The sequence below is a fragment of the Rhizobium phaseoli genome (genome assembly GCF_001664385.1).
Classification (GTDB): Bacteria; Pseudomonadota; Alphaproteobacteria; order Rhizobiales; family Rhizobiaceae; genus Rhizobium; species Rhizobium phaseoli.
In genome coordinates this window covers 225798-283468 of sequence record NZ_CP013533.1, presented here as the reverse complement: position 1 = coordinate 283468, position 57671 = coordinate 225798, and the positions used below count along the sequence as shown (strand labels likewise).

Here is a 57671-nt window from a genome sequence, read left to right as displayed (position 1 = left end):
CGGTGTTGACGAGGCTGTCGAAATTGACGACCGCAATGCCCTTGTCGCAGGCGTCCGATATGACGCGGTCGAGCGCGTTGGAAGAACCGGCGATGACGACGATGGCGTCGACATTGGCGTCGATCATCGACTGGATATGCTGGATCTGCGTCTGGGCGTTGCCCTGCGCGTCGGTGATCATCAGGTCCTTGACGAGGCCCGCCTTCTTCAGTTCCTCCACTTCGGCGGTGATGGTGCCTTCGGTCTGCTTCATCCAGGTCGGCACTGAATAGATGTTCGCCCAGCCGATCGTGTAGGGCGCTTTCCTGTCGCCCTTGATGCAATTGGCCGCGGCCGAGGCCGTGCCGGCCGAAAAGGCAAGCAGGGTGGCTGCGGCTGCAGCGCCCGCGAGAAAGCGGCGGCGCAGTGAAACGGAAATGCTTTCTTCAAAATTCTTCATGTCGATCCCCTTTTTGCGGCAGCGCTTGCGGCTTGCCATTTGTTATTGTCCGCTATATTGTACATGTGATCTTTATACCGGACGCGCCGATCTTATGCCGATTTTTTTACCCCGCAAGAGGGGTGGGAAAATTTCATTTGCGAAGCATGGCGGGATCGATTGACAGATGCGGCAGACGGCTTGACAAGCTTGGCCGGACAAGAACAGAGCCCGACAAGAACCGGGCCCAACAAGAACGGGATTGACAGCGATGGATGCAGTTCAGGACGAAGCAGCCGGCAAGCGCGCCCGAGGGCTCGACCGCGCCTTCGAGATCCTCGACTTCCTGCGCCAGAAACGGCAGGCCTTGAAGCCGAATGAAATCGCCGCGCAGATCGGCGCGCCGCGCTCATCGGTCTACGAGCTCGTCAACCTGCTGCTGAGCAATGGCATTCTCGAATTCACCGGCGGCGAGGGGCGCGTCTATCTCGGCCGCAAGCTTTATTTCCTCGGCGCCGCCTATGAGAACCATTTCGATTTCACCCGCGAATGCGAGGCGGCGCTGGAACAGCTTGCCGACGAGACGCGGGAGACGGCGCAGTTCTGCATGCTGGATGGAAACAAATATACGGTCGTGCGCATGCGCGAGGGCGCCCGGCCGTTCCGCATTTCAACGGATGTCGGCCAGTCGGTGCCGATCCCGTGGACGGCGTCGGGCCGCCTGCTCGTCGCGCATCTGTCGGATCAGGACATCCTGAATTTCATTCCGCCGCAGGATTTCCGCCTGCCGGGCGGCGAATGGCTCGAGCCCCAGACCTTCATCGCCGAGGTGCGCCAGGCCGAGCGTGAAGGTCTCTTCACCTTCAACAGCATCGTCGACAGCTTCACCCATTGTTTCGCCGTGCCGGTGCGCGGCGAGGAGGGCCATGCTGCTGCAACGCTCTGCCTCGTCACCCCCCGCGACGACGGCATCGCCAACCGGGACCGCTACCTCGACTGCCTGAAGAAGGCCGCCGCCGGCCTGGAGCATGCCCCGGCCCGGCCAAGACGGGGCTGACGTCTCGTGATATCAAGGCATATCTGCCGGCGCGGGCATTCGTCGGCAAGCGGGTGCGTCCGCAGGCCTTCAGCGATACCGGCTCCGCCCGCCTGACACGGCCACTCTGCGACCGAGCGCAAGACGCCATCTTGCAGCGGCGCCGATCTGCGATTTCCACATTTCCCCCGATTCCGCAAAACTATTCACTCTTCTTCCGTAATTAGGAAATGAAGTTTCTCTATAAAATCTATGGAGAACGTAACCTAACGTCCTGACAGCCAAATTGGCCTCGGCCCCGAAACGACGGGGCCATTAGCGGCAAACCGAGAGGACGCGACATGACACGGAAAATCAGGCTTGGGGCATTTCTTCCTGGTGGCGGACAGCATGTCGCATCCTGGCGCCACCCCGACCAGCCGGCCGATGGCGCCACCAGTTTTGAATTTCACAGGAAGCTCGCTTTGACGGCCGAGCGCGGCCTCTTCGACGCCTATTTCCTGGCCGACAACCTGGCTGTCGGTTTCGGTGGCGCGCGAGAAGGCGGCAACGCCCGCGTGGCCGGCTTCGAGCCCGTCACATTGTTCTCCGCGCTCGCGCCTCTGACCACCCATCTCGGCTTCATCGCGACGTCTTCGACCACCTATGAGGAGCCTTATACCACCGCCCGGAAATTCGCTTCGCTCGACCTGATCTCGGACGGCCGCGCCGGCTGGAACGTCGTCACCACCACAGGCGACCCCACGGCGCAGAATTTCAACCGCGATACCCAGCTGCCGCATGCCGAGCGCTATCGCCGCGCCGCCGAGCATGTCGAGGTCGTCCGCAAACTCTGGGAAAGCTTCGAGGACGACGCCTTCATCCGCGACAAGGAGACCGGCGTGTTCTTCGACCCGGCGAAGCTGCACGACACCGACCATCGCGGCGAGCACTTCAGCGTGCGCGGCCCGCTCAACGTCTCGCGCTCGCCGCAGGGCCATCCCGTTATCGTGCAGGCCGGCCAGTCCGAAGACGGGCGCGGGCTCGCCGCCGCGACGGCCGAAGTCATCTTCACCGCCCATCAGCACATCGAAACCGCCCAGGAATTCTATCGCGATATCAAGGCGCGCGCCTGCGGCCTCGGCCGCAATCCCGATCATATCCTGGTCATGCCCGGCGTCTCCGCTTTCGTCGGCAGGACCGAAGCGGAAGCGCGGGAGAAATACGACCGCCTGACCTCGCTCATCGTCGAAGAGGACGGCATCGGCCTGCTCAACGGCCTGACCGGCGGGACGCTTGATCTGCACGGCTACGACCTCGACGGACCGCTGCCGCCGGCACCACCAACCGAAGGCATGAAGAGCCGCCAGGCCCTCATCCGCCAGATCGCCGACGAGAACAACTTCACCATCCGCCAGCTCTACCAGTGGATCGCATCCGCCCGCGGCCACTACACCATCGTCGGCACCGCCGAGCAGATCGCCGACACGCTGCAGCAATGGTTCGAGAACGAAGCCGCCGACGGCTTCAACATTCTGCCACCCTGGCTGCCGACAGCGCTCGACGACTTCGTCGATCTGGTCATTCCGGAACTGCAGCGCCGCGGCCTGTTCCGCACGGCCTATGAAGGCAAGACGCTGCGGGAAAACCTCGGCCTGCCTTTCCCGACCAATCGATGGGCTGCGAGGCACGCAGCTCTCCAGGCAGCAGAGTGAGGAGCGATCCATGGCTTATGAAATCAATCAGGTCCTCCCAAGAAGCTTCGGCCGCCTGAAGAGCGGCGAAAGCAATACGCCCACTTTCGCGTCGCATGTGCGCGGTGTGCTCGCATCGCTTCTGCCGCGCTACGGCCTGCTGATCGCTTTCCTCGCACTCTGGCAGGTTTCGAGCACCAGGGGCTGGATCAATCCGGCCATCTTCCCGCCCCTGAACGTGATCCTGTCGGCACTCTGGACCAACCTTGCCAATGGCGCGCTGCTCGATGACATCGCCATCAGCCTGCAGCGATCCGGCACCGCCTTCGCCTTCTCCGTCGTCGTCGGCATTCCGCTCGGCCTGTTCATGGGCCAGTTTCGTACCGTCGAGCAGGCGCTCGACCCGATCCTGCAACTCTTCCGCCAGACCTCGGCGCTGGCGCTCTATCCAGTCTTCATCCTGCTGCTCGGCCTCGGCGAAACGTCGAAGATCTTCGTGATCTTCTGGGCGACGCTGTTTCCGGTGCTGCTCGCCACGATCGGCGGCGTCAAGGAGGTGGACCAGAAGCTCATCGAGATGGCGCGCACCTATGGCGCCGGATCGCTGACCGTTTTCCGCCGCGTTATCCTGCCGGCCTCCGTCCCCGCAATCTTCGTCGGCCTGCGCCTCTCGGCAACAACGGTACTTCTGCTGCTGATCGCCGCCGAGATGATCGGCGCCAACAAGGGCATCGGCTTCCAGGTGATGAACGCCCAGTACAATTTCCAGATCCCGCTGATGTTTGCGGCGATCCTGCTGCTCGCCTTCCTCGGGCTTGCCGCCAATGCCTTGCTCGTTCTGCTGCAGCGCCGCCTCTGCCGCTGGTCTCAGCCGAGCGCCTGACTGCTTCCACCGAAATTTCTCTTCCGAAAGGACTTCCCATGACCTTCCATCCCCGCAACCTTCTCCTGCCGGCCGTGATCGCTCTCGGTCTTGCCACGCCGGCCGCCGCCACCGACACGGTGAAACTGCGCTACCTCGCAAGCCAGGGCGGCCTTGCCGCCCATGAACTCGCCGACGCGCTCGGCTATTTCAAAGACACCGGCATCACGTTTGAGAATGTCGGCTATGCCCAGGGTGGCCCGGCCTCTCTCATCGCTCTTGCATCCGGGGATGTGGAGATCGGCAGCGCCGCCACCTCCGCCGTCCTGAATTCGATTATCGGCGGCAATGATTTCGTCGCCGCCTATCCATCGAACGGCATCAATGACGAGGTGCAGTCGACCTTCTACGTGCTGGACGACAGCCCGATCAAAAGCATCAAGGACATTGCCGGCAAGAGCATCGCGGTCAACACGCTCGGCGCCCATCTCGATTACACCATTCGCGAAGCCCTGCATTCCGTCGGCCCGCCGAGCGACTCCGCCAACCAGGTCGTCGTTCCCGGGCCGCAGCTCGAGCAGGTGTTGCGCTCCAAGCAGGTCGATATCGCCGCCTTCGGCTACTGGCAGACGACCTTCGAAGGTGCGGCGCTGAAGAACGGCGGCCTGCGTGCGGTCTTCGACGATACCGACGTGCTCGGCGACATCGCCGGTGGCTTCGTGGTCCTGCGCCGCGATTTCATTCAGCAGCATCCCGAGGCTGCGAAGATCTTCGTCGAGCAGTCGGCGCGCGCCCTCGACTATGCCCGCGAACATCCCGAGGAAACCAAGAAGATCCTGGCAAAGGCACTCGGTGAGCGTGGCGAAAACCCTGACATCGCGCAGTATTTCCGCGGCTACGGCGTGCGTGCCGGCGGCCTGCCGGTTGAACGCGACATACAGTTCTGGATCGACGTGCTGGTTCGCGAGGGCAAACTGAAGCAGGGCCAGCTGGCGGCCAAGGACATCATCTACACGGCCGACACCAAGCCGGCGAGCAATTGAGGAGCCATGATGAGCCTCGCCCAGGACATTCGCCGCGGAGAGGTGACAATCCGTCACCTCTCCAAATCCTACAAGCTGAACGGCAGCCATCTGCAGGTTCTGAAAGATATCAATCTCCACATCCGCTCCGGCGAAAGTCTTGCGATCGTCGGCGCCAGCGGCTCGGGCAAGACGACCTTGCTCCGGGTTCTCGCCGGCCTCGAAGAATCCGACACCGGTGAGGTGCTCGTCGACGGCAAGGCGATCCGCGGCGTCGGTGCGGAACGCGCCGTCATCTTCCAGGAGCCGCGCCTTCTTCCCTGGCTCGACGTCCTCGGCAATGTCGCCTTCGGGCTGGAAACGAGAGGTCTGACCCGCGAGCTGGCGCGGGCGCGGGCGCGTCACTACGTCAAGCTCGTCGGCCTGCAGCAATTCGAGGCGGCCTATCCCCGGCAGCTGTCCGGCGGCATGGCGCAGCGCGTCGGCATCGCCCGAGCGCTTGCCGTCCAGCCGGAAATCCTGCTGCTCGACGAACCGCTCGGCGCGCTCGACGCGATGACCAAGATCGGCATGCAGCAGGAACTCGCCCGGATCTGGCGCGACGAGGATGTGACGACCATTCTCGTCACGCATGATCTCGAGGAGGCACTATCTCGCCGACCGGATTCTGATCCTGCCGCGGGAGAAGGGAGCCGAGCCGCGCCTGATCGATATCGATCTGCCGCGCCCGCGCGACCGCAGCGCACCGGAATTCGTCCGCCATCGCGAGGAGCTGCTCAACCTGTTCGGGCTGCATTGAAGGCTGCTGCCCCGGGCCACCCGGATTACTCGGTTTAGGGATCGAGAGGATCGACCCAGGGATCAACGAGTTCGATCCCGAATCCCTCGAAATCTCTGGTGTTACGTATAGCCAGAGTGAGATCGTGAGCAACCGCGGTTGCTGCGATCAGGCCGTCCATTGAGGAAAGGCCGCGACCGCTCCGCTTCGCCTGGCCCATCAGGTCGCCCCAGGCCAAGGCAACCGGCTCCTCCACCGGGATGATGCGACGCTCGAAGCGTTGCGGCAGGTCCCGGGCAAGCCATTCGGCCAGCGCGTCGCGTTTTCGTCCGCTGTCCATCAAGGCGACACCGCGCCGGATCTCCGCGATCGACACGATGCTGATGAAGGTGCGATCCTCGTCGAGCTTGTCCAGCCACGCCAAGACGCGCATGTCAGGGTTCGGCTTCGTCACCTCGGACAGGACGTTGGTGTCCAGCAGAAGCCTCACAGTTCAGGATCACGCGGTTCGTCGCGTTGACGCTCGAGATCCAGATCAGCGCCGCGCAGCGGCGAACTCATCAGAAACTCGACAAGCGTACCCTTGCGCGCCGTCTTGCGCTGCCATTCCTCGGCGGAGACGACGACGACGCTCGGCTTGCCGTTCCGGGTAATCGTCTGCGGCGCGGATTGCGCGCGTTCGATAACCTCGGAAAGCTTTGCCTTTGCGCTGGCAACGGTCCAGCTTTCATCGCCTTGCCGTGATGGCTGCATTGCGCAACTCCATGACCAGAATGACCATAGTGACTATATAAGCCACGGCTGGAGAATTGGCAAGCGGCGTGGCTATCACGGTTTGCTTCGCGTTCCTGCGGTCAGATAGGGCCGCCGGTCCAATTCCGCCGACCGCAGGGAACTGCGCAGCCGCAGCAGATCTTTTCGGGCGATCAGGCCGCACAGCCTGCCCGATGCCGGATCGACGATCGGGATACGGCCATTGTCCGTCGACAGCATCAGGTCGGCGATGAAGGCGACGGTATCGTCAGGATGCCCGACGGGAACGGAATCATCCGTGATGGTTTCGCCAAGCGTCTGGGCGGCGAGGTCGGGCTTGCCCTGCCAAAGCAGGGCATCGGCCCGCGAGACGATGCCGGCCAGTTTGCCCGCAGCATCGACCACCGGGTAGATCCGGTGCGTCTTCTGCTCGGAGACGAAGAAATCGCAAGCCTCGCCGATGGTCATGGTGACGGGAAGCGTGTCGACATCGCCGATCATGATATCCCTTGCCCGGGAGAGTTCGAACGGATCGACGCCATATTCGCGGGTGATGTGCTGCCCGCGGCGCGCAATCTTCTCGGTGAGGATCGAGCGGCGCAACAGCAGCACCGTGACGGCATAGGCCACCACCGTTGCGGCGAGCAGGGGAACGAGCGCGCTGATGTCGCCGGTAATCTCCATCGCAAAGAAGGTGCCGGTGAGCGGCGCCCGCATGGTTCCGCCCATCATCGCCGCCATTCCGAGCAGCGCCCAGAAGCCCGGATCATTGCCCGGCATGATCAGCCCGACCAGCCATCCGAGAGCGCCGCCGAAGATGAGAAGCGGCGCGAGCACGCCGCCCGATGTGCCCGACGACAGGGCAAACAGCCAGATGATTGCTTTCACCAGCAGGATCGACAGTACCGCCGGCGCCAGCAGCCGGTTGTTGAGCAGGCCGTCGATAATGTCATAGCCGACGCCCATCGCCCGCGGCTCGATCAGGCCGCCGAGGCCGATGACGAGACCGCCGAGCATCGGCCACCACATCCAGTGGATCGGCAGCGCCTCGAACAGATCCTCGATCCGGTAGAGCAGCGTCGTCAGCAATCCCGATTGCAGTCCCGATATGATCCCTATCGCCGCACAAGCAAAAATCCCCCACCAGGGCAGGGTCACCTGGAAATGCGTCGGGAACAGCGGACCGACACCGAAGAGCAGCGGGCGCCAGCAGATCGACACGCAGGCGGCGACCGCGACGGGAATGAAGCTGCGCGGTTTCCATTCGAACAGTAAGAGTTCGACGGCCAGCATGACCGCGGCGATCGGCGAACCGAAAATCGCCGTCATACCTGCGGCCGCACCCGCGACGAGCAGCGTTTTCCGCTCGGCCGCACTCATGTGAAAGAACTGCGCGAAGAGCGATCCGATCGCTCCGCCGGTCATGATGATCGGCCCCTCGGCGCCGAACGGGCCGCCCGTTCCGATCGAGATTGCCGAGGACAGCGGCTTCAGCACGGCGACCTTCGGCGACATCCGGCTGCCGCCGATCAGGATGGCTTCGATCGCCTCGGGAATGCCGTGGCCGCGGATTTTTTCCGACCCGAAACGGGCCATCAGACCGATGACGAGCCCGCCGAGCGGCGGCACCAGCACCACCCACAGCGAGCGCGGAACGGCCGCCAGAGAGGCCGGCTCGATGCCGATCTCTCCGAACCAGACGACATTGGTCACAAGCGCGATCAGGCTGACGAGACACCAGGCTGCAAAGGCGCCTGACGTGCCGACGATGACGGCCATTCCGACCAGCAGGAGGACCCGCCTGTCGGTGGTGAAATCGCCGGCCTCGCGCCGGGAAAGACCGCCGGTGAAATCGTGCGGCCGGTTGCTTGGTTGATGCTGCGCCATGAAAGCCCCTGCTACGCAAAAACGGTCGGTTTGGGTGAGGTTATTATATCGTAATACGATATAAATCAATGGACGAACGTTGGAAGGCGAAAATCTCTCGGCAGGATGCCTGACTTGACCGGCTTGCGGCTGCCCCTCTATTCGAGATCGGCCATAATGCGCGCAAGGATCGCGTCCTGCGAACCAAGCGGCAGAGGAGAACGAGTGTGAAGAAAACCCCGCCGCCGCTGAGACAGGAGGATTATGAGGCGCTCGCCGACCTCAGGTTCGCGCTCCGCCAGTTCATGGACTTCAGCGCCTCAGCCGCCCAGTCGGAAGGCCTGCCCGTCCAGCAGCATCAGGCGCTGCTGGCGATCAAGGGACAGCGCGGTGAAGCGATGACCATCGGCATGCTGGCCGAGCGGCTGATCATCGCCCCGCATACGGCGACCGAGCTCGTCGGACGACTGTCGGATGCCGGACTGGTCGAACGCCATGCCGACCCGGCCGACAGGCGCCGCCAGACGCTCCTCCTGACCGAGAAGGCTGACGAGCTTCTGACCAGGCTGAGCGCCGTCCACCTGTCGGAAATCAGGGTGATGGCGCCGAAGCTGATCGAGCTGCTGCTCGAGCTTCAGAAGACAGCGCCGAAAGCGGAGTAATTGGTTTCGTCGCCCGCAGGCGAGGCCACAGAAAGAGCCCAAGCGCTGCGGGAGCGCCGGCAGCTCCCTCTCGGACGATCAAGCTTCGACCTCAGCTTCGAAGCGTCTTACCCAGACGATGGATGTGGGCAGCACCGATGCCACAGCAGCCGCCGATGATCGTCGCGCCGGCTTCGGCCCAGGAGCAGGCAAAACGCGAATAGGCGTCGTCATTCAGATCGTCGCGGGTCTCGTGCAGGCCTTCATTTGCGGCCGACTCGCCCTGTTCGCCTTCGAAGGCATTGGCATAGACGCCGATTTCGATGCCGGCATCCATCTTGCGGAATGCTGCGGCTGCCGTCGCGACGGCCGCCTCCATCACTTCCGGTTTGCTGCAATTGAACAGGAAGGCTTCGGCGCCCGATGACGCCGCCCAGGACGCCGCATCCTCGACGCTTTCGCCGGAACGAAGCTTCGGCTCGCCGCTTTCGATATCCGCTTTGTCATCGGCCAGCGTGAAGGAAATCCAGAACGGTTTACCCGATTCCGCCACCGCCTGACGGACGGCCTCGCCCTCGGCAATCAGGCTCAGCGTCTCGCCGAGCCATATGTCGACGAAAGGGGCGAGGTTTTCGACCAGCACCTTGAGGTAATCCTGCACCCGCTCAGGCTGAAAATTCTGCGGCTCGTAGGAGCCGAAGATCGGCGGCAGCGAACCGGCGACCAGCACCTTGCGACCAGGGACGGAATCGGCCGCCTCGCGCGCCAGGCGGCCGGCAAGACGGATCAGCGCTGCACCCTCCGTCTGAAACCGGTCCTCGCCGATGTGGAAAGGCACCAGCGCATAGCTGTTGGTCGTAATGATCTCAGAGCCGGCGGCGATGAATTCCTTATGCACCTCGCGCACGATTTCCGGCGAATTGATCAGCGCCAGGGCCGACCATTCCGGCTGTTTCAATTCGGCACCGAGCCGCAGCAGCTCGCGGCTCATGCCGCCATCGAGGATTCGTGTCGTGCTCATGATGGGTCTCCGTTCAGGCCGCCGCGCCGTTGCCGGCGGCGGGCTTTTCATAACAGGCGGGGCGAGGTGCGCGTCGATACGCGCAGAGGTTTATGGCTGGTCCCATCTCTCGGCTAACGCCGCACCGGCACCTGCGCTTCGAGACCTCGAAAGACGCGGGCGATGACGGCGGTCAGGGCGAGATAGAAGAGGGTGACGACAAGCAGTGGTTCGTAGACGAGCAGCGTGTCCTGGCGAACCTTGTTGGCCACGGCATAGAGATCCATCACCGTCACCGTGAAGGCGAGCGGCGTCGCCTTCAGCTGCATGACGATCTCCCCGGCAATGGTCGGCAGGGCGATACGGATGGCGCGCGGCAGCCAGATGCGGCGGGTCAGCTTCCAGGGCGACAGGCCGAAGGCACGCCCGGCTTCGAGCTCGCCCTTGGGAACGGCGAGCAGGGCGCCGCGCAGGACCTCTGCCTCGTAAGCCGCATAATTCAGCGTGAAGCTGACTGCGGCGAAGAAGAAGCCCTCGCGCAGGATCGGCCAGAACAGGCTTTGCCGGATGCCGGGGACCATCGGCAGCAGCGAGCCGACACCGTAATAGAGAAGCCACAGCTGGATCAGCAGCGGCGTGCCACGAAAGAAGGTGCAATAGCCGCGGGCCAGCAGCCGCGTCAGCCTGCCGCCGCTGACCTGCGCGAAGGCGAGGCCTATAGCAATGATGAAACCGAACACCACTGAGATGACCAGCAGCGCGACCGTCTGCCAGGCGCCGGCCAGAAGCAGCGGCCAATAGGAAGAGATCCAAGTGAAACTCATGGGGCGCGGCTCCTCAGGCGAGACGCGGCTGTCCCCGCCGCACCCGTCCCTCGATCAGCTTGAAAGCGACGTTGGAAATGAGTGTGATGGCGAGGTAGAGAAAGGCGGAAGCAAGGAAAAACACGAAGTAGTGTTTGGTGCTTGCCCCAGCGAGGCGGGTGGCGAGCGCCAGTTCTTGATAGCCGACGACCGCGACCAGCGCACTGTCCTTGGTGACCGACATCCACAGATTGGCAAGCCCCGGCAGCGCGTTCGGCAAAAGCGCCGGCAGCAGGACGCGGCGGAACCGCAGTACGGATCCCATGCCGAAGGCCTTGGCCGCTTCGATCTGGCCGGCGGGAATGGCGAGGATCGCGCCGCGTAGCACCTCGGTCATATAGGCGCCCTGCACGAAGCCGAGCACCGCGACCGCCGCAACAAAACCGTTCACATCGATCGGCGGCAGGTCCAATGCCGCCAGCAGCCGGTTGAGGCCGTCGGTGCCGGCATAATAGAGCCCGACGATCAGGATCAGCTCGGGAACGGCACGAATGACCGTGGTGTAGAGATCGAGCATGAGGCGGAGCGCGCGATTGCCCGAGAGCTTTCCAAGCGCGCCGCCCGTGCCGAGCAACAGGCCGACCGCGAAGGCGCAGGCCGAGATGGCGACCGTGGAGACCGCACCTGCCAAAAGAACGCCGCCCCATCCCGGAGGATAGGGGGACAGCAGGTCCAGAATGCCTTGTTGTGCGGTCGCCATCGCCGAGACTGCTTACTTCGCGCCGTAGATGTCGAAGTCGAAATATTTCTTGGTGATGGCGTCATACTGGCCGTTGGCCCGAACCGCAGCGATCGCCGCATTCAGCTTGGCTTTCAGCTCCGTGTCTTCCTTGCGCAACCCGCCCGAAACACCGGCTCCAAGGATTTCCTTGTCGTCGGCGACATCACCCATCTTGGCGCAGCAATCCTTGCCGCCGTCGCTCTTCAGGAAAGCGTCGAGCGCCAGCGAATCGCCGAAGACGTAGTCGATACGGCCGGAGGCCAGATCCTGGAAAGCCTCGTCGAGCGTCTGGTAGGTCTTCTCCTCGGCGGCGCCGGCGAAATACTTCTTGTAATATTCAGACTGGATCGTCGACACCTGGATGCCGATGGTCTTGCCCTTGACGTCCTCGGCGGTCGCACCCGGCTTCTGGTCCTTGGGACCGATCAGGGTGCTCGGCGTGTTGTAGTACTTGTCGGTGAAGTCGATCACCTTCGAGCGTTCCGCGGTGTTCGACATCGACGACCAGATCACGTCGAACTTCTTGCTCTGCAGCGCCGGAATGAGACCATCCCAGGAAATGTCCACGATCGAGCATTTCTCCTTCATCTCTGCACAGACGGCGTTCATCAGGTCGATTTCCCACCCGTGCCACTCACCCGAGGCGTCCTTGGCGAAGAAGGGCGGATAGGATTCATTCATGACGCCGAAGCGGACTTCGGCCTGTGCGGCGACCGCAGAAAGCGCAAGTGCCGCGCCGGCAAGGAGCGTGGGGAGCAGTTTCATTCGCAGGATTCTCCTGGTTCGTGTGTTGTCGATGATGGCTATGTGGATCAATGGGCGCTGAGACGGGTGAACTCCCGGCAGCGGGTGCTGACCGGCGCCCCGAAAACTTGCTCCGGCGGCCCCTCCTCCTCGATCCGTCCCTGATGCAGGAAGAGGACGCGGCTCGACACATCCCGGGCGAAGCGCATTTCATGCGTGACGATCAGCATGGTCCGGCCTTCCTCGGCGAGATCGCGGATGACCTTCAGGACCTCGCCGACCAGCTCCGGATCGAGCGCCGATGTCGGCTCGTCGAACAGCATGACGGCGGGGTCGACGCAGAGCGCCCTCGCAATCGCCGCGCGCTGCTGCTGACCGCCGGAGAGAAAGGCGGGATAGGTGTCACGCTTGTCGAACAGCCCGACCTTGTGGAGCAGGGCTTCCGCCTTTTCGATCGCCTCGCGCTTTGAAATGCCCATGACATGCACCGGCGCCTCGATCACGTTTTCCAGCACCGTGCGATGGGCCCAGAGATTGAAACTCTGAAAGACCATGCCGAGCCCCGTCCGCAGCCGTTCGATCTGCCGCCAGCTCTGCGGCTGCAGCCGCCCGCCGCGACCGGCTTTCAGCGCGACTTCCTCGCCGTTTACGGCGATACGGCCGTGATCCGGGGTTTCCAGGAAATTGATGCATCGGAGAAAAGTGCTCTTGCCGGAGCCCGACGAGCCGATGATCGAGATCACATCCGACTTGTGGGCCTCCGTCGAGATACCCTTGAGAACCTGTTGCGAGCCGAAGCTTTTATGGAGATCTTCGACGCGAAGAGCAGGAAAGGGCTGATCCGACATGCATGGGTCCGGCTGAATTCAATCTGCGAAGGATAATGATAAAATGACGCGGTTTTTTCGCGCAATTTCCATCTCTTTTGCATATTATGAGCAAAATAATCTTTTCAACGCCGCGAGTGCGGCGCAATGTTTGCTGCGGGAAGGATCGGACTGGACCATGGAGCAACTGGATCGTTTTGACCGGGACATTCTCGATATCGTGCAGCGCGATTGCCAGTTGAAAGCTGAAACGATCGCCGAACGAATCGGATTGTCGGTCTCCGCCGTGCAGCGGCGGTTGAAGCGGCTGCGCGAGGAAGGGATCATCAAGGCGGAGGTGGCCATACTCGATCGCAAGGCGACGGCGACATCGATGGTGTTCATCGTCGGAATGGAGATCGAGCGGGACAATTACGATGCGCTGGCGAAATTTCGCGTCTGGGCGGAAAAGCAGGATCACATCCAGCAGGTCTATTACGTTACCGGCGCGGTCGACCTGATCGCGATCGTCACCGCCCGTGACGTCGAGCATTATGACGACATTGCAGCCCTGATCATGGCCGACAATCCGCAGATCCGCCGCATGCATACCAATGTCGTGCTGCGCGACGTCAAGCTCGGCCTGTTCGTGCCACTGGAATAGCGATCGCGCCGGGGCAAGCGGCTGGACTCATATCGGACAAAGGGCATAATTCCGGGCGCAGATCCTTGGGAGGAATGACCGTTGACGCTACGACACCAGATCATCGCATTGGCGATCGTCCCGCTGGTCATTTCGATCCTTGCGATCACCACCTTCATCACCTGGCAATCGGCAAACCTCGCCAAGAACAGCATCGATACTTTCGAGCAGAACATGCTGAAGACCAAGGAAGCCGAGATCCTCAATCTGACCAATCTTGCCCTCTCGGCCATCCAGACGATCTATGATAAGGCCGGGGCCGACGACGAGGCCGCCAAGCAGCAGGTGGCTGATATTCTGACCTCGCTCGACTACGGCAAGGACGGGTATTTCTTCGTCTATGATTACGACGGCAACAATATCGTCCATCCGCGCCAGAGTTTCCGGCATGGGCACAATTGGCTCGATCTCACCGACCCGGATGGCGACAAGGTCATCGCCGAACTGATCGCCACGGCCAAGGCCGGCGGCGGCCTGCACCAGTATAAATGGCAGAAACCGTCAACCGGGCAGATCGCCGACAAGCTCTCCTTCGTCGTCAGCCTCGACAAATGGCACTGGGTCGTCGGCACCGGCGTCTATCTGGATGACGTCTTTGCCCAGAGTGCCGCCGCCAATGCGGTAACGCGCGCCAACATCAGACGGACCTTCGTCATCGTCGCGCTGATCGCCGTGCCTTCGGTGCTGGTCGTGTTCACCACCTGCATGCTGCTCACCTTCCATGAGCGCCGCATGGCCGACAGCCGCCTGAAGGAGTTGACGCAGCGGGTCATCGACACCCAGGAAGAAGAGCGCACCCGGCTGGCGCGCGAGCTGCACGACGGCATCTCCCAGACCCTTCTCGGCGTGCGTTATGCGATGGATCTTGCCGGCCGCAAGGTCAGGACCAATGTCGACGAGGCGGCGCTGACCATCGAGCGCGGCGTCGAGGCACTGAATGGGGCCATCAAGGAAATCCGCCTGCTCTCGCATGATCTGCGCCCGCGCGTGCTGGACGATCTTGGCCTGACGGCTGCGCTGGAGGCACTGTGTCATCACTTTGCCGAGCGGACGGGGATGGAGACGGAGATCGACGCCTCGGGCTTCGCCGGCACGCTGAAGGCGGAAGCCAGCACCGCCCTTTATCGCGTCGCCCAGGAGGCCTTCAACAATGTCGAGCGGCATTCGGGCGCCTCGAAGCTCTCGGTCAAGCTCTGGAGCGACGGCGGCCGTGCCCGCATGACCATCTCCGACAACGGCAGCGGCTTCGATGGCGCCAGGGATGGCGCCTTCGGCGCCTCGGGCCTCGGTCTGCGCAACATGCAGGAGCGGATGGCGCACTTCCGGGGCCTGTTGCTGATCAATAGCAGCGAGGTCGGCACGACGCTGACGGCGATGATGCCGAGATCGGCCAATCTTGCCGCCGGCAAGCAGGCGGAAGCCGCATGACGGAACGCCTGAAAATCAAGGTGCTGCTGATCGACAACCATCCGCTGGTGCTGGACGGGCTGAAAGCCGTGCTCGAAACCTTCGATCATATCGAAGTCGCCGGCACCGCCGGGCTGGCGCAGACCGGGCTCGATATCGCCCGGCAGATCCAGCCGCAGGTGGTGCTGATGGACATCAACATGCCGAAGCTCAGCGGCATCGATGCGATCGAGCTGTTCAGGAGCGAACTTCCGCAGACCCGCGTCGTGATGCTCTCCATGCATGACAGCCGCGAGTATATCTCCTCTTCGGTGATGCGCGGCGCCGCCGGTTATGTTCTGAAAGACGTCTCCACAGAGGAGATCGTCGCGGCGATCGAAACCGTCGCGGATGGCGGCACCTATTTCTCCTCCGGCGTCTTCGACGCGCTGATGAGGGAACGGGCGGAGGAGGGGAGCGATCCCTTGACGCCGCGCGAGCACGACACGCTCGGGCTGATCGTTGCCGGCCGCAGCAACCGCGAGATCGCCGAAGTGCTCGGGATAAGCGCTGCCACGGCGGAAACCCATCGCAAAAACCTCAAGAAGAAACTTGGCATCGCCACCACCGCAGGCCTGATCCGCTACGCGCTCGATCACGGCATCGCCTCGAAAATCGACGCGAATTCGCACCTACCCACTTCTGGGTAGGTCCCGGTATTTTGGCACTGCGCCCATCTTGTGGGGATAAAACCGACGCCCTAGGACTCCATTCGCGGCCGGCCAAGTGCCAAGCCGTTGGGAGGAATTCACATGCGTTACATCAGCTTCCGATCCGCCGGAAAAGCTCGAGCGACCCGAACCGGGCCTGCTGCCGCCGCCGGCTGATAGACCTGCCTTCCACGCCGACAACTGGAACATGGCGACCGCCAATTGCGGCGCCTGAAAGGTACTCCGACATGGAAAAACCACGTAGCAAGGCAGCGCTGTGGCTGCTGATCATTCCGTACATAGGTCTGCTCTGGCCGGCATTCTACAATCTCCGCGAGCCGTCGCTTTTCGGCTTTCCGTTCTTCTACTGGTATCAGCTTCTCTGGGTGCCGATCACCGCGACGCTGACCTGCATCGCCTATCGGAGCGTTCGCCATGACGACTGACATCAACGGCACGGCGCTTGCCGTCTTCATCTTCTTCTTCGCCCTCGTCACGGTCATGGGATTCGTCGCCAGCCGCTGGCGCAAGCCCGAGACGCTCGCCCACATCGATGAATGGGGTCTCGGCGGACGCAACTTCGGCACCTGGATCACCTGGTTCCTCGTCGGCGGCGATTTCTATACCGCCTATACCGTGATCGCCGTCCCGGCGCTGGTCTATACCGTCGGCGCCTACGGCTTCTTCGCACTGCCCTATACGATCGTCGTCTATCCCTTCGTCTTCATGGTCATGCCGGTCCTGTGGAAACGCGCCAAGGATTTCGGTTATGTCACGGCCGCCGACGTCGTCCACGGCCAGTACGGATCGCGCGGTCTCGAACTCGCGGTCGCGGCAACCGGCGTCATCGCCACCATGCCTTACATCGCCCTCCAGCTCGTCGGCATGACGGCGGTCCTGAAGGCGCTCGGGCTGCATGGCGAACTGCCGCTGGCGATCGCCTTCATCGTGCTGGCGCTCTATACCTATTCGGCGGGCCTGCGCGCTCCGGCGCTGATCGCCTTCGTCAAGGACATCATGATCTATATCGTGGTGATCGCGGCGGTCGCTCTGATCCCGTCGAAGCTCGGCGGTTATGCCAATGTCTTCGCCTCGGCCGATGCGGCCTTCCAGGCCAAAGGCTCCGGCAGCCTGCTGCTCGGCGGCAACCAGTATGTCGCCTATGCTACGCTGGCTCTCGGCTCGGCGCTTGCAGCCTTCATGTATCCGCATACGCTGACCGGCATCTTTGCCTCCAACAGCGGCAAGACGATCCGCAAGAACGCGATCATGCTGCCCGCCTATACGCTGCTGCTCGGCCTGCTGGCGCTGCTCGGCTATATGGGCCATGCCGCCAATCTGAAGCTCGATAGCGCCAATGACGTCGTTCCCACCCTGTTCAAGACGCTGTTTTCGGGCTGGTTCTCCGGCTTCGCCTTTGCGGCGATCGCCATCGGCGCACTGGTGCCGGCAGCGGTGATGAGCATCGGCGCCGCCAACCTCTTCACCCGCAATTTCTGGAAGGCCTATGTCGATCCCAAGGTCAGCGATGCGGGCGAAGCCAAGGTCGCGAAGGTGACGTCGCTGGTGGTGAAGGTCGGCGCACTTCTCGTCATCATCTTCCTGCCGACTCAGTTCGCCCTCGACCTGCAGCTGCTCGGCGGCATCTGGATCCTGCAGACGCTTCCGGCCCTGGTCTTCGGCCTCTACACCAACTGGTTCCGTGCGCCCGGCCTGCTTGCCGGCTGGTTCGTTGGGTTCTGCGGCGGCACCTTCCTCGTCTGGGACGCCGGCTGGAAGCCGCTGCACCTGATCAGCCTCGGCGGCGAACCCTTCACCGTCTACACCGGACTGCTGGCGCTCGCAGCAAATATCGGCGTCGCCGTCATCGTCAACGCCCTGCTACCGGCCAAGGTCCCGGCCCGGGCGTAAACCATAAAATACGAAGGGCAGCAATCGCTGCCCTTCATCACTTCATTTTTGGCAGATTGCCGTGTGGTTCAGAACTCTTCCCAATCGCCGGCCAATGCCGCGTTCCCCTGGAACGACCTGCCGACCTTGGCAATCATCTGGCGCGCCGGCGAAGCCACGGGCTGAGCATGCTGTGCCGCGGGAGCCGGCTGCGTTATGCGCCTCGATGCCACTGCTCCACCGATGTTGAACTGGCCCAGGAGCTGGAACAATGCGTCGGCTTCCTTGGCGAGTTTGTGAGCGGCGGCCGTGGCCTCTTCCACCATGGCGGCGTTCTGCTGGGTGCCCTGATCCATCCTGTTGACGGCGGTATTGATTTCCTTCAGCCCGGTCGCCTGCTCCTGCGAGGCGCCGACGATGGCGCCGACATTGCCGTCGACCTGCTGCACCTGTACCGCAATCTCCTGCAGGGCCTTCCCCGTTTCGCCAACCAGGGCGACACCGTTTTTCACATGGCCGTTCGACGCGTTGATCAGCTCCTTGATTTCCTTTGCCGCCTTGGCGGAACGCTGCGCCAGCTCGCGCACTTCCTGGGCGACTACGGCAAAACCCTTGCCGGCTTCACCGGCGCGGGCCGCCTCGACGCCGGCGTTCAGCGCCAGCAGGTTGGTCTGGAAGGCGATCTCGTCGATGACGCCGATGATGCTGCCGATTTCGGTGGCGGAAGATTCGATCTTGCCCATCGCATCGACCGCGTCGCGGACGACACTGCCCGAGCGCTCCGCATTGTCTTTCGTCTTGCGGACCAGCTGACCTGCCTCCTGAGCCCTGTTGCTGGAGTCGGCGACGGTGGTCGTGATCTCTTCCAGGGCCGCGGCGGTCTCCTCGACGGAGGCGGCCTGCTGCTCGGTACGCTTGGCGAGGTCATCCGAAGCGGAGCGGATTTCCTGTGCGCCGGCCGCGATGGCGCTGGCGTTCTCGGCAACCTTCTGCATGGCAGCGCGGAGCTTTTCGACCGCTGAATTGAAGTCGGCTCTGAGTTTTTCCAGAGACGGGATGAACGGCGTGCCGATCTGCTGCGTGAGATCGCCATCGGCCAGCGCCTGCAATGCACTGCCAAGCTGGCCGACAGCCCGGTCGGTCTGCTCGGCAAGGGTGCGGCGTTCGTCGGCATCCTGTTCGAGCCGGTGCCGTTCCGCCACAGCCCGCCTGGCTTCCGCATCGGCTTCCCGCTCCGCCTTTGCCGAAATGGCGTCGCGCAATCCCGCTACCGCGCGGGCAAGCTTGCCGATCTCGTCGCCACGTGCTTCGAGGCGACGATCACCATCGAGATTGCCTTCCGCCATTGCCTTCAGCGACAGCTGCAGTTTTGCCAGCGGACCGACGATCGTGCGTGCGGTAATAATCGCGGCGAGGACGGAAAGAACAGCCGCGATGCCCAGCGCCGTCAGAACGATCGGCTTGAAGCCGCTCGCCGTGCCGCGGACGTCTCCGCCGATCGATTTGTTCAGTGCTTCCTGGTAGTCGATGAATTTGTTGATGGCGCCGAGCCAGGCAACGAAGTCCGGCCGCGCCTGTTCGAGCAGAATTTTGCGAGCAGCCTCACCGTCACCCTTCTCCTGCAGCGCGATGATCTGGGCGACCAGGAGATTGGTTTTCGCCTGTATGTCGGCGATCTCCTTCAGGATCGACCTTTCCTGGTCCGTGGCGCCAGCCGGGGAGGCGACCATATCAGCCATGCGCTTTTCGTTTTCGGCGTAGGATGCCGCCAGCTTTTCGATCAGCGCCTCGGCCGCCTTGCGTTCATCGGCAGAGGTTACCAGGGTCACGTCGCGAATGGCGATCGCCCGATCATGCACGCTGCCCCGAAAATTGATGGCGAACCGTTGCTTGACGCTGTTGACGTCGTTGATCGTTTGGAGATTGCTGTTGATCTCGGCGACCTTGACCGTTGAATAGATGCTCAGGCCGGCCATCAGCAAGATCAGGAAGCTGAAGCCAAGGGCGAGACGCACCGCGATCCCGAAATTCTGAATGCTCTTCATTACCACTCTCCGTCGTATGGGAGGTTTTGATACAGGTGTCTGGACTGCCAGGATCGTTCGTCGCATCTCGTTCAAATGTGGGACCCCGTTGTCCCGAGCACCCGATAAGGCACCCCGCGCGCCGCACGTTGTCGCCTGAGCGCAGCCAGCGCATCAAAGGCGTGAGCGCCTGCGTCGTGACATGTCGATTTCATACGAGATTCGGATCCCCGGCCCGCCGTCATGGCGTGGTTGACGATCCCTGGGAACGTCGCTCCGATAGCTTAAAAATAAAGTTATATATTTTAGAGAATGTAAACGACGCCGAGAGGGCATCGTTCTGGTGCGCTTTTTGTATATTTCGACTGTATTTCCGCGCAAAATGTCTGATTTTCTCCACAGTGAAGAACATGTGGAGTTGCCGTGATGAAACGAAGCATATCACCTGTTGCAAAAAAGACCGCTCAATGTTCGCGGGAGCGGTACCCGAATCATGATCTGCGGAAGCGCGAGCCGATGTTCGTGGCTTGTTAAGCGAAACTCTTTGAGAAGTTTTAGAAGTTCTCATGGACCATGCGCCGGAAAAAATGGAGCAGAGGTGGCACGACAGGCGTCTTCCGAGTCAAGGCAGGATGAGAACCTGGCAGCGCACTGGCAGGTGCTGCTGGATAGTGCCGTGCGTCTGGACTGGGAATGCCGCACCGGCGAAGCGCTCGGGGCAGGCGAGGCCGCCTATGAGGCCGCGCTTGAGGCAGGCGATGTTGCCGGAGCCTTGCGCGCCTCGCATCGGCTGGCACTTATCCATTTCAACAAGGAGAGTTTGGCGGAAGGCCTGAAGATCTGCATCCGCGCCGAAACCTGGCTGCGCTATTGCCAGGACCAGGCCGCGGTCATTTCCCTGCAGTCGATCCATGGCGGCCTTCTGGTGGCGCTCGGCGATCTGGAAACCGGCTTCGCCCTGCTGACCGATTGCCAGAAGCGCACCAAGTCCTGCACGGATCCGCTCGCCAACTGGCGGGCGCGCACGGCCTATGCGGTGGCATTGTTCGATACGAAGGATTTCGACCGCGCGGCGGAGGCCGCGGCCGAAAGTCTGGATTATGCGGAGACCAGCTGTCTGGCAAAAGGCTCGGTGCTGATCGCCCGCTCGATCGCCGGCCGCATGGCGGCGCGCGCACTCGGCGAGCATCGTCTGGCAGGACGGGAGCTCGACACCATCCTGCTGTCGCGGACGGAAGCCCAGCTGCGGTCCATTCTGACCGACGCCCAGGCGGAAAACCTGCCCTATGAGATTGCCGAGTGCCATTGCTATCTCGGGCTCCTGGCATGGACGTGCAGCGAAGACGCCGCGGCTGCCGCCCATTATATTGCCGCCATCGCCGCCTGCCGCGTCGCCGAGGACGAGGTGCTGCTGGCGGAAACCTCCTACTGGTACGCCTATCTTCTGGCCGGGCAGGGCGCTTCCGCCGAAGCCGTGTCGCTGCTTGCAGCCATCGAGGCGATGGAAGCCGCTCTGGCCACGCCCCGCATGAAACTGCGCCATTTCGACATGCGCTTCCGGATTGCCGAAATGGCCGGCGATTGGAAGGCAGCCTTCGACTATCACAAGATCTATCATGAGATGGTGATCGAGGATTACCGGCGGCTTGCCTCGGCGCGCGCCTATACGATGAAGCTTGCACTCGACCTGGAGACGATGCGCCGCAAGGAAGACAGCGCCCGGCTGGAGCGTGAGCGCCTGCTCGAGGAAAATCTACGGCTTGCCGCCGAACAGCGCGAGGCGGTGCTAGCCTCGCGCACCGACCCGCTGACTGGCCTCGGCAATCGGCGTGAACTGCAGCTTAGATGCAGGAATTGGGTCGAATCCGGCGTCACCCATGCAGCATTGCTGCTGTTCGACATCGACCACTTCAAACGCATCAACGACATCTTGTCTCATGCGGTCGGCGATATCGTCCTGCGGCAGGTTGCCGGACTGCTGGGCGGCATCGGGCCGGCAGGCAGTCTGGCGATCCGCATGGGCGGCGAGGAATTCCTGCTCCTCCTCCCCGGCACGACAGCCGGCGAAGCCTTTGCCGATGCCGAGCGGCTGCGCCTGCGAGTGCAGGACCATGACTGGTCTGAGATAGATCCGAGGCTCGAAGTCACCTGCTCCATCGGCCTGGCGGATTGGTCCTTGACCAACAGGCTGGAGGCCGCGCTGCATATCGCGGATGCAAATCTTTACGCCGCCAAGAATGCCGGCCGTAACCGCTGCATGGCGACGCCGGCGTAACGGTTGACGCTCACCCGTTACTCCGCCGGATGTCAGGCAATGGCCGGCGAGTATTCGTTGGCCGAGAAGACGTGATGATGCACCTTGCCGGTGAAAAGCTGCAGAAGCTCGCCGGTAACCTCGCGGCTCTGGAACCGGACGTCGGAGAGAAGTGCTGCGTTCACGGCCTCCATGTGAGGATAGCGAATAGCCAGGGCCATTGCATAAACAGGGGCACCCTCGTCGCGCTCCATGCCGTCCAGCACCCGGATTTCCTCCGCCCCCGGAAATTGCGTCCAGAGCGGAACGAGCCGCTGTCGCACGAAGTCGCGAAATTCCTCTTCCCGACCGGGATGGATTTCGCCCTCAAACAAAGCATAACGAATGATCATAGGTTCTCTCTTCCAAAACTCGCCGGAGCTGGATCGGTATTGATGTGATGTGGGAGGTCAGGGCGTACCGGTCGATACACCCTGCTTGATAGGCTTATTTGCCCCAGATTTTCTTGTATTGATCGCGATAGCCGTTATCGGGATCGAAGCTGTTCTTCGGTCCGCCGTCGAACTCGACGTTCGCGCTGGTCACCACATGCAGCGGCGACACATAGCCCGACCACGGGGCGCCGGCAAAGGCGCGGTTCAGCTCGTCGACGAGCTGCCAGCCCTGCAGGTTGAGCGGCTCGGCGACGGTGACGGCCTGATACTGCTTGGCGCGGATCCGCTGATAGGCGCTCTCCGAGCCATCGCCGGCCGCGACATTCACCGGCTTTCCGTCGCCGGCAATGCCGGCCGAGGCGAGCGACGGGCCCATGAAATCGTAATAGAGGTCGTTGATCGCCAGCGAATGCGTCCACTTCGCACCGTACTTCTGCAGCAGCGAGGTGGTCAGCTGCGGCATGCGCTGCGAGGTTTCGGCGATCGGCGTGTCGACATATTCGAGCACCGTGCCGCCGAGATCTTCGATCTCCTTCTTCATCCGGTCGGCCTTGGCAATCGCGATCGCATAGGTCGAGTCGGTGAAGATGATGACTCCCGGCTTGCCGCCGGCATCGGCGAAGGCCCAATCGGCTGCGGACTTCGACACTTCCATCGCGTCGGTGGTCACATTGGCGAAAACGCCGACCTCAGGAACCGGGCCGACGGCCGAAGCGGCGTGCCAGGACACCATCGGAATGCCGGCCGCCTTGGCCGCCTCCATCGCCGGCTTCTGCTCGACGGCGTCGAAGCCGTTGATGATGATGCCATCGGGCTTCAACGCCATGGCCTGGCCGAAGGCCGCCGTCCGTCCGCCGATCGAGCCGGCGCCGTCAAGCGCCTTCACCGTCCAGCCCAAAGCGCCTGCCGCTTCCTGAACGCCGTTGACGACGCCGAGAATGCCGCCGTTCTTCATATCGGCAGCAAGAATGACGATGTTCTTGCCGCTCGCACCCTTCGGGCCGCTCGTCGGGCCATCCCAGGCGCTCACTTTGGACGCATATTTGTCGACCACTGCCTTGGCGTCAGCCATCGAATCCGCCATGGCCGGCACGCTCAGCATAAGGGCGACGGTTGCGACCGTTGCCTGCAATAAAGTCCTGCGCTTCATGTTCACTCCTCCATTTTGTTTGTTCTGAAATGCCGGGTGAGCCGGCATCCTCATTTGGATGCGGGTGTGATCCTCCTCACAGCTCCGCGCTTGCGCTGGGCGTAGCCTGCAATGCCGATGGCAATCAGCAGGGTCACGCCGTTGAACAGCGGTTCGACGAAGAACGACCCGCCGAATTGCTGAATTCCAGATATCCCGACCGCCAGGATGATAACGCCGATCAGCGTGCCCCAGACGTTCACCCGGCCCGGCTTGATCGTCGTCGATCCCAGGAATGCGCCGACAAGCGCCGGCAGCAGATATTCGAGGCCGACGCTCGCCTGGCCGATGCGCAGCTTCGAGGCGAGAAGAACCCCGGTCAGAGCAGCCAACAGGCCCGATGTGACGAAGGCGCCGATCACGAATTTGCGGACGGGAATGCCGTTGAGGGCGGCGGCCTTGGGATTGGCGCCGATGGCGTAGAGATAACGGCCGATCGGCAGGTATTCGAGCACGATCCACATGCAGATCGCGATCAGCAACACGTAGAAGCCGGTGATAGGCAGACCGAACAACATAGTGCCGTTCAACGCGTAAAAGCCGTCCGGCAGCACGCCGACCACCTGCCGCCCGCCGGTGTGCCAAAGGGCAAGTGCATAGAGGACCGTTCCGGTACCGAGCGTCGCGATGAAGCTGTCGATCTTGGCGACCTCGACCAGCAGGCCGTTGATGAAGCCGGTGAGGACGCCGAGCGCGAGAACGATGAGAACGGCAATCGGCCAGGGCAGGCCGTAGACCGTCTGCAGGCTGATGGCGAGAATGTGCCAGAGCACGATGCCGTAGCCGACGGTCAGGTCGATGCGGCCCGATGCCATCGGGATCATCGCGGCCAGCGACAGAAGCGCGATGATCGCCTTGTCGGAGACGATCGAGCGGACGTTCAGCACCGTCGGAAACGTATCCGGCAGAAGGATCGAAAAGAGCACGATCAGGCCGGCGGTCAGGATGACGAGCCCGTAAACCGGGATCAGGCGGCCGATCTTCTGGCCGGTGGACAGGCCGGCCATCTCGCTCTTGGTCGGCTCCAGCGCGGTGGATTCAATGGATTGCATGGCTGTTCTCCCGATGGCTCAAGCCGCTTCCGACGCCGAGGCGGCGGTGATGACCGCCTCTGTGGTCAGAGCGCTTCCACTCAGTTCGCTGACGATTTTGCCGCGCGAGAAAACCAGCGCGCGGTGGCAGATATGGGCGATTTCCTCGAAGTCGGTCGAGACCACGACGACCGCGAGACCGGCTTCCAGCGCCTGGGTGATCAGGCGGTAGATTTCCGCACGCGCGCCGATGTCGACGCCCGCGGTCGGGTCTTCCGCGACCAGCAGCTTGCGGCCGGTCGCCAGCCAGCGGCCGACGACCACCTTCTGCTGGTTGCCGCCCGACAGCGCCTCCACCGGCAGATCCGGATCGTTCGGCCTGAGGCCGACGGAATGGCCGATCGCATGGGCAAGATCGGCTTCCCCACGCGGCGACAGGAAGGAGAAAATCCCGCGGCCGACGGCGCCCGGATTGAGATAGGTATTTTCCCGAATGGACAGCGACAGCGCGACGGATTCCTCCGTCCGGTCACGGGCAATCAGACCGATACCCGAGGCCATCGCCTGCCGCGGGCTGGAAAGATCCGGCGCCTCGCCACGCAGCAGAACCGAGCCGTTGAAGGGCTCGCAGCCGAACAGCGCCCGGCCGATTCTTTCCTGGCCGGCGCCGCGCAATCCAACCAGCCCGAGCAGCTCACCCTCTCTTATATCGAAGGAGATCGGGCTCGTGCCGGTGCAAACGAGGTCGCGAACCTCGACGATTGCCTTGCCGGGTTTGATCTCGGCTTTGGAAAAGAGGCTGTCACTGCTGCGGCCGATGATCATCGTCACCAGTTCGTCGGGGGTGGTCTCGCTGACCGGCTTCTGCCCGACCATGCATCCGTCGCGCAGCACGGCGACGCGATCGGCGATGCGGAAAATCTCGTCGAGCCGGTGGGAGACATAGATCATGCCGACGCCGCGCTCCTTCAGGGGACGGATGGCGTTGAACAGCCGATCGACTTCGTCGGCGGGCAGGCTCGCCGTCGGCTCGTCGAGCACCAGAACATCGGCTTCGACGGCAAGCGCGCGGGCAATGGCGACAAGCGATTTTTCGGTGCGCGACAGGGCCGAGACCCGCGTCGTCGGATCGAAGTCGCAGCCGACGAGCTTCAGCGCTTCCTTGGCCCGCGCCTGCGTCCTGTTCCAATCGATGAGACCGCTTCGCATCGAGAAACCCTGCGACAAGCCCATATTCTCGCCGACCGTCATCCACTCGATCAGACCGAGATCCTGATGGATGAAGGCGACCGGCTGGCGCTCGTTCGGTTTCGGCGGGCGATGATGGTAGCTCTGGCCGCGAAAAAGGATGTCGCCGTGATCCGGCTTGTAGATGCCGGCAAGCGTCTTGATCAGCGTCGATTTGCCGGCGCCGTTTTCGCCCAGCAGCGCCAGGATCTCGCCCTCGCGCAGATCGATCGATACGTCACGCAGCGCCTGCGTGCCGCCGAAGCTCTTGGTGATCGATTGGAACTCCAGCAGTCTCTTGGCTTCCACTGTGGCTCCTCCCAAAGCTGCAGTTCTTACAGAAATATGTTATCGATAACATTCATCGATAGTCAAGCGGAAAATGACGATCCCCAACCCCGCGAGATGAAATCAGCCGGGACGAAATCCGTCGAGAAGGCGCATCATCTCGGCCGAGTCCTTCGGCCCAAGACCGGCGGCGCACAGCAGGCGATGAATCTCCACCACCGCACCCGTCATCGGCAGCGGCGTCTTGGACTTCAGCGCAAAGGCCTGAAGCGAATCCAGGTCCTTCAGCATATTGTCGATCCGGCCGGTCGGCGAGAAATCCCGGGCAGCAAATTTTGCCATGTATTCCTGCAATATCCGGCTATCCGCCCTGCCGCCGGCAAGGGCTGCCGGAATGGCTGCGGGGTCGACGCCGCCGGCTTCGGCGAGCTTGACGGCTTCCGCCACCGCCTGGAACAGCACGGCGCAGAACAACTGATTGATCAGCTTGGTGGTCTGCCCAGCGCCGGAGGCGCCCATCAGGGTATAATTGGCGGCAAGATGCCGCATCACTACACGCGCCCGCTCGAAATCCTCGGCGCTGCCGCCGGCCATGATCGTCAGCTTTCCGCCGAGCGCGCCAGGCACGCCGCCCGACAGCGGGCAATCCACCCATGCCATTCCCGTTTCCCCACGCAGCCGCTTCGCCATGTCGGCGGTCTCGGCAGGGTCGATGGAGGACATGTCGATCAGCAGCTTGTCGGCACTCGCCGCCGCCGCAATCCCCTTTTGGCCGAAGACGACGGCGCGCACGATGCTGGCGTGATTGAGGCTGAGAATGCAGAATTGCGACGCCGAGATGGCACTCGCCACGGAACTCGCCGCGTGAGCGCCTTTGCCCGTCAATGCCGCGACCTTTTCGGCATCGAGATCGAAGACGGAGACTTTGTGGCCGGTTTCGATCAGTCGCGTGACGATCGCCGTTCCCATGATGCCGGCGCCGATGACGGCGACGTCTGCTCGATAATCATCCTGCATGAAACCCTCCCTTGATGGCCGCGCTTTTCAGCCCCTCACAGGCCAGCGCCACCATATCATCCAAAGCCATGTCGATCGCCACCGTCACAACGCCGGCTTCACCGGTCGGCGGCTCCAGCGTCTGCAGCTGGCTGTCGAGCAGCGACGCCGGCATGAAGTGGCCCTGACGGGCCTGCATCCGCGACAGCAGCAGATCGCGGGATCCTTCGAGGAATACGAAGGCCAGCCGTCCGCCAGCCGCCTGCCGCAGCCTGTCCCGATAGCTTCTTTTCAGCGCCGAACACGAAATCACCAATCCCTGCGATGCGTCTTGCGCGGTCTTTATTTCCGCCCCGATCCGGTCGAGCCAAGGCAGGCGGTCGTCGTCGGTGAGCGGTATGCCCTTCGCCATCTTCTCGACATTGCGAGCCGGGTGGAGCTGATCGCCTTCCACAAACCGCATGCCATTTCGCGCGGCGACGCCCGCTCCAACCGAGGATTTGCCGCAGCCGCTGACGCCCATGACCACGACGGCCAGAGGCAGCACTTCTTTCCCGAGCTCCATCGTCGCGTCCCTGTCAGAGGCAGGTGGTGATGCCGCCATCGACATAAAGCGTGTGGCCGTTGATGAAGGACGAGCCGCGGCCCGAGAGGAAGACGGCGGCCCCCACCAGTTCCTCGACATTGCCCCAGCGTCCGGCCGGCGTCCGTTTCTCCAGCCAGGAGGAGAATTCGGGATTGTCGACGAGCGCCTGGTTGAGCGGCGTCTTGAAATAACCGGGCGCGATCGCATTGATCTGCAGGCCATGTTTGGCCCAGTCGGCGCACATGCCGCGCGTCAGGTTGCGCACCGCGCCCTTTGTCGCGGTATAGGGGGCGATGCCCGGGCGGGCCAGTTCGCTCTGCACCGAGGCGATGTTGATGATCTTGCCGTGGCCGCGGGCGATCATGGCTTTGGCAGCCGCCTGGCCGACGTAAAATACGCTCGAAATATTGGTGGTCAGCAGCAGCTCCCATTTGTCCGCCGGGAAATCTTCCAACGGCGTGCGAAACTGCATGCCGGCATTGTTGATCAGGATGTCGAGCGGGCCGATATCGGCCTCGATCGCGTCGATACCGGCTTTGGCGGCGTCCTTGCTGGTCACATCGAAGATGGCCGCATGGGCAGTCAGTCCCTGCGCCTTGAGGCTCTCGACAGCGCGTTTAACGCTTTCGGGCGTCCGGCCGTTGATGACCACCGCGGCGCCATGCTGCGCCAGGCCCTCGGCCAGCGCATAACCGATCCCCTGGCTGGAGCCGGTGATCAGGGCAAGCTGCCCGGTTAGATCAAACAGGTTCTTCATGCAAATAACTCCTCCGGTGTCGCTGCGAATGACGGCTTATACCGCCACTTCAGGTGAAACTCACTTGACATCGCTTGTCCGGATTATATGTTATCGATAACATAATCAACTGTCAAAATGCGGCGGAGACGGAATGCCTGAGGTAGAGATCTTGATGACCGGAGCCTATCCGGAATGGGACATGGTCGATCTGGAGGCGAAGTATCGCGTTCACCGCCTATGGGAAGCGACAGACCGGCAGGAGCTGATCGCAAGGGTCGGCAAGGATGTTCGCGCCATTGCGACGCGTGGCGAACTCGGCGCCTCCGCCGAGCTGATGCAGCAATTGCCGAAGCTGGAGATCGTCTCCTGTTACGGCGTCGGCACCGATGCCATCGATCTCTCCTATGCCCGCGCCAACGGCATTCGCGTCACCAACACCCCTGACGTGCTGACCGAGGATGTCGCCGATATCGCTATCGGACTGCTGCTTGCCACGGCGCGGCAGATTCCGCAGGCCGACCTTTTCGTCCGCGCCGGCCAGTGGGGCAATGTCGCCATGCCGCTGGTAACGCGCGTCGCCGGCAAGAAAGTCGGACTCGCCGGCATGGGCCGGATCGGCAAGGCGATCGCCAGGCGGGCTGCCGCTTTCGGCTGCGACATCGCCTATTTTGCCCGCAACGAGCACACGGATGTTCCTTATGCCTACCAGCCGAACCTAGTGGCGCTTGCCGATTGGGCCGATTTCCTGATTGTCATCGTCCCCGGCGGGCAGGCGACGATGAAGATCATCAATGCCGAGGTGCTCAAAGCGCTCGGTCCCAACGGCATGCTGATCAATGTTTCGCGCGGGACGACCGTCGATGAAGAGGCGCTGATCGCGGCCCTGCAGAACAGCACCATCCAGGCAGCCGGCCTCGACGTGTTCCTCAACGAACCGAAGATCGATGCGCGTTTCCTGACGCTGCCAAACGTGGTGTTGCAGCCCCATCATGGCTCCGGTACCGTCGAGACCCGTAAGGCCATGGGCCAGCTAGTCAGAGACAATCTCGCCGCGCATTTTGCCGGCAACCCGCTTCCAACTCCCGTCGTGTGAGGGTTTCGCTATGAAAGCCATCGTCATTCATGCCGCCAAGGATCTCAGGATCGAGGAGCGCGAGCCGGAGGTTGCGGGAGAGGGGCAGGTGGAGATCGCCATCGAAGCCGGCGGCATTTGCGGCTCCGACCTGCATTATTACAATCATGGCGGCTTCGGCACGGTGCGTCTGCGCGAGCCGATGATCCTCGGCCACGAGATCGCCGGCACGGTCAAGGCGCTGGGCGCCGGCGTGAGCGACCTTGCCGTCGGCGACCGCGTTGCGGTGTCCCCGAGCCGGCCGTGCAATCATTGCCAATATTGCCTGAAGGGACAGCAGAACCACTGCCTCAACATGCGGTTTTATGGCAGCGCCATGCCGACGCCACATATTCAAGGCGGCTTTCGCCAGCGGCTGGTGGCGGAGCGCTGGCAATGCCACAAGGTTGCCGACGGCATCTCCATTCACGAGGCGGCCTTCGCCGAACCCTTTGCCGTGACGCTGCATGCGGCCAGCCGCGCCGGATCGCTGCTGGGCAAACGCGTGCTCGTCACCGGCTGCGGCCCGATCGGCATGCTGGCGATCGTTGCGGCGCGGGTTCTCGGCGCCCGCGAAATCGTCGCGACCGATGTGACCGACAGCGTTCTGGCGATTGCCCGCACCAGCGGCGCGGATCGAACGATCAATGTTGCCACGCATGCCGCCGACCTTGCCGCCTACGGCGCCGACAAGGGATATTTCGACGTCATGTTCGAGGCGTCGGGCAATGAACGGGCGGTCCGCGCCGGTCTGGAGGCGCTGAAGCCCCGTGCCGTCCTCGTGCAGCTCGGCCTTGGCGGCGATGTCTCCATCCCGCAGAACATGATCGTCGCCAAGGAAATCGAGATGCGCGGAACATTCCGCTTTCACGAGGAATTTGCGCTCGCTGTCGAACTGATCAACGCGCGCCGCGTCGACCTGAAGCCGCTGCTCACAGGTGTTTTTGCCATTGAAGAGGCTATCGCCGCCTTCGAACTGGCGAGCGACCGCAGCAAGTCGATGAAAGTGCAGATCGCCTTCTGACAAGGTCTCGGCTATCGGACGCCGCGATCCGTGCTTTCGCGCAGGACGACCCTGTAGCTGGTCAACGTGATCTCGTCGCCGGTCGTCTCACTGCCCGCCTGCAGGGCGTCCAGCAGGCGGACGGCGGCCTGGCGGCCGATGCCGTAACAGTCGACATTGATCGTGGTGATGCTGGGATGACAGATCGACGAGATCTCGTAATCGCCGAAACCGGCAATGGCGATATCTTCAGGCACACGCATCCCCCTGCGCTTGCACTCCATGATCGCGCCGAAGGCGGACAGGTCGGAAACGCAGAGAACGACTTCCGTGTCCGGCCAGCGCTCCAACAGACTGACGATTGCCTGGCCGCCCTGTTCCATGGTGATCGGCGGCACGCCGAAGGAAATCGCCCGGCCCGGTCCCAGGCCCAGTTCTTCGACAGTCTTCAGGAAACCGCTGCGCCGCTGGCTGCCGCGTGTATCGCGCGCCGTCGTTCCGCCGATATAACCGAACCTGCGATAGCCCTGACTGGCAAGTGTCCGCACCAGCAGCGACATCGCCTCGCTGTTGGAAAAGCCGACGACATGATTGATCGGCTCCTCCGGAATTTCCCAGGTTTCGACCACGGGAATGCCGGCCTTATCAAGCATGCGCCGCGCCCGGTCGGTATGCGAGCCGCCCGTCAGGATGATGCCCTCGGGACGCCGGCGCAGCATCGCCTCGATCAGCTTTTCCTCTTTCTCAGCGGCATAGTCGGTATAACCGAGCAGAAGCTGAAGGCCGGTATTCTCCAGCGCGTCGGTGATGCCGCGCGCGGTGTCGGAGAAATTCGAATTGTTGATAGAGGGCACCAGCGCCGCGATGAAGCCGCTGCGCCGCGAGGAAAGGCTGCCGGCGGATAGGTCGAGCACGTAGCCGAGCGCATCGACCGCTTCCATGATGCGCTTGCGCGTGTCTTCGGAAACGCTCGCATCCTGGCGAAAGGCGCGCGAAACGGTCATGGCCGATACGCCGACATATTTGGCGACCTCAGCCATCGTCAGCTTTTGGGCGTCTCCTCCCTTGAGGCGCTTGTCTTTTGGCTCATCCTCGTTTTTCACTGGTCTCCGCCCTTAAAACAGCTTCCGAGTTGGCAACTGGGGATACGATAAAGTTATCGCTATCATCGCACAATCAATATTATTACTGGAAAGTTGCGTTCCACAGTTCATCGATCTCTATACGAAGGTCGTGAAGCAGGGCAGAATGGTATCGATAACAATTTGAGACGAGGAGGCATCATGTTCGGGGAAATCGAGGGTACGGGGTTCGAGGTTCTCGACCCGCGCTTTGAAAGCTGCTTCGTCGGCCATGCCCGCGTCGAGCGGCTTTGGACGGGCGGCCGCTGGCTGGAGGGACCGGCCTGGTTTGCCGCCGGGCGCTACCTGGTCTTCTCGGATATCCCCAACAATCGCATGATGCGCTATGATGATACCAGCGGGCAGACGTCGGTCTTCCGCTCACCCAGCAACAACTCCAACGGTAACACGGTCGACAATCAAGGACGGCTGATCACTTGCGAGCATCTGGCGCGCCGTGTCACGCGCACCGATTTCGACGGCGGGATCAGCGTGCTGGCGGATCGGATCGCGGGCAAACGGCTCAATTCACCCAACGACGTCACCGTGAAGTCCGACGGCACCGTCTGGTTCACCGACCCGAGCTACGGCATTCTCCACGACTACGAGGGCGACTACGGCGAGGAGGAAATCGGCGGTTGCCACGTCTACCGGCACGACCCGGCAACAGGCGCAACCCACCAGATGACTTCGGATTTCGTCAAGCCGAACGGGTTGGCGTTCTCCCCCGACGAAACGGTGCTTTATGTCGCCGATACCGGGGCATCGCACCTGTCCGGCGGTCCGCGCCATATCAGAAAGCTCGCCGTGTCCGATGCCGGCAAGCTGAGCGATCTCGGCATTTTTGCCGAATGCACCGCGGGCTTTTTCGATGGTTTTCGCGTCGATCGGGAGGGAAGGATCTGGACGAGCGCCGGCGACGGTGTGCACTGCTATGATCCAGATGGCACACTGATCGGCAAGATCCATATTCCCGAGATCGTCTCCAATGTCGCTTTCGGCGGTGACAAACTGAACCGCCTCTTCATGACCGCAACGACATCCCTCTACGCTGTTTATCTCACCGCCAACGGCTCAAGACTGGGATAATCGCTGAGCCCCTCTCAGGCGGTCTCGGTTTGTCGACAAACTCTCCTCCGTCATGCTCGGCCTTATGCCAGCCTTGTGCCGAGCATGTGATCACAATAATTGCTTGACGGGAAAACTTTTATTTTCAGCGACTTAATTGGACCAGCGTAGATCCTCGGGCACAAGGCTGAGGATGACGTCGCGGGTTTTGCGGTGGTTGCCCGCAAGCCTGAGGCCGCCTTTTCAGGCGGCCTGCCTTTCACCAACGCACGGGCGCTTCTTCCCTATTGCTGACTGAGTCCGTCAGCCAACCTGATGAGACCGAGGAAATCCGATCTGTAGCCGAAGGGATCCGCCCCCCGCGATGCCGCAGCGAGATCGGCGATCGCTTGATAGGAATAGGCATCGAGGGCGCTGGTGCGGCTCAATTTCTGGCCGAAGGCGGCGACGGCCACCGAGAAGCGAACGTCCTCAGGCGCGGCGTCGATGGTGGCGACCGCGTTGCCGTCACCGACCGGCGTGGTGATCAGGGCGCTCTTGTCTTCGCCCGGCCGCTTGTAGCGCATCTTGACGAAGGCGAACTCGCCCTGATGCGCGCTGCCCGATGCCTCGGCCGGCGCCTTGCTAGGTAGGCCGTAACGCAGGTCATCATTCATGACCGCGGGGCTTCCCTTGGGCGTGATCTCGTAGATCGCCGTGACGCTGTGGCCGGAGCCGATATCGCCGGCATCGACGCGGTCATTGTTGAAGTCCTCGCGTTTGAGGGCGCGCGTCTCATAACCGATCAGCCGGTATTCGGCGATCCGTTCCGGGTTGAACTCGACCTGGAACTTGACGTCCTTGGCGATCGGAAACAGCGTCGATCCGGCTTCTTCGACCAAGGTCTTCTGCGCCTCCGCCAGGGTGTCGATATAGGCGGCGCTGCCATTGCCGTTCTGGGCGAGCGTCTGCATCAGGGAATCGTTGAGATTGCCGCGGCCGAAGCCGAGAACGGTCAGGAAGATGCCGTCCTTGCGTTTCTCCTCGATGATGCGTTTCAGATCCTCGTCGCTCGACGGGCCGACATTGAAGTCGCCGTCCGTCGCCAGCATCACCCGGTTGACGCCGTCCTGGACGAAAGCCTTTTTGGCAAGATCGTAGGCCGCCTCGATGCCCTCCGCGCCGCCGGTCGAGCCTCCAGCCTCCAGCCTGTCGATCGCCGACAGGATCTTCGGTTTCTCTGCCACCCGCGTCGGCTCGAGCACCGTGCCGGCGTTGCCGGCATAGGTGACGATCGACACGGTGTCGTCGGCCTTCAGCCTGTTGACCAGCAGCCGGAAGGCGCTCTTCAGCAGCGGCAGCTTGTCCGGTTCGTCCATCGAGCCCGAGACGTCGATCAGAAAGACGAGATTGGCGTGCGGCGCGGTCGTCGGCGCGATGTCATAACCCTTGATCGCCACGTGCATCAGTTCCGTGTCGTGGTTCCACGGGGTCGGCATCACCGTCACGGTCGCCTTGAAAGGCTGATCGGCCTTCTCGGGACCCGGCCAGTCATAGGGGAAATAATTGATCATCTCTTCGACGCGAACCGATTGCGGATCCGGCATCGCCCCGCCGGTGAGCGACCGGCGGACAAAGGAATAGGAAGCGCTGTCGACATCGGCGGAGAAGGTCGAAACCGGATCCGTCGCGACACTCTTGATCGGATTAGCCGCGGCATTGGCAAAGCGTTCGCGGCTGGGATCGAGCTGAATCTGCATACGCCCATCTGCTGGCGGAACAGGCGAGGGGGCAACGGCCATCGGTTCAGCCAACAGCTGGCCCTGAGCAACCACACCAGGAGCGGCCGGCGCAGCACGTTTGGCCATGCCAAGAGCCGCCGCGGAATCCTCCGACTTGCTCTTGAGAGCGGCGATTTCGCCTGCATCGAATTCAGCGCGCAACTCCGCGGCGGACTTTGCCGCTTGAGGCTCCTTGTCCTGCAGGATTTGAGCGCTATCAGCCGCCGACGATTGAGCCGGCCGATTCTCTTCGGCCGGCGCTTCGGAAAGCTTGGGTTCGGCCGGTTTCGCCACCCCATTTTTCGAAACAGTGCCGGCGATCTTCTCCTGGTCGATAATCGGCTGATTGCGGGTCAGCTCGAGGGTGAGATAACCGGCGGCGGGAATGACGAGCAGCGTCGCAAGGGCTGAACCGGCGAGGAATTTCTTATTCACAGCAGGGCTCCATATCCAGTTGATGATGGAGCTTGGACGCCAGCCTCTGGCATTTCCTTGGGCTGCCGCTGCATTATTTTCTGCGCTGTCGAAGGCCTGCATCGCCGCCGCAAGGGCGCGCGCCCGCGCCTGCGGATCGATGGCGGGCGGGGTGAGGCGGGAGAGTTTTTCGAGTTCCTTGTCCATCATACCTCTTCCTTGCCGAACATGGCCTTCAGCCGCTTGCGCGCCTCGTGGACCTGCCAGGAGACGGTCGCCTCCGAGCAGCCCATGACATCGGCGGCGGCCGAATGGCTGAGGCCTTCGCCATAGACGAGCAGCACGGCGTCGCATTGTCGTTCCGGCAAAGCCCGCACGGCCGCCCACAATGCGCTCGATATCTCGTTGTCGTCTCCGCCCGGCGCATCCGCCTGCGGTTCGGCCGCATAGGCGCGGAACGTCTGCTCCTCTCGTGCGCGTTTGCGTCTGTGATCGCGAGCGGCGTTCAGCGTCAGCGTATAAAGCCATGTCCTGAAGCGGCTGGCGCCGCGAAAGCCGCGGATGGCGGCGCCGATTTTGACGCAGACCTCCTGGGCGATATCGTCCGCATCGGTGGAATTGCCCGACCATCGCCACGCCGTCGCGCGGACGAAATCATAATGGCGCGAGACCAGCTGCCCGAAGGCCTCCCTGTCGCCGCGCTGTGCTCGTTCTATGAGCTCCGCATCCAATGCGCACCTACCCCCAAGCTATCAAGCAAGATGCTATTTCAGGATTGAGACGTTTCTCCGAGGGCTTTCCTTGGGTCGTCGCCGAAATTTTATCGGATCTTTTTGGAAAAAGCGGCAAAGCCCTGGAAATGCGAGATCAAAATAAGAAAGCATCGCGACATACATGGGTCGCGGCCAGACAGATTGCCTCCGCCGCAAAGGGGCATGATGCACGCAGAGTCGGCCAAGGGCATGATCCGCATGTCCAAAATCGAAAGGACCCTCAATGTCCGCTCCATCGCCTGTCCCCACCGAAAAGGGCATTCTGCAGTTTCTCCAGATTTGCGATAGCTTCTATCCCGCAGACGCCGTCGAAGCGCCGGTCGAGCAGCAGCGGCTTTGGTACGATGCTCTTTGTGCGCGCTTCGACCGCCCGCTGCCCCCGGATATGATCTTTGCGGACGGCATGGTTCAGCGCATACCGATCCGGCGCTACCGTCCGCGGAAAATCATCACCCGGACTGTTCTGCTTTATATCCATGGCGGCGGCTTCGTTGTCGGTTCGCTTGAGAGCCATCACGCCATCTGCGCCGAGATCGCTGATTTTGCCGGCGCCGAACTCGTTTCCGTCGATTACCGGCTGGCCCCTGAATATCGCTGGCCGGCGCAGACGGATGACGGCTTCGCCGTGCTCAAACATCTGCTTGCCGCCAGCAACAAAGTCGTGCTGATCGGTGACAGCGCCGGCGGCAATCTTGCAGCGGGCCTTGCCTTGCGGGCGCGCAATGAGGAGCTATCGGGCGTCGTCGGCCAGGTGCTGATCTACCCTAGCCTCGGCGGCCACCTCAATGCGGGGTCTTATGTGGAAATGACCGCCGCACCCGGCCTGACGACGGCCGATGTCGCCTATTTTCGCGAGATCCTGCGGGCACCTGAAGGAAGTGAAATCGCCGAGCCGCTGCAGGCAGCTTCGCTCGTCGGACTGCCGCCGGCCTTCATCACCGTCGCGCATTTCGATCCGCTTCGCGATGACGGCCGGCACTATGCCGCCCGGCTGACCGCGGAGGGCATCGAAGTCTGGTTCCGGGAGGAGCCGCAGATGGTGCATGCCTGGCTGCGCGCCCGCCATATGAGCGATGGCGCGCGCGACGGCTTCCGCGCTGTCTGCGAGGCTGTCAAGCATTTCGCGATGCTTTGACGATCACATCAGTTCGCGCGCAACCTTCTTTTCCGCGACGATCTTTTCGAAGATCTGCACGTCGTCCTCGAACGCAGTGACGACGGCGCTGATGATCCAATCGGTTGCGGTACAGGCAATCCGCGCCGTTGCCACGGTCCGCACGAACCAGCCGGGACGGTGCATGTCGCAGGTCCAGGTCGACACACCGGTCATCGACAGCGGATCATCCGGCGAAATCGACCAGACTTCCTCGCGCAATTGCCGGGTCGACAGGCCCGTCTTCGGATGTTCGTAAAGCCCGGTCTCCTCGTGGATGCGATAGTCCGTCCGATTGGCCGAGAGATCCCGGACGATCTGCCGTTTCGTCGCGGCAGCCGCATGCTCGATATATTTCGGCAGGGGATCGGGGTTGGCCGGTTCGGCGATTTCAATCCTGCGATGATCGCCGAGCATCGGCAGCCCCAGACCGAGCGCGGCGATATCGATGTCGATCCCTTCGTTCTCAGGCGGCGGCAGGATCATCGGCCAATAGGCGGTGGACAGCGAAAGGCGGATGCGATGCCCCTTGCGAAAACGATAGCCGCAGGCATCGAGCACCAGTCGGATCGACACCATTTCGCCCGGGATCAGCGGCTTCGGATCGGCATTGCCGTCGCGGTGGGTGAGATTGACGACGCCGAAGGCGACCCGCATGGCGGTGCCGTCGGGATGGACGTCGATCAGCCGGGCGCAGAGGTTCGCATGCGCCGCCCGGGACCGCAGCCGCAGTGTCAGCACCGGCCGACCGAGATAGTCGCAATCATCGGCAAGCGGCATGGTATCGAAGACCAGCGAGCCGGCATCGTCCGAGCGTTGATCGACCGCCATTTCGGCGTCGGGCTTCAGCGTGAAATATTCACCCGATGCCGTGCCGGTATCGAGAGGAGACCTGACATAGACGGGATGCTCGGGCGCATGCGGGATCGGCATGCCTTCGGTCAGCCTGCCGAATTGCTCGACGTAGAAACATTGCATGTGCGGCGGCGTCCAGACATCCCGCGCGATCCAGAATCCGGAATCGCTGTCGCGCCGCGGCGCCGGGCGGACGGCATCGAGAATATAGGCGCGGGCCTGCGGCAGTCTGTCGATGCCATTGTCCTCGCCACGCAGCCATTTGTTCCACCAGGCGATCGCTTCGCCATGGAAATCGGCGCGCGGTTTCGGCCAGGCGAAGTGCGGATATTTGTGCACCCAGGGACCGATCAGCGCCTTCGCCTTCTCGCCCAGCCCCTCGACCGCCATCAACGGCGTATTGCGATAGCCATCCGCCCAACCGGCAATCACGAGCGTCGGGATCTCGACGCTCGAAAAGTCCTCCGAGATCGAGCCGTGACGCCAGAAATCATCGCGCCGCTGATGGGCCAGCCACTCCTCCATGAAAAAGGGTTCGCCTGCCAGGCGCTCCAGCCACATCTCCTTCCAGCGCTCGCCGACAAGTGCCGGATCGGGCGGGCGTGACTGGTAGCCAAGCATCGTCGCCGCCCATGAGAGCTGGGCGGAAAGATGGCAGCCGTTCTTATAATGGATATCGTCATTATAGCGGTCGACGGTCGAGGCGATCGAGATGACGGCTTTGAGCGCCGGCGGCCGCAATGCGGCGACCTGCAGGCTGTTGAAGCCGCCCCAGGAGATGCCCATCATGCCGACCGAGCCGTTCGACCATGGCTGCGCTGCGATCCAGGCGATCAGCTCGCAGGCATCGGCAAGCTCCCGCTCGGTATATTCGCCGTCGATGACGCCGTCGGATTCGCCCGATCCGCGGATATCGACGCGCACGCCGGCAATGCCGGCGGCGGCGAACACCGGATAGGTCGACTCGTCCCTGGGGCTGGTCCCGTCCCGCTTGCGGTAGGGCAGGAATTCGAACACGGCAGGAACGGGATTCTGCTCAGCGCCGTCCGGCATCCAGATGCGTGCCGCCAGCCGCGTCCGATCCTTCAAGGTGATCCACTGATTTTCGATGGTTGTGAAGCTGCGGTCTGACATGGTCATATATCCAGAAGAGCTTTAGGCATTCAGCCACACGCGGCTACCGATGTAGCCGTTGGACATATCGTTGCCGATATCGTCGACATATCCCTTCAGCATTTTCGAAGAGGCCATGATGTAGTCGTTGAAGACGGGCAGGATCAGACCGCCATCGTCCCGCACCATCAGGGCCAATTGCCGATAAAGCACCTTGCGCTTGGCCTCATCAAGCTCTGACCTTGCTTGCAGAACCAATTTGTCGAAGTCAGGGCGCTTGAAACGCGTGTCGTTCCATTCTGCGGTCGACAGGTAAGAGGTGGAATAGCGCGAATCCTGGGTCGGACGACCGCCCCAGAACGAGGCGCAGAAGGGCTGCTTGTTCCAGACATTGGTCCAGTAGCCGTCTTCCGGTTCGCGCTTGACGTCGATCGTGATGCCCGCCTTGCGCGCGCTTTGCTGGAACAGGATCGCCGCATCCACAGCGCCCGGAAAGGCTGCGTCTGACGTGAGCAGCTGAATGGAGCGGTCGAGACCCGCTTTCTTGAAGTGGAAGGCGGCCTTGTCTGGATCATAAGGGCGCTGCTCGATATCGGTCGGGGCGAGAGCGTAGTTGGAATTGACCGGATAGTCGTTGCCGATGGCTCCGTAGCCGCCCAGAACCTTGTCGAGGATCGCCTGACGATCGATGGCATATTTCAGCGCAAGCCGAAGATCGGTGTTGTCGAAGGGAGCCGTGTCGCAATGCATTAGGAAACAATAGAAGCCCTTGCCTGCATTCCGGAGGATTTCGACGGTCGGTGCCCGCTGCAGCATCGGGACTGTCTTGGGGTCGACATTGTTGACGAAATGGACTTGGCCGGAGGCAAGTGCGGCAACGCGGGCGGTGTTATCGTTGATGACGAGGATTTCGACACTGTCGACAAAGCCGCGGTCGGAGCGCCAATCCTTCGGGTTTTTCTCGAAGGTTGCGTGAACGCCCGGTTCGAAGCTTTTCAAAATGTAAGGACCTGTACCGATGGCCGCCGCAGGCTTGTCGAGGCCGCCCTTCGGTTGGATGATCAGGTGATAGTCGGTCAAAAGCAAAGGCAGGTCCGCATTGCCTTGCGAAAGTGTGAGGACAAGGTCGCCCGCTTTTTCTTCGATACCGGTGATCGAGGCCATGAGCCCCAGAGCGCCCGACTGCGAATTCTTGTCCGCGTGTCGCTTCAGTGTCGCGACGATGTCCGCGACGGTCATCTTGCTGCCGTCGTGAAACTGCACGTCGTTCCTGATTTTGAAAGTCCATACGGATGCGTCCGCCGATGGCGTCCAGGAAGTCGCCAGCGACGGCAAGGGCGTACCGGTCTTAGGGTCGGATTCGACAAGGGTGTCGCCCCAGAGACGGCCAATCACGAACAACACGGAGGCGCTATAGGTCGCGGGGTCGAGCGCATCACTGGTGGCGCCGCCCTTGAGACCGAGTTTCAGATGACCACCGCGCTTCGCTTCCTGCGCGCGGGCATCGCGCGGCATCAAGAGGCCGGAGGTGAGGACTGGCAAAGCACCCAGCGCGACGGCACCGCCAACGAAGTGACGGCGGCCGATACTCAGGGGCGAAGATTGATCCTTTTTACGTGTCATTTCAGTTCCCTTTTCAACGTTATTAGAAGGGAACGTAGAGATCAGGCTGCTTCACGCAATTTCGCGACTTGACGCAGCTTTGAGCGAGTTTACGCTGCTATCATTCAGACGGAACCGCCGATGCCTCACCTAGTCGACAACCTCAAGATCGCCTGTGCCACGCAGCGTTCCATTTCGCATCTTTGCCGCGCGATCGACATCAACCGACAGCAATTCAATCGATATATCAACGGCCAGACGAGGCCGTCTGCCCATAATCTCGCGCGCATAGCCAAGTATTTCGATCTCGACGCAGCCGACTTTAGTCTCGCTCCCAGGCTCTTTCGGGAGCGGCTTCGCAAACCGACTCTAGACCTCAATCAAAGTTCCGAACTATTAAAGGCGTTCCCAGGCGATCTGACCGCGCTCCGGCGCCATATTGGCTATTTCCAGACCTATCATCGCTCCCCGTCCTGGCCGGGAATGGTTGTCTGTTCGTGCAGCCGCTTTGTGGAGAAGGGTGGGCTTGTGCATGTCAAATCAATGGAGCGTCTGCGGGACGCTGGAAACGGCATCCAGCAATTTTCGAAATATGTCGGCCTTGCGGCCTTCTATCGAAACCGGATCTTCATTACGGAGCGAGTCGTCGGCCCGAATCCGGTACTTTCACAGACGATCCTCCTGCCATTCGATGAGTACCAGCGCGTCTATTTGCGCGGGACGACAATGGGAATTTCGTGGCGACGGGAAAATCTCCCGTATGCGTCGCGGATGATCTGGCGGCATGTCGGCGCCGAGCCAAACCTGCGAGAGCTTCTGTCGCGTTGCGGACCACTGCCGCTGTCTTCACGCCAGCTGCCCCCGACGGTGCGCTCGTTCCTCGCAGATCCATCCGCGGAAGTGTATGCGGTGCCGGCAGAGTATTGAAGACACCGATCAACGAAGCCATCATATCCGGATGAGTGCCGGAAGATTTCGAGCCTTCAATTCCCGGCGCTTGCCATCTTCCGCGTCGTCAGCACCCGCTCCAGCCAGCCGATCTCCATCTCGGGTACGGATTTCAGCAACAGGTCGGTGTAGTCGTCGAAGGGCGGCGACAGCGCCGTCGATTTCGGGCCGAAGCGCACCAGCTTGCCGCGATGCATCACCGCCACGCTGTCGGCAATCGCCCGGACGATCGCGATGTCGTGGGTGATGAAGATGTAGGACAGCTGTTCCTCCTGTTGCAGACGCAGCAGCAGCTTGAGGATGCCCTCCGCCACCAGCGGATCGAGCGCCGAAGTCGGCTCGTCGCAGAGGATCAGCTCGGGCTTGGCGGCAAGGGCTCTTGCGATCGCCACCCGCTGCTTCTGGCCGCCGGAGAGTTCGGCCGGGTAGCGGTCGATGAAGCCGTTGCCCATCTCGATCTGATCGAGCAGTTCCTTCACTCTGGCCGTCTTCTCGGCACCTCTGAGACCATAATAGAAGGTCAACGGACGCCCTATGATGTCGCGGACCGTCTGCCTCGGGTTCATCGCCGTGTCGGCCATCTGATAGATCAGCTGGATACGCCTGAGGTCGTCGTTTTGCCGGTGCTTCAGATCGGGCACCAGTGGCTTGCCGCCGAAGACGATGCGTCCGCTCTTCGGCGGCAAGAGGCCGGTAATGGCGCGTGCCAGGCTTGATTTTCCGGAGCCGGATTCGCCGACGACGGCAAGCGTCTGCCCCTTTGGCACATGCAGCGAGACACCGTGCAGTACCTTGAAGCCGTTGGAATATTCGGCGCTGACATTCTCCACTTTGAGAAGGGCCGCGGACTGATCGGCGGCTTCCTCGCGATAGGCCTGCCTGACATTGACGAGGGCGCGGGTATAGTCCTCGCGCGGCGCCTCGATGATCTGCTGAACACTGCCATACTCCACCTGCTTGCCATGGCGCAGGACCATGATGTCGTCCGAAATCTGGGCGACGACGGCAAGGTCATGGGTGATGTAGAGGGCCGCCGTGCGAGTCTCCTCGATCGCATGCTTGATCGCCGCCAGCACGTCGATCTGCGTGGTGACGTCAAGCGCCGTGGTCGGCTCGTCGAAGACGATGAGTTCAGGATTCGAGCAGAGCGCCATCGCCGTCATCGCGCGTTGCAGCTGACCTCCGGAGACCTGATGGGCGAAGCGCTCCCCGAAGGACTCAGGATTGGGCAGGCCGAGGACGCGGAACAGATAAAGCGCCCGTTTGCGCGCCTCCTCCCTGCTCATCAATCCATGCTTGACGGATGCTTCGATCACCTGATCGCCGAGCCTATGCGCCGGATTGAAGGCGGCGGCAGCCGATTGCGCGACATAGCAGACCCGTGCGCCGCGGATTTTCCGGATGCCGTTTTTGCCGAGCGCCAGAATATCGGTGCCGGCGAGCCGAACCTCGCCGCCGGTGATTTCGGCGCCGCCGCGGCCGTAGGCAAGCGCCGAGAGGCCAATCGTCGACTTGCCCGCGCCCGACTCGCCGATCAGGCCGAGAACCTTGCCCTTCTCAAGGTCGAAGGACACACCGTCGACGATCGTTACCCGCTTGGGCGCTTCACCGGGCGGATAGCTGGTCGCTTCGATCTTGAGATTGCGAACGGAAAGAAGTTCAGGCATCGCCGCGCCCTCCCTTGAGGCTGGATGTGCGTTTCAGGAGCCAGTCGACGACGAGGTTGACGCAGATGGCGAGCACGGCAATCGCCGTGCCCGGCACCAGTGCTGCCGAGATGCCGAAGATGATGCCGTCCTTATTGTCCTTGACCATGCCGCCCCAATCGGCCGCCGGCGGTTGAATGCCGAGGCCGAGGAAGGACAGCGTCGAGAGGAAGAGGATCGAGAAGGCGAAGCGCAGTCCGAACTCGGCCAGCAGCGGCGACAGCGTGTTCGGCAGGATCTCGCGGAAGATGATCCAGAGCTTGCCTTCGCCGCGCAGCTTGGCCGCCTCGACGAATTCCATCACCGCGACATCGAGCGCCACGGCACGGCCGAGACGGTAGACGCGGGTGGAATCGAGGATCGCCATGACCAGGATCAGGACGACCAGGTTTTGCGGCAGCACCGCCAGCACGACCAGCGCGAAGATCAGCGTCGGGATCGACATCATCAGATCGTTGAAGCGCGAAAAGACCGTGTCGATGAGGCCACGTGAGACGGCGGCGGTGAAGCTCAGGATCACGCCGAGCGAGAAGGAGATGATGGTGGCGGCGGAGGCGACCAAGAGCGTCGTGCGCGCGCCATAGATCAGCCGCGAGAGGATGTCGCGGCCGAGATTATCGAGCCCGAAGATATATTTGTCGTCCGGCAGCTGCCAGACGTCGCCGACGACCTGGGTCTCCCCGTAGGGCGCGATCCAGGGCGCGAAGAGCGCGAAGATGAAGGCGATGGCGATGCCCGCCATGCCGATCCAGGCGGTGATGGGAATGTCTCTTGCTCTCATCGCGGATGCCTCAGCCTTGGATTGGCGACAATCGCCAGGATATCGGCAATCATGTTGAGGAAGATATAGACGGCCGCGAAGATCAGGCCGCAGGCCTGCACGACCGGCATATCGCGCACGGTGACCGCGTCGACCATATATTGCCCCATGCCGGGATACACGAAGACCACCTCCACGACGACGACGCCGACCACGAGATAAGCGAGGTTCAATGCGACGACATTGATGATCGGCGCCAACGCATTGGGGGCGGCGTGCTTGACGATCGCGCGGAAGGCGCTGAGACCTTTAAGCTCCGCGGTCTCCATATAGGCTGACGACATGACGGAGAGAATGGCAGCCCGGGTCATGCGCATCATATGCGCCAGCACGACAAGCACCAAGGTCGCCGTCGGCAGGGCGATCGCCTTCAGGCGTTCGAGGAAGCCCATGCTGTCATAGACGGTCGCCGGAAAGGTGGCCATGCCCAACTTCACGGCGAAGAAGAGGATCAGCAGGTAGCCGATGAAGAATTCCGGCAGGGAGATCGCCGCAAGCGAGATCACGTTGATGATCTTATCCGGCATGCGGTTGCGGAAATGCACCGAGAACATGCCGAGGCCGACAGCGAGCGGCACCGAAATCACCGCCGCGAAACCTGCCAGAAAGAGCGAATTGCCGAGGCGCTTGCCGATCTGTTCGCTCACCGAATTCTTGCTGGCCCAGGAAGTGCCGAAGTCACCCCGGACGGCATTGCCGAGCCACTCGACGTAACGTGTCGTCACCGGCCGGTCCAGTCCGAGATCCTGGCGGATATTGGCAACAGCCTGCGGCGTTGCCGACTGGCCGAGATAGGTGGTGGCAAAATCGCCAGGCAGGGCTTCGAGCCCACCGAAGATCAGGATGGAAACCGCAAAAAGCAGGACGATGCTGAGCACGAAGCGCTCGAGGATGAGGGTAAGCAACGGAAAACGCTGCCGGAGCCTCAGGCCGGGCAGGATATTGCTTGGGGCAGGGTTGGTCATGGCAAATGCCTTTGGCTAAAACGTCGGGAGGACCGCGGGTTTTCTTCCCACGGTCCCAGCTTCGTCGGAGATCGGAGGGGCGATGCGCCCCTTGCCATCAGGCGTCCAGCCAGACGCGGGTTGCGACGTAACCGTTCGACATGTCGTTGCCGATATCGTGGACATAGCCCTTCACCTGCTTGGTGGAGGCATTCACGAAGTCGTTGAACATCGGCAGGATCACGCCGCCTTCGTCGCGCACCATCATCGCCATGGTGCGGTACATGTCCTTGCGCTTGGCTTCATCAAGCTCGGAGCGGGCCTGCAGCAGCAGCTTGTCGAAGTCAGGACGCTTGAACTTGGTGTCGTTCCAGTCCGCCGTCGAGAGATAGGCGGTGGAATACATCTGATCTTGCGTCGGCCGGCCGCCCCAGTATGAGGTCGAGAAGGGCTGGACGTTCCAGACGTTGGTCCAGTAGCCGTCGCCCGGCTCGCGCTTGACCTCGATCTCGATCCCGGCCTTCTTGCAGCTTTCCTGATAGAGGACAGCCGCGTCGACGGCGCCGGGGAAGGCGACTTCGGAGGTGCGCAGGAGGACCGAGCCGCTATGTCCCGATTTTTTGTAGTGGAAGGCAGCCTTGTCGGGGTCGTAAGTGCGCTGCTCGATTCCTTCAGGAAACAGCGCATAGGTGGCGTTGATCGGGAAGTCGTTGCCGACCTTGCCGTAACCGCCGAGGATCTTCTGCACCATGGTTTCGCGGTCCATGGCGTATTTCAATGCCAGGCGCAGGTCGTTGTTGTCGAACGGCGCCTTGTCGCAATGCATGATGAAGACGTAATGGCCGCGGCCGGCGGTCGAGAGGATCTCGACATTGGGGGCGCGTTTCAACAGGTTGACGGTCTTCGGATCGACGCGGTTGATGTAATGCACCTGGCCGGACGACAGTGCGGCGATGCGGGCGGTTGCGTCGTTCATGCCGATGATTTCGATCGAGTCGACATAACCCCGGTCGCTGCGCCAGTCGTCCTTGTTCTTCTCGAAGGTGGCGCGCACGCCAGGCTCGAAGCTCGTCAGCTTGTACGGGCCGGTGCCGATCGAGGCCAGCGGATCGTCGACGCCGCCGTTGGGCTGGATGACCAGATGGTAGTCGGACAGCAGCAACGGCATGTCGGCATTGCCTTCGCTAAGCGTCAGCACGAGGTTGCCGCCGTCGGCCTTGATCTCCTTGATCGAACCGAGGACACCGAGCGCGCCGGATTCCGACTTTTTGTCGGTATGACGCTTCAGCGTCGCGACGACGTCGTCAATCGTCAGTTCCTTGCCATCGTGGAACTTGACTCCCTTGCGGATCTTGAAGGTCCAGGTGACGGCATCCTTCGAGGGCTCCCAGGATTCGGCGAGCGCCGGCACGGCCGCCCCCGTCAGCGGGTCTGACTCAACCAGCATGTCGCCCCAGCAGCGGCCGACGCAGAACATGAACTGCGACAGGAATTTCGCCGGGTCCTTGGAATCGGTGGCGGCGCCACCTTCAAGGCCGAGCTTCAGGTGGCCGCCCCGCTTCGGTTCGGCGGCTTCGGCGCTTTCGGTGAAGAGCTTGTCGGCAACGGCGAGTGTGATGCCGGCCGCCATGGCGCGTCCCATGAATTCGCGGCGGCTGAGCCCGCCGGCGGTGACGCGGCTTGCGAGGTATTTCGTATAGTCGTTCATTCCCCAGTTCCTTCTTTGTGTGCGTTGACAGAACTTCCGGGCAGGATCGCAGGTGGTTTCCTCTCCACCTCCGGTGCCCGCATCATGCGGGAAACATAGCGGTTGCTGCCGCCTGACTATTCTCCTTTCCAAATGGGGGTGCGCTTCTCGGCGAAGGCGCGGGCGCCTTCCAATTGGTCTTCGCTCGAATAGAGGCGGTCGACGGTTGCAAATTGCCGTTTGGTGATCTTGTTCATGGCAGTCTGGAACGTCGAACCCTCCGCTTCTCGCACGATTTCCTTGATGGCCGCATAGACAAGCGGCGGCCCGCTTGCGAGCAGGCGGGCGAGCTCCCAGGTTCTCTCCATCAGCCGGTCGGCCGGCAGAACCTCGTTGACGAAGCCCCAGCGATGCGCCTCGTGCACGTCGAGCCAGCGCCCTGTTAAAAGCATGTCCATGGCGATGTGATAGGGAATACGCTTCGGCAGCTTGATCGACGCCGCATCGGCAACCGTGCCCGAGCAGATTTCCGGCAGGGCGAACGTCGCATGCTCGGCGGCGAGGATCAGATCGGCCGAAAGCGCGATCTCCAATCCGCCGCCACAACAGATGCCATTGACCGCACAAATGACTGGCTTGTTCAGGTCGCGCAGTTCCTGCAGTCCGCCAAAGCCGCCGACACCGTAATCGCCGTCGACCGCATCGCCTGATGCGGCCGCCTTCAGGTCCCATCCGGCGCAGAAGAACTTTTCGCCCCCACCCGTCACGATGGCGACGCGCAATTCCGGATCGTCGCGGAAATCCCGGAAGAGCAGTCCCATGGTACGGCTGGTCGCAAGGTCGATGGCGTTCGCCTTCGGCCGGTCGATGACGACCTCCAATACGCCGCCGTCACGTCGTGTGCGAATAGGATCGCTCAAACCTGCGTTACCTCCTTCGCCGTATGAGAGCATCAACTGCGGCCACACCGCGCCCTTCGGGAAGAACCATCAACGGATTAAGGTCCAGTTCCTCCAGTCGCACCGCATTCGTTACGACATATTCTGCCGTAGCTGCGACAGCATCGACGGCAGCTTCCAGATCGCCTCTCGGCCGGCCGCGATAGCCATGAATCAATTTCGCAATCTTGAGACGCGAAATCGCTGCGTGGATCTCGGCTTTCGTCGCCGGAAGCGGCAGGATGACCGAATCCTTGAGCAATTCCACGAAAATTCCGCCCGCTCCCAATGTCAGCGACAATCCGAAGACGGGATCGCGGGTGGCGCCGACGATGAGCTCCGCGACCGGAGGATCGATCATCTTCTCGACGAGATAACCGGCATCGCTGGCCATGGCCGCTGCCGCATCCGATACGGCCTGCGCATTCCTAAGATTGAGCACGACAGCTCCTGCCTCTGTCTTGTGCGCTATGCCGAGGCCCTTCAGAACGACGGGGAAGCCGAGCCGTTCGGCCTGCTCTGCGGCTTCGCGGGAAGAAAAGGCCTGCAGCCCTCGGGGAACGGGAAGGCCGCAGGCAGAAAGTTCAATCTTGGCATCCGCTTCCGTCAGGGTTTCGATCTCGCCGTCCGTAGGGCGCACATCAAGCAGCGGCGGTGGTGGCGGGCGATCCCAGACCTTGCCGATGCCGGCGGCGACTTCTGCGGCGGTGATGGCTTCATCGATGCCGGAGAAAGCCACGATACCGTTTGCCATCAGACGATCGGCGACTGGCTCCGGCATGTTCTCGGGAAGGGTTGCGAGAAGACCGGCGAGCGCACCGGTCGCAGAGGCGGCAGCGATGACGGCGTCTGCCGTCGTCATCCATTCGGCTGCATCGCAGCGGTCGCCGCGCGGAAAGTCGAGGACGACAAGGTTGAGGGCAAAGCCACCCGCGAACATGGCGGTAAAGGCTTCCGTCTGGCGCGCCGCATCGCCCCAAACGAAGGTGTGGTAGTCGAGCGGGTTGGAAAGCGCCACCATCTCGCCCAGCACCTGCCGCAGACGCGGCAATTGCTGCGGCTGCAGGGCCGGGAATTCCACCTTGCGGCCGACGGCGGCATCCGCCATCAGCGAAGCCTCGCCGCCCGAACAGCTCATGGATGAGATCGATCGGTTCGGGAGAGGCCCGGCGATATGCAGAAGCTTCAGGGTTTCGAGCAGCGCCGGCAGGCTTTGGACACGGCCGATGCCCAGGCGGGCGAGCACGGCATCCGCTACCGCATCACTGCCGGCAAGCGAGGCGGTATGCGACACCGCCGCGTGTCTTGCCTGCTCGGACCTGCCCACCTTCAGCACAACGACCGGCTTCTTCGACCGGCGGGCAATGGCGGCAAGACGTTCAAGGGCGGAGAGATCGCCGAACCCTTCGACGTGCAGGCCGACTGCCGTGATGCGCGGATCTTCGATGAGCGCGCAGGCGACATCGGCAAGTGATGTCTGCGCCTGGTTGCCTGCGGTGACCACATAGGCGATCGGCAGCCCACGGGTCTGCATGGTCAGGTTGATGGCGATATTTGACGACTGCGTGAGGATGACGACGCCGTGTTCGACGCGCTTCATGCCGTGCTGGTCGGGCCAAAGAAGCGCGCCATCGAGGCCGTTGATGAGCCCGTAGCAGTTCGGCCCTAGGATCGGCATGTCGCCGGCCGCCTCGACAAGAGCCCGCTGCAGCTCCGCGCCATCGGCGAGTTCCGCCGTCGCCTCGCTGAAGCCCGATGCATAACAGACCGCCCCGCCGGCGCCGGCGCGCGAAAGGCCGCGCACGATGTCGACGGTAAGCGCTCTATTGACGCCGACAAAGGCGGCGTCCGGTGCGGCAGGCAGATCGGAAAGGGAGCGGTAGCAGGGCCGCCCGAGCACCTCGTCCAATTTGGGATGAACGGGCCAGATTTCGCCGGCAAAACCCATTCGGTCGCACTGCTCGATCACCCGGCGCGCTTCGCGGCCGCCGAAGACGGCGATCGTTTGCGGTCTGAGCAGGCGGTCGAGTGGGTTGGATGTCATCGGCTCATGCTCCCAGCGGCCGGAGCAGGTCGCGGCTGATGATATGCCGCTGGATTTCCGAGGTGCCATCCCAGATGCGCTCGACGCGCGCATCGCGCCAGAAGCGGGCAAGCGGCAGGTCATCCATCAGACCCATGCCGCCGAAGATCTGGATCGCTTCATCCGTCACGCGGGCCAGCATTTCGGAGGCATAGAGCTTGGCCGAAGCGATCTGCCGGTCGGCGGCAAGGCCAGCGTCGAGCCGCCAGGCGGCTGCAAGCGTCAGCCAGTCGGCCGCGTCGATCTCGGTGATCATATCGGCGAGCTTGAACGACACGCCCTGATTGGCGCCGATCGGCTTGCCGAACTGCCTGCGCTCGGCGGCATAGGGCAGCGCCATCTCGAAGACGCGCCGCGCCCGGCCGACGCAGGTGGCACCAACGGTCAGCCGCGTGCCGTAGAGCCATTGATTGGCGATATCGAAGCCGCGATGCACCTCGCCCAACACCTGGGCTTCGGGGATCCGGCAGTCGGTAAAGGTGAGGGTGCAGTTGTGGTAGCCCCTATGTGAAACGGAATCATAGCCCTTCAAGATCTCGAATCCCGGCGTGCCGCGATCGACGAGGAAGGCAGTGATCTTCTTCTTGATGCCCTTCGGCGTTTCCTCCTCGCCGGTGGCGGCAAAGACGATGACGAAATCGGCGACATCGGCGTGCGAGATGAAGTGTTTCGTGCCGTTCAGCACGAAGTCGCCGCCGTCGCGGCGGGCAGCGCATTTCATGCCGCGCATGTCGGAACCGGCATCCGGCTCGGTAATCGCAAGCGCATCGATCTTCTCGCCGCGCACCGCCGGCAGGAGATAGCGCTCGCGCTGCTCGCCCTCGCAGGCCATCAGAATGCCGGAGGGCCGGCCGAAGAAGACCGTCAGGCCCAGCGAGCCGCGCCCGAGCTCCCGCTCCACCAGCGTGAAGGTGACGTGGTCGAGGCCGGCGCCGCCGACCTCCTCCGGGAAATTGCAGGCGTGGAAGCCGAGATCGATGCATTTGCGCTGGATCTCGCGCCCGAGTTCCGGCGGAACGATGCCGGTTCGCTCGACCTCGTTCTCATGCGGATAGATTTCGGTTTCGACAAAGGCGCGAACCGTCTCGACGATCATTTCCTGTTCTTCGCTGAGACCAAAATCCATCCCGATCCTCCTTACCGCCTCTGGCCGACGTGACGGCCGGCGCCCTCGGGCAGCGCCAGTTCCGCATGGGCCGCAGCAATTGCCTTCACTCTGCCCAGTACCGCTGCCGGCGCCGGGACCGCCTTGCCCGCCTTGCTGTCGACATGCAGCAGCATCTGCTCGGCGGTTGCGATGACCTCGGCCGTCGCCGTGTCGTGCAGCGTGTGGAAGACATGCAGCCGCTTCTCGTCGGCGCTCAGGATCTGGCAGGCCGAATGGATCGCCTGCCCGAGCTTCGCCTCGCCGAGATGGCGGATATGGCTTTCCACCGTGTAATAGCTGTGCCCCGCCTCGACATAGGCAAGGTCGACGCCGACGAGGCGCAGCAGCGCATCGGACGTGTCGCCGAAGACCTGGAGATAGCGGTGCTCGGTCATATGGCCGTTATAATCGACCCAGGCCGGGCTCACCTTGGTTTCGACAAGCCGCAGCGGCTGCGACGGATCGGCAGGCATGCTCTCGCCGCCGTTCGCCCAGAGCGATTGCTCGAAATCCTTGAGCAGCTTGCCGGCGCCCCAGCCCTTGCCGCCATCGCCGCCCTTCAGCGCCTGGAGGATACCGACGAGATTTTCGTCGCGGATGCGCTCAAGCTGGCGGATCGAAAGGCCGGACGCCTGCTCATCGGACTGCCGGCCGATCTTTTCGATCAGCGCATCGTCGAGGTCGACGACGTCGGTGAGCTTGGTCCAGGGCCAGGCAAGGCAGGGACCGAACTGGGCGAGGAAGTGGCGCATCCCGGCCTCGCCGCCGGCGATGCGGTAGGTCTGGAACAGGCCCATCTGCGCCCAGCGCAAGCCGAAGGAATAGCGGATGACATCGTCGAGGGTCTCGACAGTACAGATGTCGTCGTGGATGAGCCACAGCGCCTCGCGCCAGAGCGCTTCGAGCAGCCGGTCGCCGACGAAGGCCTCGATCTCCTTGGCGATGTGGACGCCCTTCATGCCGATCGGCGCCAGTCTTGCGATCGCCGCCTGGATGGTCGCCGCCGAGGTCTTCTCACCACCGACGAGTTCGACGAGCGGCAGCAGATAGACGGGATTATAGGGATGGGAGACGAAGAAGCGTTCGGGATGTCTCATGTCGCGCTGCAGATCGGTGGGCAGCAGGCCCGAGGTGGAAGAGCCGATCAGCGCGTCCGGGCGCGCGGCGGCATCGATCTCGGTCAGGACGCCGCGCTTGAGATCGAGCCTTTCCGGCACGCTCTCCTGAATCCAGTCGGCATCGATAACGGCTTCCACCAGCGTCTCGCAGAAGGTCAGCCTGCCGCGCGGCGGCAAGGGCGCGCCGGTCAGCATCGCATAGGCCTTTTCGGCATTGGCGATAACCTCGCCGACGATGCGGGTTGCCTCCGGATGCGGGTCGAAGACATCGACGTCGATGCCGGCCAGCAGGAAACGGGCGATCCATCCGCCGCCGATGACGCCGCCGCCGATACAGGCCGCCTTGCTGATCTTGGTCATGATATCCTCAGCGCTTCGTCAGCTTCAGCTTCTTGCGGACATCTTCCGGTCCGATGATCCGCCCCCCCATGCCCTCGACCACCTGCACGGCCTTTTCGACGAGCTGCGCATTGGTGGCGAGCTGGCCCTTGCCGACGAAGAGGTTGTCTTCCAGGCCGACGCGCACGTTGCCGCCGGCCAGAACCGCCGCTGCCGGATAGGCCATGGCGTTGCGGCCGATCGAAAAGGCCGAGAAGGTCCAACTCTGAGGCACGTTGTTGACCATCGCCATGAACGTGTTGAGATCGTCGGGCGCGCCCCAGGGAATGCCCATGCAGAGCTGGATCAGCACCGGGTCCTCGATCAGGCCTTCCTCGGCGAGCTGCTTGGCAAACCAGAGATGGCCGGTATCGAAAGCCTCGATCTCAGGGCGTACGCCGAGATCCGTCATCTTCTTGGCCATCGCCCGCAGCATGGCCGGCGTATTGGTCATGACATAGTCGCCGAGATTGAAGTTCATCGTGCCGCAGTCGAGCGTGCAGATCTCCGGCAAGCATTCGGCGACATGGCTGACGCGCTCGCTGGCGCCCGCCATATCGGTGCCGTTCGGATTGAGGGGCAGGGGGCTTTCGACATCGCCGAAGATCAGATCCCCGCCCATGCCGGCCGTGAGATTGAGGACGACGTCGACATCCGCCGAGCGGATGCGCTCGGTGACCTCCCTGTAGAGATCGTTGCGGCGGCTCGCGGCCCCCGTTTCCGGATCGCGAACATGGCAGTGAACAACGGCCGCCCCAGCCTTGGCGGCGTCGATCGCGGAATCCGCGATCTGCTTGGGAGTGATAGGAACGTAGCTGGATTTGGAGACCGTATCGCCGGCACCGGTGACGGCGCAGGTGATGAAGACATCGCGGTTCATCGCTAGAGGCATGTTTTTCTTCTCCCCGTATTGTCAGGCATTACGCGACAGGATCGGCAGCAATGCTTTGCATTTTCGGAAGCTATCGATACATTATCGGAAACCTTGGGAGGCGGTCATGCTGCAGCGGTCGACGGAACGGCTCGATATCGACCTTCTCGTCCTGCCGGATACGAACCTGATCCTGATCGCGTCGGTCATCGAGCCGCTGCGCGGCGCCAACCGCATCGCCGGCAGCGAGCTCTATCGCTGGCGGCTGCTGACGCCGGACGGCGCGCCGGTTCCGACCACCAGCCATATCGCCGTCCCGGCCGAAGGCACCTTTCAGGCGACGGCCGAGGACAGGCCGCTCTTCGTGCTGGCGAGTTATAACTGGCATCGCAGCGCAACGCCGGCATTGAAGATGCAGCTTTCCCAGGCCGCCCGCTACCGTAGGATCATTGCCGGCATCGAGTCCGGCACGTGGCTGCTCGCCGAAGCAAGCCTGCTCGATGGGCTGCGGGCGACGGTCCATTGGGAGGATTACGAAGACTTTGCACTCGCCTATCCCGAGGTCGGGGCCGTCAAGGATCGCTTCGTCATCGACGGCAAACGGCTGACGACATCGGGTTCGCTCCCGACCGTGGACCTGATGCTGGAGGTGATCCGGCAACGGCAGGGTTATTCGCTGGCGCTCGAAGTCAGCCGGCTGTTCCGCTATGAGCAGCCTTCCTTCCATGCCGACGAAACGCTTTCCGCCGCTTCGGCGGGGCTGCGCGCGCACGATCCCCGCGTGACGCAGGCGGTGCATCTGATGGAGGAGCATATCGAGCAGCCTCTGGTGTTGGCCCGGCTCGCCCGCAGGGTCGGTGTCAGCGCCCGGCATCTGCAGGATCTCTTCCAGCAGAGCATCGGCGCGCCGCCGCACGTGCATTATCTCGCGCTGCGCCTGAACACGGCGCGCCGCAAGGTCATCGAAACGACCGCCTCCTTCGCCGACATCGCGGCGGCGACCGGCTTCAATTCGGCCTCGGCCTTCGCCAGAAGCTACCGAGCGAGTTTTTTCGAGAGCCCGTCGGAGACGCGCCGCCGCTTGCGCCGCCGCATCATATCATCGGCGCAGACATAGGCTGGAATGCGTCCCGCAACATTTCGGCCAATTCCCGCACCGCCTCGCTGGAGCGGAAACTATTGCGGCGCAATACGACCTTGGAGGAATCGACCGGCGGAAAACCGTCTTCGGCCGTCAGTTCCCGGCATCCGGGCGGAATGCTGCTGCGGGAAAGCGTCGTGACGGCAAGGCCCGCTGTCACGGCATTCTTCAGCCCCGAACCGGTATCGGCGATGAAGGCGATCCGGTAGCTGCGGCCGATCTGCTCCAGCGAACGGAGCGCAAAATCGCGTGACCAGGTGGAGTTGCGATAGGTCGCAACCGGCAGGGGATCGATGTCGTGCAGCCGATGCACCATGGACGTAACCCAGACGGTCGGATCGACGCAGAGGACCTCGCCCTTGTTCTGATCGCTCCAGTCGAAAACGACGGCGAGATCGAGTTCGTCCCGTTCCAGGGCGGCGAGGTTGCGGACCGTGTAGTCGCAGGAGACGGTCACTTCGACCGCCGGATGGCGAACCGCGAAAGCCGCAAGGGCTGCCGGCAGTACCGTCTGGCTGTATTCCTCGGGAATTCCGATGCGCACCGGGCCGTCAAGAGGCTTGCTGCGGATCATCGCCGCCGCCTCGTTCAGAAGATCGATGACCCTGCGGGCATAGGGCACCAGCTGAATGCCTTGGCGCGTCAGCAGCACACCGCGGGCGCCGCGCTCGAAAAGGTTTTCGCCGATTGCCGCCTCAAGCCGCTTGATCTGGGTGCTGACGGCAGATTGCGTCCGCCCGATGCGCTGGGCGGCCGCCGAGAAGTTCGACGTCTCGGCGACGACAAGGAAGGTTCTGAGAAGGTCGCTCTCGATCGGTTCTTGCATTGGCAGCCATAGAAAAAATCGATGATAGCCATCACTACTATTCGTTTGTCTAATGTCAATTCCTGGCGCAGAAATGGGCGGCGTTCGACTTCCTTCTTTGAGAATCTCTGCGTGACCATTGAAAATCCGGCCAGACACCTCGCAGGCAGCGAGCACGAGAAGGGTGTGCTTCTCATCGTTGCCGCGACACTAGCCTGGAGTGCGAGTGGCGTTTACTCGCGGCTCCTCACCACCGACGTATGGACGGCAATCGCCTGGCGGTCGCTGTTCGGAGGCCTGTTCCTGCTGATCCCCTGCCTTTTCCTCGAAGGGGGCATCTCGCGGCGGCAATGGCGTTCCGTCTTCCATCCCACAGGTCTTGCGATGATCGCATGCCAGACCTTCAGTCAGGGATGCTTCATCGGGGCGCTCTACATGACCACCGTCGCCAATGTGACGATGATCTATGCGACGACGCCCTTCATCGCGGCTCTGTTCGGCTGGCTCATCCTCAAGGAGAGGGTTGCCAGGCGGACGATGATTGCCGGCGCCGTGTCCCTCTTCGGCGTCGGCGTCATCGTCGCCTCGTCGATCGGCGGCGGCACCGGCTGGGGCGATCTGCTGGCGCTCGGCATGACCGCGTCCTTCGCGCTCGTCATCATCATTCCGCGAATCAATCCGGGTGTGCCAAGTCTGCCGCCGACCGTGGTCAGCGCCTTCCTGACTCTGGTCATCTTCGCACCTTTCGGCTCGGTCGGCTCGCTCGACCTGCACAACTGGATCGTCCTTGCCGCCTTCGGTGCGACCAATTTCTCGCTGGCACTGGTGCTATTCCTCGCCGGCGCAAAACGGATGCCGCCGGCGGAAGCCGCGCTGATCGGCACGATGGAAATCGTGCTGACGCCCTTCTGGGTGTGGCTGCTATTTTCCGAAGAGCCGCCCATCGCCACCTATTTCGGCGGCGCCATCATCCTCGGCGCCGTGTTCTGGCATACGGCAATCGATGCTAGACGAAGCCGCTGGTCGCACGACCGCTAAGCCGGACGGTCGCCGACCCCCTTGCCAAGCATCAGCGCAAATCCCTGCAGGCCGGACAAGGCCGCAGACCGTCACGCCGCTGGCGCGGTCACCGTGGCGAGCTCTTTAGCCCCAATCAGCTAAAGAACGCACGAAGCTGAGCGAAAAAGCCGCTTGGTCTCGGATCTGCCATCCTTCGCACGCGGCGAGCGACTGCTGCAGCGCTGACGCTTTCGCCAAAATGACAGAAGCAGACAAGCTCGTGCAACTGTTCGTCGCTGAGTTCGAAGAACCGTTTGGCTTCTCCATAGCTGTCATTTTCCATTCCGGCCGCCCGCAGAATGGGATCAGCGAATGCAACAGAGATCGGGGTGTCGTCATCCCGCAGGGCAATCCGATCTGCGATCGGCTGATATTCTGTTTCGTGAAGCGTCTTCAGAAACGGTTTGGGGCTGCGTTCGAGACTTTCGGCCCACCGTTCAATGCGTTCGCGCCGTGTCAGTTCAAGGCGCTTAAGGCTCGTGCTGATCTTGGCAACTGTTTTCAGCTGCTCCAGTGCGTACTGTTCCATTCCGGCCTCCTATCTTCGGAAAAATAGACGGTCCGCTCCCGAGAAATAGCGTGGCTCAGGTCGCAGCCGATGTCCAATCACGATTGAGGACAGCATCTGCCGCTGACCGACCGCAGATGACGACTTTGTCGATTGTCGTCTTGAGGGGCACCCGTGTCGTTTTTCCGGGCTCTGTTTTTCGTCAGGCATGTTTTCCTGTCATGGTTACGGCGCAGCCTCGCGAGCTAGCGACATGAAGCAAGGCAGGCCGCCGGCGCGCTGCCCCACGGTGGTAGAAGAACTGAAATCCTCTGGGATCACCCGGATAGCTATCCGGAAAAGATATCCTGACGGATCGAAAGGAGGTTCTGTAGCCCTAAATCAACTCTTTCGCAGCAGATCTACGGATTGCGGCGGGCGATGACGAGCGGCACGACAGGCCAGCCCTATCGTATTCACTCTCTCCTCGATCCAGTCTGTCCCCGCTTATCTGCGAAATTCGAATATCGCCCGATGCGGCGTGTGAATACCGGACTGCAGAGGAGGCAGGCCGGAGGAAAGTATTGCCATCGTCCGCATCGGTTGCAGATCGAGGCATTCAACAAATGGGAGGAATCCATGAGCAAGAATAGAGGCGTCGTTTACCTGAGGCCGGGCAAGGTCGAAGTTCGCGACATCGACGACCCGAAGCTGGAAGCGCCCGACGGCCGCCGCATCGAACACGGCGTCATCCTGAAAGTGATCTCGACCAACATCTGCGGCTCCGACCAGCACATGGTCCGCGGCCGCACGACGGCGATGCCGGGCCTGGTCCTCGGTCACGAAATCACCGGCGAGATCATCGAGAAGGGCGTCGACGTCGAGATGCTCGACATCGGCGATATCGTCTCGGTGCCGTTCAATGT

Annotated in this window: 52 protein-coding genes and 1 pseudogene (2 of these 53 cut by a window edge); 20 read left to right on the top strand and 33 right to left on the bottom strand. The window is 62.4% G+C overall.

The window, feature by feature from the left end:
• Positions 1-439, bottom strand: partial view of an ABC transporter substrate-binding protein gene (locus tag AMC88_RS23035; RefSeq protein WP_064826102.1) — the 5' portion only. It extends 635 nt beyond the left edge of the window; 439 of the gene's 1074 nt are visible here — the first part of the coding sequence; it begins with the start codon at positions 437-439; its stop codon lies beyond the left edge, outside the window.
• A gap of 250 nt (positions 440-689) precedes the next feature.
• Between AMC88_RS23035 and AMC88_RS23030 the strand changes: the two genes are divergently transcribed.
• The 5 genes and pseudogenes from AMC88_RS23030 to AMC88_RS23010 all read left to right on the top strand — a co-directional run bounded on the left by AMC88_RS23030 (position 690) and on the right by AMC88_RS23010 (position 5810).
• The gene (locus tag AMC88_RS23030; protein WP_064826051.1) at positions 690-1475 is read left to right on the top strand and encodes an IclR family transcriptional regulator; all 786 of its coding nucleotides are present in this window, start codon (positions 690-692) and stop codon (positions 1473-1475) included.
• A 320-nt stretch (positions 1476-1795) separates the two neighbouring features.
• Positions 1796-3148 (top strand): LLM class flavin-dependent oxidoreductase, encoded by a 1353-nt coding sequence (locus tag AMC88_RS23025; protein ID WP_064826050.1) that lies wholly within the window; start codon positions 1796-1798, stop codon positions 3146-3148.
• A 10-nt stretch (positions 3149-3158) separates the two neighbouring features.
• Complete coding sequence (locus AMC88_RS23020) at positions 3159-4010, top strand: ABC transporter permease (protein WP_064826049.1); 852 nt, start codon at positions 3159-3161, stop codon at positions 4008-4010.
• Positions 4011-4048: 38 nt separating this feature from the next.
• Positions 4049-5032 carry an ABC transporter substrate-binding protein gene (locus AMC88_RS23015; protein ID WP_064830098.1) on the top strand — a complete coding sequence of 328 codons (984 nt, stop codon included), beginning with the start codon at positions 4049-4051 and terminating at the stop codon, positions 5030-5032.
• Positions 5033-5041: 9 nt separating this feature from the next.
• Positions 5042-5810, top strand: a pseudogene (locus tag AMC88_RS23010) (ABC transporter ATP-binding protein).
• Between the two features lie 34 nt (positions 5811-5844).
• Here the strand turns inward: AMC88_RS23010 and AMC88_RS23005 are convergent.
• The 3 genes from AMC88_RS23005 to AMC88_RS22995 all read right to left on the bottom strand — a co-directional run bounded on the left by AMC88_RS23005 (position 5845) and on the right by AMC88_RS22995 (position 8429).
• Positions 5845-6279, bottom strand: a complete 435-nt coding sequence (locus AMC88_RS23005; protein ID WP_064826047.1) for a type II toxin-antitoxin system VapC family toxin — start codon at positions 6277-6279, stop codon at positions 5845-5847.
• On the bottom strand, positions 6276-6542 hold the full coding sequence (locus AMC88_RS23000; RefSeq protein ID WP_064826046.1) for a type II toxin-antitoxin system Phd/YefM family antitoxin: 267 nt from the start codon (positions 6540-6542) through the stop codon (positions 6276-6278). The genes AMC88_RS23005 and AMC88_RS23000 overlap by 4 nt, the downstream gene beginning before the upstream one ends.
• A 75-nt stretch (positions 6543-6617) precedes the next feature.
• Positions 6618-8429: a chloride channel protein gene (locus AMC88_RS22995; RefSeq protein ID WP_064826045.1), complete on the bottom strand. Its 1812-nt coding sequence runs from the start codon at positions 8427-8429 to the stop codon at positions 6618-6620.
• Between the two features lie 206 nt (positions 8430-8635).
• Here AMC88_RS22995 and AMC88_RS22990 point away from each other — a divergent pair, with 206 nt between their 5' ends.
• Complete coding sequence (locus AMC88_RS22990; RefSeq protein WP_016737028.1) at positions 8636-9070, top strand: MarR family winged helix-turn-helix transcriptional regulator; 435 nt, start codon at positions 8636-8638, stop codon at positions 9068-9070.
• Between the two features lie 91 nt (positions 9071-9161).
• Here AMC88_RS22990 and AMC88_RS22985 read toward each other — a convergent pair whose 3' ends face one another.
• From AMC88_RS22985 to AMC88_RS22965, 5 genes are all read right to left on the bottom strand, one after another.
• A complete protein-coding gene (locus tag AMC88_RS22985; protein ID WP_064826044.1) occupies positions 9162-10070 on the bottom strand; it encodes a homocysteine S-methyltransferase family protein in 909 nt (302 codons plus the stop codon).
• Between the two features lie 113 nt (positions 10071-10183).
• Positions 10184-10873, bottom strand: coding sequence for an ABC transporter permease (locus tag AMC88_RS22980; protein WP_064826043.1), 690 nt, complete (start codon positions 10871-10873; stop codon positions 10184-10186).
• A gap of 13 nt (positions 10874-10886) precedes the next feature.
• Positions 10887-11612, bottom strand: coding sequence for an ABC transporter permease (locus tag AMC88_RS22975; protein WP_064826042.1), 726 nt, complete (start codon positions 11610-11612; stop codon positions 10887-10889).
• A 12-nt stretch (positions 11613-11624) separates the two neighbouring features.
• Positions 11625-12398 (bottom strand): transporter substrate-binding domain-containing protein, encoded by a 774-nt coding sequence (locus AMC88_RS22970; protein WP_004670794.1) that lies wholly within the window; start codon positions 12396-12398, stop codon positions 11625-11627.
• A gap of 47 nt (positions 12399-12445) precedes the next feature.
• Positions 12446-13225: an ABC transporter ATP-binding protein gene (locus tag AMC88_RS22965; RefSeq protein WP_004670792.1), complete on the bottom strand. Its 780-nt coding sequence runs from the start codon at positions 13223-13225 to the stop codon at positions 12446-12448.
• Positions 13226-13382: 157 nt separating this feature from the next.
• Here AMC88_RS22965 and AMC88_RS22960 point away from each other — a divergent pair, with 157 nt between their 5' ends.
• The 5 genes from AMC88_RS22960 (at position 13383) to mctP (ending at position 17893) form a co-directional block, all read left to right on the top strand.
• On the top strand, positions 13383-13847 hold the full coding sequence (locus AMC88_RS22960) for an Lrp/AsnC family transcriptional regulator (protein WP_016737033.1): 465 nt from the start codon (positions 13383-13385) through the stop codon (positions 13845-13847).
• Positions 13848-13928: 81 nt separating this feature from the next.
• On the top strand, positions 13929-15314 hold the full coding sequence (gene mctS / locus AMC88_RS22955) for a two-component system sensor histidine kinase MctS (RefSeq protein WP_064826041.1): 1386 nt from the start codon (positions 13929-13931) through the stop codon (positions 15312-15314).
• Positions 15311-15982, top strand: coding sequence for a two-component system response regulator MctR (gene mctR, locus AMC88_RS22950; protein WP_064826040.1), 672 nt, complete (start codon positions 15311-15313; stop codon positions 15980-15982). Before mctS ends, mctR begins: the two co-directional genes overlap by 4 nt.
• 248 nt (positions 15983-16230) lie before the next feature.
• Positions 16231-16428, top strand: a complete 198-nt coding sequence (locus AMC88_RS22945) for a DUF3311 domain-containing protein (protein WP_010014871.1) — start codon at positions 16231-16233, stop codon at positions 16426-16428.
• Entirely contained in the window at positions 16418-17893 is a 1476-nt protein-coding gene (mctP, locus tag AMC88_RS22940) for a monocarboxylate uptake permease MctP (protein WP_064826039.1), read from the top strand. The genes AMC88_RS22945 and mctP overlap by 11 nt, the downstream gene beginning before the upstream one ends.
• Before the next feature lie 68 nt (positions 17894-17961).
• Here the strand turns inward: mctP and AMC88_RS22935 are convergent, their stop codons facing one another.
• The gene (locus tag AMC88_RS22935) at positions 17962-19917 is read right to left on the bottom strand and encodes a HAMP domain-containing methyl-accepting chemotaxis protein (RefSeq protein ID WP_064826038.1); all 1956 of its coding nucleotides are present in this window, start codon (positions 19915-19917) and stop codon (positions 17962-17964) included.
• A 655-nt stretch (positions 19918-20572) separates the two neighbouring features.
• Here AMC88_RS22935 and AMC88_RS22930 point away from each other — a divergent pair.
• A complete protein-coding gene (locus AMC88_RS22930) occupies positions 20573-22171 on the top strand; it encodes a GGDEF domain-containing protein (protein ID WP_237353179.1) in 1599 nt (532 codons plus the stop codon).
• A gap of 32 nt (positions 22172-22203) precedes the next feature.
• Here the strand turns inward: AMC88_RS22930 and AMC88_RS22925 are convergent, their stop codons facing one another.
• From AMC88_RS22925 to AMC88_RS22895, 7 genes are all read right to left on the bottom strand, one after another.
• Positions 22204-22542, bottom strand: coding sequence for a hypothetical protein (locus tag AMC88_RS22925; protein ID WP_016737038.1), 339 nt, complete (start codon positions 22540-22542; stop codon positions 22204-22206).
• Between the two features lie 94 nt (positions 22543-22636).
• The gene (locus AMC88_RS22920) at positions 22637-23734 is read right to left on the bottom strand and encodes an ABC transporter substrate-binding protein (protein ID WP_029532119.1); all 1098 of its coding nucleotides are present in this window, start codon (positions 23732-23734) and stop codon (positions 22637-22639) included.
• A gap of 50 nt (positions 23735-23784) precedes the next feature.
• Positions 23785-24825, bottom strand: a complete 1041-nt coding sequence (locus tag AMC88_RS22915; protein WP_064819674.1) for an ABC transporter permease — start codon at positions 24823-24825, stop codon at positions 23785-23787.
• Positions 24826-24843: 18 nt separating this feature from the next.
• Positions 24844-26340 carry a sugar ABC transporter ATP-binding protein gene (locus tag AMC88_RS22910; RefSeq protein WP_064826036.1) on the bottom strand — a complete coding sequence of 499 codons (1497 nt, stop codon included), beginning with the start codon at positions 26338-26340 and terminating at the stop codon, positions 24844-24846.
• Between the two features lie 102 nt (positions 26341-26442).
• On the bottom strand, positions 26443-27336 hold the full coding sequence (locus AMC88_RS22905) for an NAD(P)-dependent oxidoreductase (RefSeq protein ID WP_064826035.1): 894 nt from the start codon (positions 27334-27336) through the stop codon (positions 26443-26445).
• Complete coding sequence (locus AMC88_RS22900) at positions 27326-27880, bottom strand: gluconokinase (RefSeq protein ID WP_064826034.1); 555 nt, start codon at positions 27878-27880, stop codon at positions 27326-27328. The genes AMC88_RS22905 and AMC88_RS22900 overlap by 11 nt, the downstream gene beginning before the upstream one ends.
• Before the next feature lie 13 nt (positions 27881-27893).
• Positions 27894-28658: an SDR family oxidoreductase gene (locus tag AMC88_RS22895; RefSeq protein WP_064826033.1), complete on the bottom strand. Its 765-nt coding sequence runs from the start codon at positions 28656-28658 to the stop codon at positions 27894-27896.
• 133 nt (positions 28659-28791) lie between these two features.
• Here AMC88_RS22895 and AMC88_RS22890 point away from each other — a divergent pair, with 133 nt between their 5' ends.
• Positions 28792-29733 (top strand): 2-hydroxyacid dehydrogenase, encoded by a 942-nt coding sequence (locus tag AMC88_RS22890; RefSeq protein ID WP_064826032.1) that lies wholly within the window; start codon positions 28792-28794, stop codon positions 29731-29733.
• Positions 29734-29743: 10 nt separating this feature from the next.
• Positions 29744-30775: an L-idonate 5-dehydrogenase gene (locus AMC88_RS22885; protein ID WP_064826031.1), complete on the top strand. Its 1032-nt coding sequence runs from the start codon at positions 29744-29746 to the stop codon at positions 30773-30775.
• Between the two features lie 11 nt (positions 30776-30786).
• Here AMC88_RS22885 and AMC88_RS22880 read toward each other — a convergent pair whose 3' ends face one another.
• Positions 30787-31857 carry a LacI family DNA-binding transcriptional regulator gene (locus AMC88_RS22880; protein WP_064823362.1) on the bottom strand — a complete coding sequence of 357 codons (1071 nt, stop codon included), beginning with the start codon at positions 31855-31857 and terminating at the stop codon, positions 30787-30789.
• Between the two features lie 180 nt (positions 31858-32037).
• On the opposite strand from AMC88_RS22880, the gene AMC88_RS22875 reads away from it, so the two are divergent.
• Positions 32038-32964 carry an SMP-30/gluconolactonase/LRE family protein gene (locus tag AMC88_RS22875; RefSeq protein ID WP_064826030.1) on the top strand — a complete coding sequence of 309 codons (927 nt, stop codon included), beginning with the start codon at positions 32038-32040 and terminating at the stop codon, positions 32962-32964.
• Positions 32965-33227: 263 nt separating this feature from the next.
• Here AMC88_RS22875 and AMC88_RS22870 read toward each other — a convergent pair whose 3' ends face one another.
• Complete coding sequence (locus tag AMC88_RS22870; RefSeq protein WP_064826029.1) at positions 33228-35327, bottom strand: vWA domain-containing protein; 2100 nt, start codon at positions 35325-35327, stop codon at positions 33228-33230.
• On the bottom strand, positions 35324-35848 hold the full coding sequence (locus AMC88_RS22865; RefSeq protein ID WP_037146583.1) for an RNA polymerase sigma factor: 525 nt from the start codon (positions 35846-35848) through the stop codon (positions 35324-35326). Before AMC88_RS22865 ends, AMC88_RS22870 begins: the two co-directional genes overlap by 4 nt.
• A gap of 265 nt (positions 35849-36113) precedes the next feature.
• Between AMC88_RS22865 and AMC88_RS22860 the strand changes: the two genes are divergently transcribed.
• Positions 36114-37025, top strand: coding sequence for an alpha/beta hydrolase (locus AMC88_RS22860; protein WP_064826028.1), 912 nt, complete (start codon positions 36114-36116; stop codon positions 37023-37025).
• Between the two features lie 3 nt (positions 37026-37028).
• Here AMC88_RS22860 and AMC88_RS22855 read toward each other — a convergent pair whose 3' ends face one another.
• Together AMC88_RS22855 and AMC88_RS22850 are read right to left on the bottom strand one after the other, a co-directional pair.
• A complete protein-coding gene (locus AMC88_RS22855) occupies positions 37029-39032 on the bottom strand; it encodes a CocE/NonD family hydrolase (RefSeq protein WP_064826027.1) in 2004 nt (667 codons plus the stop codon).
• A gap of 21 nt (positions 39033-39053) precedes the next feature.
• Positions 39054-40634 carry an ABC transporter substrate-binding protein gene (locus AMC88_RS22850; RefSeq protein ID WP_064826026.1) on the bottom strand — a complete coding sequence of 527 codons (1581 nt, stop codon included), beginning with the start codon at positions 40632-40634 and terminating at the stop codon, positions 39054-39056.
• A gap of 120 nt (positions 40635-40754) precedes the next feature.
• On the opposite strand from AMC88_RS22850, the gene AMC88_RS22845 reads away from it, so the two are divergent.
• On the top strand, positions 40755-41540 hold the full coding sequence (locus tag AMC88_RS22845; RefSeq protein WP_064826025.1) for a helix-turn-helix domain-containing protein: 786 nt from the start codon (positions 40755-40757) through the stop codon (positions 41538-41540).
• A gap of 56 nt (positions 41541-41596) precedes the next feature.
• Here AMC88_RS22845 and AMC88_RS22840 read toward each other — a convergent pair whose 3' ends face one another.
• The 9 genes from AMC88_RS22840 to bcoG all read right to left on the bottom strand — a co-directional run bounded on the left by AMC88_RS22840 (position 41597) and on the right by bcoG (position 53274).
• The gene (locus tag AMC88_RS22840; protein ID WP_064826024.1) at positions 41597-43228 is read right to left on the bottom strand and encodes an ABC transporter ATP-binding protein; all 1632 of its coding nucleotides are present in this window, start codon (positions 43226-43228) and stop codon (positions 41597-41599) included.
• A complete protein-coding gene (locus tag AMC88_RS22835) occupies positions 43221-44048 on the bottom strand; it encodes an ABC transporter permease (protein ID WP_064806988.1) in 828 nt (275 codons plus the stop codon). The genes AMC88_RS22840 and AMC88_RS22835 overlap by 8 nt, the downstream gene beginning before the upstream one ends.
• On the bottom strand, positions 44045-45052 hold the full coding sequence (locus tag AMC88_RS22830; protein WP_064806986.1) for an ABC transporter permease: 1008 nt from the start codon (positions 45050-45052) through the stop codon (positions 44045-44047). Before AMC88_RS22830 ends, AMC88_RS22835 begins: the two co-directional genes overlap by 4 nt.
• Before the next feature lie 97 nt (positions 45053-45149).
• The gene (locus AMC88_RS22825; protein ID WP_064826023.1) at positions 45150-46739 is read right to left on the bottom strand and encodes an ABC transporter substrate-binding protein; all 1590 of its coding nucleotides are present in this window, start codon (positions 46737-46739) and stop codon (positions 45150-45152) included.
• Positions 46740-46855: 116 nt separating this feature from the next.
• A complete protein-coding gene (locus AMC88_RS22820; protein ID WP_064826022.1) occupies positions 46856-47638 on the bottom strand; it encodes a carnitinyl-CoA dehydratase in 783 nt (260 codons plus the stop codon).
• A gap of 7 nt (positions 47639-47645) precedes the next feature.
• Entirely contained in the window at positions 47646-49700 is a 2055-nt protein-coding gene (locus AMC88_RS22815) for an acetate--CoA ligase family protein (protein ID WP_064826021.1), read from the bottom strand.
• A gap of 4 nt (positions 49701-49704) precedes the next feature.
• Positions 49705-50865, bottom strand: a complete 1161-nt coding sequence (locus tag AMC88_RS22810) for an acyl-CoA dehydrogenase family protein (protein WP_064823350.1) — start codon at positions 50863-50865, stop codon at positions 49705-49707.
• Positions 50866-50876: 11 nt separating this feature from the next.
• Complete coding sequence (locus AMC88_RS22805; RefSeq protein WP_064826020.1) at positions 50877-52364, bottom strand: carnitine 3-dehydrogenase; 1488 nt, start codon at positions 52362-52364, stop codon at positions 50877-50879.
• A gap of 7 nt (positions 52365-52371) precedes the next feature.
• Positions 52372-53274 carry a 3-dehydrocarnitine:acetyl-CoA trimethylamine transferase BcoG gene (bcoG, locus tag AMC88_RS22800; RefSeq protein WP_064826019.1) on the bottom strand — a complete coding sequence of 301 codons (903 nt, stop codon included), beginning with the start codon at positions 53272-53274 and terminating at the stop codon, positions 52372-52374.
• A 106-nt stretch (positions 53275-53380) separates the two neighbouring features.
• On the opposite strand from bcoG, the gene AMC88_RS22795 reads away from it, so the two are divergent.
• Positions 53381-54370 carry a GlxA family transcriptional regulator gene (locus AMC88_RS22795; RefSeq protein ID WP_016737064.1) on the top strand — a complete coding sequence of 330 codons (990 nt, stop codon included), beginning with the start codon at positions 53381-53383 and terminating at the stop codon, positions 54368-54370.
• On the opposite strand, the gene AMC88_RS22790 is transcribed toward AMC88_RS22795, so the two are convergent.
• The gene (locus tag AMC88_RS22790) at positions 54348-55220 is read right to left on the bottom strand and encodes a LysR substrate-binding domain-containing protein (protein WP_016737065.1); all 873 of its coding nucleotides are present in this window, start codon (positions 55218-55220) and stop codon (positions 54348-54350) included. The two genes, AMC88_RS22795 and AMC88_RS22790, sit on opposite strands and share 23 nt — an antisense overlap.
• Before the next feature lie 111 nt (positions 55221-55331).
• Here AMC88_RS22790 and AMC88_RS22785 point away from each other — a divergent pair, with 111 nt between their 5' ends.
• Positions 55332-56237, top strand: coding sequence for a DMT family transporter (locus tag AMC88_RS22785; RefSeq protein WP_064826018.1), 906 nt, complete (start codon positions 55332-55334; stop codon positions 56235-56237).
• Between the two features lie 115 nt (positions 56238-56352).
• Here the strand turns inward: AMC88_RS22785 and AMC88_RS22780 are convergent, their stop codons facing one another.
• Positions 56353-56787, bottom strand: a complete 435-nt coding sequence (locus AMC88_RS22780) for a hypothetical protein (RefSeq protein ID WP_064826017.1) — start codon at positions 56785-56787, stop codon at positions 56353-56355.
• A 597-nt stretch (positions 56788-57384) separates the two neighbouring features.
• On the opposite strand from AMC88_RS22780, the gene fdhA reads away from it, so the two are divergent.
• Positions 57385-57671, top strand: partial view of a formaldehyde dehydrogenase, glutathione-independent gene (gene fdhA, locus AMC88_RS22775; protein ID WP_064826101.1) — the beginning only. 904 nt of this gene lie beyond the right edge of the window; only the first 287 of its 1191 coding nucleotides appear in the window; it begins with the start codon at positions 57385-57387; its stop codon lies beyond the right edge, outside the window.

Bases quoted from the DNA above. Each gene is read 5' to 3' on its own strand.
- AMC88_RS22830 (WP_064806986.1), bottom strand. From the start codon at position 45,052: ATGACCAACCCTGCCCCAAGCAATATCCTGCCCGGCCTGAGGCTCCGG.
- AMC88_RS22885 (WP_064826031.1), top strand. From the start codon at position 29,744: ATGAAAGCCATCGTCATTCATGCCGCCAAGGATCTCAGGATCGAGGAG.
- AMC88_RS22975 (WP_064826042.1), bottom strand. From the start codon at position 11,612: ATGGCGACCGCACAACAAGGCATTCTGGACCTGCTGTCCCCCTATCCT.
- AMC88_RS23000 (WP_064826046.1), bottom strand. From the start codon at position 6,542: ATGCAGCCATCACGGCAAGGCGATGAAAGCTGGACCGTTGCCAGCGCA.
- AMC88_RS22920 (WP_029532119.1), bottom strand. From the start codon at position 23,734: ATGAAGCGCAGGACTTTATTGCAGGCAACGGTCGCAACCGTCGCCCTT.
- AMC88_RS22985 (WP_064826044.1), bottom strand. From the start codon at position 10,070: ATGAGCACGACACGAATCCTCGATGGCGGCATGAGCCGCGAGCTGCTG.
- AMC88_RS22855 (WP_064826027.1), bottom strand. From the start codon at position 39,032: ATGTCAGACCGCAGCTTCACAACCATCGAAAATCAGTGGATCACCTTG.
- AMC88_RS22805 (WP_064826020.1), bottom strand. From the start codon at position 52,364: ATGACCAAGATCAGCAAGGCGGCCTGTATCGGCGGCGGCGTCATCGGC.
- AMC88_RS22890 (WP_064826032.1), top strand. From the start codon at position 28,792: ATGCCTGAGGTAGAGATCTTGATGACCGGAGCCTATCCGGAATGGGAC.
- AMC88_RS22835 (WP_064806988.1), bottom strand. From the start codon at position 44,048: ATGAGAGCAAGAGACATTCCCATCACCGCCTGGATCGGCATGGCGGGC.
- AMC88_RS22780 (WP_064826017.1), bottom strand. From the start codon at position 56,787: ATGGAACAGTACGCACTGGAGCAGCTGAAAACAGTTGCCAAGATCAGC.
- AMC88_RS22875 (WP_064826030.1), top strand. From the start codon at position 32,038: ATGTTCGGGGAAATCGAGGGTACGGGGTTCGAGGTTCTCGACCCGCGC.
- AMC88_RS23020 (WP_064826049.1), top strand. From the start codon at position 3,159: ATGGCTTATGAAATCAATCAGGTCCTCCCAAGAAGCTTCGGCCGCCTG.
- AMC88_RS23015 (WP_064830098.1), top strand. From the start codon at position 4,049: ATGACCTTCCATCCCCGCAACCTTCTCCTGCCGGCCGTGATCGCTCTC.
- AMC88_RS22945 (WP_010014871.1), top strand. From the start codon at position 16,231: ATGGAAAAACCACGTAGCAAGGCAGCGCTGTGGCTGCTGATCATTCCG.
- AMC88_RS22810 (WP_064823350.1), bottom strand. From the start codon at position 50,865: ATGGATTTTGGTCTCAGCGAAGAACAGGAAATGATCGTCGAGACGGTT.
- AMC88_RS22895 (WP_064826033.1), bottom strand. From the start codon at position 28,658: ATGAAGAACCTGTTTGATCTAACCGGGCAGCTTGCCCTGATCACCGGC.
- AMC88_RS22790 (WP_016737065.1), bottom strand. From the start codon at position 55,220: ATGCAAGAACCGATCGAGAGCGACCTTCTCAGAACCTTCCTTGTCGTC.
- AMC88_RS22935 (WP_064826038.1), bottom strand. From the start codon at position 19,917: ATGAAGAGCATTCAGAATTTCGGGATCGCGGTGCGTCTCGCCCTTGGC.
- AMC88_RS22965 (WP_004670792.1), bottom strand. From the start codon at position 13,225: ATGTCGGATCAGCCCTTTCCTGCTCTTCGCGTCGAAGATCTCCATAAA.
- bcoG (WP_064826019.1), bottom strand. From the start codon at position 53,274: ATGCCTCTAGCGATGAACCGCGATGTCTTCATCACCTGCGCCGTCACC.
- AMC88_RS22925 (WP_016737038.1), bottom strand. From the start codon at position 22,542: ATGATCATTCGTTATGCTTTGTTTGAGGGCGAAATCCATCCCGGTCGG.
- AMC88_RS22840 (WP_064826024.1), bottom strand. From the start codon at position 43,228: ATGCCTGAACTTCTTTCCGTTCGCAATCTCAAGATCGAAGCGACCAGC.
- AMC88_RS23025 (WP_064826050.1), top strand. From the start codon at position 1,796: ATGACACGGAAAATCAGGCTTGGGGCATTTCTTCCTGGTGGCGGACAG.
- mctP (WP_064826039.1), top strand. From the start codon at position 16,418: ATGACGACTGACATCAACGGCACGGCGCTTGCCGTCTTCATCTTCTTC.
- mctR (WP_064826040.1), top strand. From the start codon at position 15,311: ATGACGGAACGCCTGAAAATCAAGGTGCTGCTGATCGACAACCATCCG.
- AMC88_RS22850 (WP_064826026.1), bottom strand. From the start codon at position 40,634: ATGACACGTAAAAAGGATCAATCTTCGCCCCTGAGTATCGGCCGCCGT.
- AMC88_RS22825 (WP_064826023.1), bottom strand. From the start codon at position 46,739: ATGAACGACTATACGAAATACCTCGCAAGCCGCGTCACCGCCGGCGGG.
- AMC88_RS22995 (WP_064826045.1), bottom strand. From the start codon at position 8,429: ATGGCGCAGCATCAACCAAGCAACCGGCCGCACGATTTCACCGGCGGT.
- AMC88_RS23030 (WP_064826051.1), top strand. From the start codon at position 690: ATGGATGCAGTTCAGGACGAAGCAGCCGGCAAGCGCGCCCGAGGGCTC.
- AMC88_RS22970 (WP_004670794.1), bottom strand. From the start codon at position 12,398: ATGAAACTGCTCCCCACGCTCCTTGCCGGCGCGGCACTTGCGCTTTCT.
- AMC88_RS22915 (WP_064819674.1), bottom strand. From the start codon at position 24,825: ATGCAATCCATTGAATCCACCGCGCTGGAGCCGACCAAGAGCGAGATG.
- AMC88_RS22905 (WP_064826035.1), bottom strand. From the start codon at position 27,336: ATGCAGGATGATTATCGAGCAGACGTCGCCGTCATCGGCGCCGGCATC.
- AMC88_RS22845 (WP_064826025.1), top strand. From the start codon at position 40,755: ATGCCTCACCTAGTCGACAACCTCAAGATCGCCTGTGCCACGCAGCGT.
- AMC88_RS22900 (WP_064826034.1), bottom strand. From the start codon at position 27,880: ATGGAGCTCGGGAAAGAAGTGCTGCCTCTGGCCGTCGTGGTCATGGGC.
- AMC88_RS22870 (WP_064826029.1), bottom strand. From the start codon at position 35,327: ATGATGGACAAGGAACTCGAAAAACTCTCCCGCCTCACCCCGCCCGCC.
- AMC88_RS22980 (WP_064826043.1), bottom strand. From the start codon at position 10,873: ATGAGTTTCACTTGGATCTCTTCCTATTGGCCGCTGCTTCTGGCCGGC.
- AMC88_RS22860 (WP_064826028.1), top strand. From the start codon at position 36,114: ATGTCCGCTCCATCGCCTGTCCCCACCGAAAAGGGCATTCTGCAGTTT.
- AMC88_RS22815 (WP_064826021.1), bottom strand. From the start codon at position 49,700: ATGACATCCAACCCACTCGACCGCCTGCTCAGACCGCAAACGATCGCC.
- AMC88_RS22795 (WP_016737064.1), top strand. From the start codon at position 53,381: ATGCTGCAGCGGTCGACGGAACGGCTCGATATCGACCTTCTCGTCCTG.
- AMC88_RS22960 (WP_016737033.1), top strand. From the start codon at position 13,383: ATGGAGCAACTGGATCGTTTTGACCGGGACATTCTCGATATCGTGCAG.